Annotated in this window: 58 protein-coding genes (1 of these 58 running past the window's edge); 20 read left to right on the top strand and 38 right to left on the bottom strand. The window is 66.1% G+C overall.

From position 1 onward, the window contains the following. Positions 1-272 (top strand): hypothetical protein (locus ASE91_RS19650; RefSeq protein ID WP_235530450.1); only part of this gene is annotated, 272 nt, incomplete at its 5' end. Positions 273-328: 56 nt separating this feature from the next. Here the strand turns inward: ASE91_RS19650 and ASE91_RS11430 are convergent. Further along, positions 329-637: a hypothetical protein gene (locus tag ASE91_RS11430; protein WP_056626358.1), complete on the bottom strand. Its 309-nt coding sequence runs from the start codon at positions 635-637 to the stop codon at positions 329-331. A 177-nt stretch (positions 638-814) separates the two neighbouring features. Between ASE91_RS11430 and ASE91_RS11435 the strand changes: the two genes are divergently transcribed. Then, on the top strand, positions 815-1,150 hold the full coding sequence (locus ASE91_RS11435) for an HNH endonuclease (RefSeq protein ID WP_235530451.1): 336 nt from the start codon (positions 815-817) through the stop codon (positions 1,148-1,150). 389 nt (positions 1,151-1,539) lie between these two features. On the opposite strand, the gene ASE91_RS11440 is transcribed toward ASE91_RS11435, so the two are convergent. Genes ASE91_RS11440 through ASE91_RS11450 form a run of 3 tightly spaced genes read right to left on the bottom strand, consistent with a single transcriptional unit; the run spans position 1,540 to position 3,003 of the window. Continuing rightward, positions 1,540-2,589 carry a ribonucleotide-diphosphate reductase subunit beta gene (locus ASE91_RS11440; RefSeq protein ID WP_055995868.1) on the bottom strand — a complete coding sequence of 350 codons (1,050 nt, stop codon included), beginning with the start codon at positions 2,587-2,589 and terminating at the stop codon, positions 1,540-1,542. A 4-nt stretch (positions 2,590-2,593) separates the two neighbouring features. Further along, positions 2,594-2,809: a hypothetical protein gene (locus ASE91_RS11445; RefSeq protein ID WP_056626361.1), complete on the bottom strand. Its 216-nt coding sequence runs from the start codon at positions 2,807-2,809 to the stop codon at positions 2,594-2,596. Next, the gene (locus tag ASE91_RS11450; protein ID WP_056626363.1) at positions 2,806-3,003 is read right to left on the bottom strand and encodes a hypothetical protein; all 198 of its coding nucleotides are present in this window, start codon (positions 3,001-3,003) and stop codon (positions 2,806-2,808) included. Before ASE91_RS11450 ends, ASE91_RS11445 begins: the two co-directional genes overlap by 4 nt. Before the next feature lie 53 nt (positions 3,004-3,056). Here ASE91_RS11450 and ASE91_RS11455 point away from each other — a divergent pair, with 53 nt between their 5' ends. After that, complete coding sequence (locus tag ASE91_RS11455; RefSeq protein WP_055995862.1) at positions 3,057-3,332, top strand: DUF2171 domain-containing protein; 276 nt, start codon at positions 3,057-3,059, stop codon at positions 3,330-3,332. 148 nt (positions 3,333-3,480) lie between these two features. Here the strand turns inward: ASE91_RS11455 and ASE91_RS11460 are convergent, their stop codons facing one another. From ASE91_RS11460 to ASE91_RS11470, 3 genes are all read right to left on the bottom strand, one after another. Continuing rightward, positions 3,481-5,379, bottom strand: coding sequence for a ribonucleoside-diphosphate reductase subunit alpha (locus tag ASE91_RS11460; protein ID WP_056626365.1), 1,899 nt, complete (start codon positions 5,377-5,379; stop codon positions 3,481-3,483). A gap of 336 nt (positions 5,380-5,715) precedes the next feature. Then, entirely contained in the window at positions 5,716-6,123 is a 408-nt protein-coding gene (locus ASE91_RS11465) for a DUF4345 domain-containing protein (protein ID WP_056626368.1), read from the bottom strand. Beyond that, positions 6,120-6,581, bottom strand: coding sequence for a DUF2721 domain-containing protein (locus tag ASE91_RS11470; protein ID WP_055997203.1), 462 nt, complete (start codon positions 6,579-6,581; stop codon positions 6,120-6,122). The genes ASE91_RS11465 and ASE91_RS11470 overlap by 4 nt, the downstream gene beginning before the upstream one ends. A gap of 90 nt (positions 6,582-6,671) precedes the next feature. On the opposite strand from ASE91_RS11470, the gene ASE91_RS11475 reads away from it, so the two are divergent. Together ASE91_RS11475 and ASE91_RS11480 are read left to right on the top strand one after the other, a co-directional pair. Beyond that, positions 6,672-7,763, top strand: coding sequence for a GNAT family N-acetyltransferase (locus ASE91_RS11475; protein ID WP_056627141.1), 1,092 nt, complete (start codon positions 6,672-6,674; stop codon positions 7,761-7,763). An 84-nt stretch (positions 7,764-7,847) separates the two neighbouring features. Beyond that, a complete protein-coding gene (locus tag ASE91_RS11480; protein WP_056626370.1) occupies positions 7,848-11,105 on the top strand; it encodes a PAS domain-containing protein in 3,258 nt (1,085 codons plus the stop codon). Positions 11,106-11,346: 241 nt separating this feature from the next. Here the strand turns inward: ASE91_RS11480 and ASE91_RS11485 are convergent, their stop codons facing one another. Further along, a complete protein-coding gene (locus ASE91_RS11485; protein WP_055995850.1) occupies positions 11,347-11,970 on the bottom strand; it encodes a response regulator transcription factor in 624 nt (207 codons plus the stop codon). A gap of 56 nt (positions 11,971-12,026) precedes the next feature. Then, complete coding sequence (locus tag ASE91_RS11490) at positions 12,027-12,659, bottom strand: isochorismatase family protein (RefSeq protein ID WP_056626372.1); 633 nt, start codon at positions 12,657-12,659, stop codon at positions 12,027-12,029. Positions 12,660-12,716: 57 nt separating this feature from the next. On the opposite strand from ASE91_RS11490, the gene ASE91_RS11495 reads away from it, so the two are divergent. Next, positions 12,717-13,406 carry an NrtR DNA-binding winged helix domain-containing protein gene (locus tag ASE91_RS11495; RefSeq protein ID WP_056626376.1) on the top strand — a complete coding sequence of 230 codons (690 nt, stop codon included), beginning with the start codon at positions 12,717-12,719 and terminating at the stop codon, positions 13,404-13,406. A gap of 3 nt (positions 13,407-13,409) precedes the next feature. Beyond that, on the top strand, positions 13,410-14,714 hold the full coding sequence (gene pncB, locus ASE91_RS11500; RefSeq protein ID WP_056626378.1) for a nicotinate phosphoribosyltransferase: 1,305 nt from the start codon (positions 13,410-13,412) through the stop codon (positions 14,712-14,714). On the opposite strand, the gene trmB is transcribed toward pncB, so the two are convergent. Further along, positions 14,711-15,391 carry a tRNA (guanosine(46)-N7)-methyltransferase TrmB gene (gene trmB, locus ASE91_RS11505; RefSeq protein WP_056626380.1) on the bottom strand — a complete coding sequence of 227 codons (681 nt, stop codon included), beginning with the start codon at positions 15,389-15,391 and terminating at the stop codon, positions 14,711-14,713. The genes pncB and trmB overlap by 4 nt on opposite strands. Positions 15,392-15,462: 71 nt before the next feature. Between trmB and ASE91_RS11510 the strand changes: the two genes are divergently transcribed. Further along, entirely contained in the window at positions 15,463-16,050 is a 588-nt protein-coding gene (locus ASE91_RS11510; RefSeq protein ID WP_056626382.1) for a phosphatase PAP2 family protein, read from the top strand. Positions 16,051-16,311: 261 nt separating this feature from the next. Here ASE91_RS11510 and ASE91_RS11515 read toward each other — a convergent pair whose 3' ends face one another. From ASE91_RS11515 to lnt, 3 genes are all read right to left on the bottom strand, one after another. Next, on the bottom strand, positions 16,312-17,409 hold the full coding sequence (locus tag ASE91_RS11515; RefSeq protein ID WP_056626385.1) for a hypothetical protein: 1,098 nt from the start codon (positions 17,407-17,409) through the stop codon (positions 16,312-16,314). Between the two features lie 101 nt (positions 17,410-17,510). Then, positions 17,511-18,722 carry a methionine adenosyltransferase gene (metK, locus tag ASE91_RS11520; RefSeq protein WP_056626387.1) on the bottom strand — a complete coding sequence of 404 codons (1,212 nt, stop codon included), beginning with the start codon at positions 18,720-18,722 and terminating at the stop codon, positions 17,511-17,513. A 75-nt stretch (positions 18,723-18,797) separates the two neighbouring features. Further along, a complete protein-coding gene (lnt, locus tag ASE91_RS11525) occupies positions 18,798-20,318 on the bottom strand; it encodes an apolipoprotein N-acyltransferase (RefSeq protein WP_056626391.1) in 1,521 nt (506 codons plus the stop codon). A 271-nt stretch (positions 20,319-20,589) separates the two neighbouring features. On the opposite strand from lnt, the gene ASE91_RS11530 reads away from it, so the two are divergent. After that, positions 20,590-20,922, top strand: a complete 333-nt coding sequence (locus ASE91_RS11530) for an SMR family transporter (RefSeq protein ID WP_055995827.1) — start codon at positions 20,590-20,592, stop codon at positions 20,920-20,922. A 24-nt stretch (positions 20,923-20,946) separates the two neighbouring features. Beyond that, the gene (locus ASE91_RS11535; RefSeq protein WP_056626393.1) at positions 20,947-21,249 is read left to right on the top strand and encodes a polyhydroxyalkanoic acid system family protein; all 303 of its coding nucleotides are present in this window, start codon (positions 20,947-20,949) and stop codon (positions 21,247-21,249) included. A 14-nt stretch (positions 21,250-21,263) separates the two neighbouring features. On the opposite strand, the gene ASE91_RS11540 is transcribed toward ASE91_RS11535, so the two are convergent. The 15 genes from ASE91_RS11540 to ASE91_RS11610 all read right to left on the bottom strand — a co-directional run bounded on the left by ASE91_RS11540 (position 21,264) and on the right by ASE91_RS11610 (position 36,459). Then, positions 21,264-22,604 (bottom strand): PQQ-dependent sugar dehydrogenase, encoded by a 1,341-nt coding sequence (locus tag ASE91_RS11540; protein ID WP_056626395.1) that lies wholly within the window; start codon positions 22,602-22,604, stop codon positions 21,264-21,266. A gap of 263 nt (positions 22,605-22,867) precedes the next feature. Further along, a complete protein-coding gene (locus tag ASE91_RS11545; RefSeq protein WP_055995820.1) occupies positions 22,868-23,776 on the bottom strand; it encodes a hemolysin family protein in 909 nt (302 codons plus the stop codon). A 10-nt stretch (positions 23,777-23,786) separates the two neighbouring features. Continuing rightward, complete coding sequence (gene ybeY, locus ASE91_RS11550; protein WP_055995817.1) at positions 23,787-24,299, bottom strand: rRNA maturation RNase YbeY; 513 nt, start codon at positions 24,297-24,299, stop codon at positions 23,787-23,789. Further along, complete coding sequence (locus ASE91_RS11555) at positions 24,296-24,691, bottom strand: type II toxin-antitoxin system VapC family toxin (RefSeq protein WP_056626397.1); 396 nt, start codon at positions 24,689-24,691, stop codon at positions 24,296-24,298. Before ASE91_RS11555 ends, ybeY begins: the two co-directional genes overlap by 4 nt. Continuing rightward, complete coding sequence (locus ASE91_RS11560) at positions 24,675-24,947, bottom strand: type II toxin-antitoxin system VapB family antitoxin (RefSeq protein WP_056626398.1); 273 nt, start codon at positions 24,945-24,947, stop codon at positions 24,675-24,677. The genes ASE91_RS11555 and ASE91_RS11560 overlap by 17 nt, the downstream gene beginning before the upstream one ends. A gap of 51 nt (positions 24,948-24,998) precedes the next feature. Beyond that, on the bottom strand, positions 24,999-26,000 hold the full coding sequence (locus ASE91_RS11565; RefSeq protein ID WP_055995811.1) for a PhoH family protein: 1,002 nt from the start codon (positions 25,998-26,000) through the stop codon (positions 24,999-25,001). Positions 26,001-26,241: 241 nt separating this feature from the next. Continuing rightward, the gene (locus ASE91_RS11570; protein ID WP_056626401.1) at positions 26,242-27,300 is read right to left on the bottom strand and encodes an NAD(P)-dependent alcohol dehydrogenase; all 1,059 of its coding nucleotides are present in this window, start codon (positions 27,298-27,300) and stop codon (positions 26,242-26,244) included. Between the two features lie 88 nt (positions 27,301-27,388). Next, complete coding sequence (locus tag ASE91_RS11575) at positions 27,389-27,952, bottom strand: hemerythrin domain-containing protein (protein ID WP_235530452.1); 564 nt, start codon at positions 27,950-27,952, stop codon at positions 27,389-27,391. Then, complete coding sequence (miaB, locus tag ASE91_RS11580) at positions 27,949-29,259, bottom strand: tRNA (N6-isopentenyl adenosine(37)-C2)-methylthiotransferase MiaB (protein WP_082449353.1); 1,311 nt, start codon at positions 29,257-29,259, stop codon at positions 27,949-27,951. Before miaB ends, ASE91_RS11575 begins: the two co-directional genes overlap by 4 nt. A gap of 274 nt (positions 29,260-29,533) precedes the next feature. Next, positions 29,534-31,228: a long-chain-fatty-acid--CoA ligase gene (locus tag ASE91_RS11585; RefSeq protein ID WP_056626403.1), complete on the bottom strand. Its 1,695-nt coding sequence runs from the start codon at positions 31,226-31,228 to the stop codon at positions 29,534-29,536. Positions 31,229-31,293: 65 nt separating this feature from the next. Beyond that, the gene (locus ASE91_RS11590; RefSeq protein ID WP_156357815.1) at positions 31,294-32,979 is read right to left on the bottom strand and encodes a GGDEF domain-containing protein; all 1,686 of its coding nucleotides are present in this window, start codon (positions 32,977-32,979) and stop codon (positions 31,294-31,296) included. 66 nt (positions 32,980-33,045) lie between these two features. Next, a complete protein-coding gene (locus ASE91_RS11595; protein ID WP_055995796.1) occupies positions 33,046-33,342 on the bottom strand; it encodes a hypothetical protein in 297 nt (98 codons plus the stop codon). 92 nt (positions 33,343-33,434) lie between these two features. Next, entirely contained in the window at positions 33,435-34,277 is an 843-nt protein-coding gene (locus tag ASE91_RS11600) for a S1/P1 nuclease (RefSeq protein ID WP_056626406.1), read from the bottom strand. Between the two features lie 43 nt (positions 34,278-34,320). Next, the gene (locus tag ASE91_RS11605) at positions 34,321-35,259 is read right to left on the bottom strand and encodes an isoaspartyl peptidase/L-asparaginase family protein (protein ID WP_056626408.1); all 939 of its coding nucleotides are present in this window, start codon (positions 35,257-35,259) and stop codon (positions 34,321-34,323) included. 33 nt (positions 35,260-35,292) lie between these two features. Beyond that, positions 35,293-36,459, bottom strand: a complete 1,167-nt coding sequence (locus ASE91_RS11610) for an acyltransferase family protein (RefSeq protein WP_056626410.1) — start codon at positions 36,457-36,459, stop codon at positions 35,293-35,295. Between the two features lie 103 nt (positions 36,460-36,562). Between ASE91_RS11610 and ispG the strand changes: the two genes are divergently transcribed. After that, positions 36,563-37,687 carry a flavodoxin-dependent (E)-4-hydroxy-3-methylbut-2-enyl-diphosphate synthase gene (ispG, locus tag ASE91_RS11615; protein ID WP_056626412.1) on the top strand — a complete coding sequence of 375 codons (1,125 nt, stop codon included), beginning with the start codon at positions 36,563-36,565 and terminating at the stop codon, positions 37,685-37,687. Between the two features lie 155 nt (positions 37,688-37,842). Here the strand turns inward: ispG and ASE91_RS11620 are convergent, their stop codons facing one another. Together ASE91_RS11620 and ASE91_RS20260 are read right to left on the bottom strand one after the other, a co-directional pair. Continuing rightward, the gene (locus tag ASE91_RS11620; RefSeq protein ID WP_056626414.1) at positions 37,843-38,481 is read right to left on the bottom strand and encodes a DUF1345 domain-containing protein; all 639 of its coding nucleotides are present in this window, start codon (positions 38,479-38,481) and stop codon (positions 37,843-37,845) included. Positions 38,482-38,563: 82 nt separating this feature from the next. Beyond that, positions 38,564-38,704, bottom strand: a complete 141-nt coding sequence (locus tag ASE91_RS20260) for a hypothetical protein (protein ID WP_156361396.1) — start codon at positions 38,702-38,704, stop codon at positions 38,564-38,566. 106 nt (positions 38,705-38,810) lie between these two features. Between ASE91_RS20260 and ASE91_RS11625 the strand changes: the two genes are divergently transcribed. Next, positions 38,811-39,704 (top strand): DMT family transporter, encoded by an 894-nt coding sequence (locus ASE91_RS11625; RefSeq protein WP_056627144.1) that lies wholly within the window; start codon positions 38,811-38,813, stop codon positions 39,702-39,704. After that, positions 39,701-40,069, top strand: a complete 369-nt coding sequence (locus tag ASE91_RS11630) for a TfoX/Sxy family protein (protein ID WP_055995776.1) — start codon at positions 39,701-39,703, stop codon at positions 40,067-40,069. Before ASE91_RS11625 ends, ASE91_RS11630 begins: the two co-directional genes overlap by 4 nt. A gap of 60 nt (positions 40,070-40,129) precedes the next feature. On the opposite strand, the gene ppa is transcribed toward ASE91_RS11630, so the two are convergent. Together ppa and ASE91_RS11640 are read right to left on the bottom strand one after the other, a co-directional pair. Beyond that, positions 40,130-40,705, bottom strand: coding sequence for an inorganic diphosphatase (gene ppa / locus ASE91_RS11635; protein WP_055995774.1), 576 nt, complete (start codon positions 40,703-40,705; stop codon positions 40,130-40,132). Positions 40,706-40,844: 139 nt separating this feature from the next. Beyond that, positions 40,845-42,776 (bottom strand): M61 family metallopeptidase, encoded by a 1,932-nt coding sequence (locus tag ASE91_RS11640; RefSeq protein ID WP_200911266.1) that lies wholly within the window; start codon positions 42,774-42,776, stop codon positions 40,845-40,847. Between the two features lie 72 nt (positions 42,777-42,848). Here ASE91_RS11640 and ASE91_RS11645 point away from each other — a divergent pair, with 72 nt between their 5' ends. Next, a complete protein-coding gene (locus tag ASE91_RS11645) occupies positions 42,849-44,180 on the top strand; it encodes a methyltransferase family protein (protein ID WP_055997192.1) in 1,332 nt (443 codons plus the stop codon). Here ASE91_RS11645 and ASE91_RS11650 read toward each other — a convergent pair. From ASE91_RS11650 to ASE91_RS11670, 5 genes are all read right to left on the bottom strand, one after another. Then, positions 44,158-46,554 carry a TonB-dependent receptor gene (locus tag ASE91_RS11650; RefSeq protein ID WP_056626421.1) on the bottom strand — a complete coding sequence of 799 codons (2,397 nt, stop codon included), beginning with the start codon at positions 46,552-46,554 and terminating at the stop codon, positions 44,158-44,160. The genes ASE91_RS11645 and ASE91_RS11650 overlap by 23 nt on opposite strands. Positions 46,555-46,679: 125 nt before the next feature. Then, positions 46,680-48,053 (bottom strand): glutamate--cysteine ligase, encoded by a 1,374-nt coding sequence (locus ASE91_RS11655; protein WP_056627145.1) that lies wholly within the window; start codon positions 48,051-48,053, stop codon positions 46,680-46,682. A 67-nt stretch (positions 48,054-48,120) separates the two neighbouring features. Next, the gene (locus ASE91_RS11660; protein ID WP_056626423.1) at positions 48,121-48,864 is read right to left on the bottom strand and encodes a 16S rRNA (uracil(1498)-N(3))-methyltransferase; all 744 of its coding nucleotides are present in this window, start codon (positions 48,862-48,864) and stop codon (positions 48,121-48,123) included. A gap of 9 nt (positions 48,865-48,873) precedes the next feature. Continuing rightward, the gene (locus tag ASE91_RS11665; RefSeq protein WP_055995762.1) at positions 48,874-49,188 is read right to left on the bottom strand and encodes a DMT family transporter; all 315 of its coding nucleotides are present in this window, start codon (positions 49,186-49,188) and stop codon (positions 48,874-48,876) included. After that, a complete protein-coding gene (locus tag ASE91_RS11670) occupies positions 49,188-49,463 on the bottom strand; it encodes a hypothetical protein (RefSeq protein ID WP_055995758.1) in 276 nt (91 codons plus the stop codon). Before ASE91_RS11670 ends, ASE91_RS11665 begins: the two co-directional genes overlap by 1 nt. Positions 49,464-49,597: 134 nt before the next feature. On the opposite strand from ASE91_RS11670, the gene ASE91_RS11675 reads away from it, so the two are divergent. From ASE91_RS11675 to ASE91_RS11700, 6 genes are all read left to right on the top strand, one after another. Beyond that, a complete protein-coding gene (locus ASE91_RS11675) occupies positions 49,598-49,804 on the top strand; it encodes a hypothetical protein (RefSeq protein WP_055995755.1) in 207 nt (68 codons plus the stop codon). 96 nt (positions 49,805-49,900) lie between these two features. Next, positions 49,901-50,830, top strand: a complete 930-nt coding sequence (gene ubiA / locus ASE91_RS11680) for a 4-hydroxybenzoate octaprenyltransferase (RefSeq protein ID WP_056626425.1) — start codon at positions 49,901-49,903, stop codon at positions 50,828-50,830. A gap of 38 nt (positions 50,831-50,868) precedes the next feature. Further along, the gene (locus tag ASE91_RS11685; protein WP_056626426.1) at positions 50,869-52,215 is read left to right on the top strand and encodes a TldD/PmbA family protein; all 1,347 of its coding nucleotides are present in this window, start codon (positions 50,869-50,871) and stop codon (positions 52,213-52,215) included. Then, complete coding sequence (locus ASE91_RS11690; RefSeq protein ID WP_056626429.1) at positions 52,208-52,993, top strand: 3'(2'),5'-bisphosphate nucleotidase CysQ; 786 nt, start codon at positions 52,208-52,210, stop codon at positions 52,991-52,993. The genes ASE91_RS11685 and ASE91_RS11690 overlap by 8 nt, the downstream gene beginning before the upstream one ends. Positions 52,994-53,581: 588 nt before the next feature. Beyond that, a complete protein-coding gene (locus tag ASE91_RS21060) occupies positions 53,582-53,794 on the top strand; it encodes a TonB family protein (RefSeq protein WP_235530495.1) in 213 nt (70 codons plus the stop codon). A 429-nt stretch (positions 53,795-54,223) separates the two neighbouring features. Further along, positions 54,224-54,640 (top strand): hypothetical protein, encoded by a 417-nt coding sequence (locus tag ASE91_RS11700; protein ID WP_056626431.1) that lies wholly within the window; start codon positions 54,224-54,226, stop codon positions 54,638-54,640. A gap of 9 nt (positions 54,641-54,649) precedes the next feature. Here ASE91_RS11700 and ASE91_RS11705 read toward each other — a convergent pair whose 3' ends face one another. Then, positions 54,650-55,037, bottom strand: the 3' portion of a protein-coding gene (locus ASE91_RS11705; protein WP_056626433.1) for a hypothetical protein. Its footprint extends 314 nt past the window's final position; the window shows 388 of its 702 coding nt (coding positions 315-702); its start codon lies beyond the right edge, outside the window — the gene reads right to left on this strand; its stop codon occupies positions 54,650-54,652.

Genomic DNA, 55,037 nt, shown 5'->3' on the forward strand with positions numbered 1-55,037 from the left:
TCAGAGCCAGACCGGTTCATCGTCAACCCGATCCACCAGATGCCGGGACTAAACACCTAGGCACGCACTTGGCTTCGAACGGTCCGTTTATGCAGGACGAGGTGCGGGACACGGGCGTACGAATGTTGGATGGGTCGCAATGGTTGGTCGAACGCGTTACCGGGCACGACTATAAGATTGTCGAACGCGCAAACCCGAATGAAGGGCCGATCTATACCACCGGCATGGCCATGTTGCGGCTGACCGGCTGGAAATTCGGCAAGATTTATTGAAAAAGGCCGCCGGGCGCGAACCCGACGGCCTGTTTCCCGCAGGACAACGGGAACGCTTATTCCTCGACCGTCACCCGACCGCGCCGGACGATCATGCGGCGCTCCGCCATCTCCTTGCGGAAATCATGCTCGGCGTCGGCGACCTCGCGGTGATATTCGTGCCACGCATCTTCCCGCGACGATGCATCCTTGGCGCGGCGCAGATCGCTCCGCAACTCGCGTTTCGCTTCGGAGATGTCGGTCTTATAGTCGAGATAATAGGGATTATAGTCCGAATAGACCGGCACCGAACGATCTTTTGCCAGCGATGGCGTAGCCATACAGGCAGTCGCGGCGGCGGCGATCAACAATGGAAAGCGGTTCATGGGTCTTCTCCCTTTTCCTGAACTTGCCGCGATACAACCCGCACGGTTCGATGACGGTTCCTTCATCTGCGGTTCATCTGACGGGCGCGGATCGGTAACTTGGCGGTACACGCCGGCGCTTGCCGAAGCTGGTGGCAATACCGATTTCCATAGCATCCGCAGCAGGGGAAGAAGACGATGGCCGGACGCGTGAAGCGCAAGGCAGGACTGGCCGCAGCCGAGGCGCTGGTCGCGCGCACGCTCGATCCGATGGCCTGCGCGCTCTGCCGGCGCCCGATCGGCACGCAGGTCGAATGGCATCACCGCGTGCCCAAGAGCGAGGGCGGCCGCGAGACGGTCCCCGTCCATCCGATCTGCCACCGCACCATCCACGCCAGCGCGACCAACACCGAACTGGCCGGCCCGCTCGCTGATCTCGACACCCTACGCGACGTTCCGGCGGTCGCGAAGTTCGTGAAATGGGTCGCCGACAAGCCCGCCGACTTCCGGGTGCCGGTACGTCGCGGGCGGTAAGGCGAGCGCCGGTCACGCGTGACGAGCGGAAAGCGTCGACCTTGCCAGTTCGTCGTCCCCGCGCAGGCGGGGACCCACACACGCCGCCCCGGCAACTCCGGCACGAACGCCAGCGCCGACGGATTCCTATCTGCGCAGGAAGGATGCAAGGGCTTGCCGCCAAGCTCTTGGCGACCAGCAGCATTTCGACTGTCCTACATGATCGGCCTTCGCCATCATGCCGCCGCTCCGGCCAGCACCCGCGCTTTTTGACATCGCAGATCGAATGCCATGCCAATAGCGTGCGAGTGTGACCTTTGTGACCTTTGGCGCGGCGGCCACGGGCGAAGGCCATGCCGCCGGTCGCGTCTACCGGCTCGGGGCAGCTTGGGCTGCCCCTTGCCCCGCGCTTATTCCGCCGCCACGCCCCCGAACATGTCGCCCATGCCGCTGGCTTCCTCGTTCGCAGGTGCCACGACCTTCGCCTTCTGCCGCTTGTCGAAGCCGTCCCAGACCTCGTTCCAGTTGCCGCGCGTCGCCGCCTTCGAATATTCGGTCGCGCGCTGTTCGAAGAAGTTCGCATGTTCGACGCCGTTCAGCAGCGGCGCCAGCCACGGCAGGGGATGTTCGTCGATCAGATAGATCGGCTTCATTCCCAGTTGCCCCAGCCGCCAGTCGGCGATGTAGCGGATATATTTCTTGATTTCCTTCGCGGTCATGCCGTGAACCGGCCCCATTTCAAAGGCGAGATCGATGAAATTGTCCTCCAGCCGCACCGTCGTCTGGCACATGTCGGCGATGTCGTCGCGCACCGCGCGCGTCATGCAGTCGCGTTCCTTGCAGAAGGCGTGGAACAGCTTGATGATACCTTCGCAGTGCAGGCTCTCGTCGCGGACCGACCACGACACGATCTGTCCCATGCCCTTCATCTTGTTGAAGCGCGGGAAGTTCATCAGCATCGCGAACGACGCGAACAGCTGCAATCCTTCGGTGAAGCCGCCGAACATCGCCAGCGTCTTGGCGATATCCTCATCGGTATCGACCCCGAAATTCTGCAGATAATCGTGCTTGTCCTTCATCTCGCTATATTCGAGGAAGGCGCCATATTCGCTCTCGGGCATGCCGATCGTGTCGAGCAGGTGGCTGTACGCCGCGATATGCACCGTTTCCATGTTGGAGAAGGCGGCGAGCATCATCTTGACCTCGGTCGGCTTGAAGATGCGACCATATTTTTCGTGATAGCAGTCCTGCACCTCGACATCGGCCTGGGTGAAGAAGCGGAAGATCTGCGTCAGCAAATTTCGCTCGTGCGGCGTCAGCTTCTGCGCCCAGTCGCGGCAATCCTCGCCCAACGGCACCTCTTCGGGCATCCAGTGGATCTGCTGCTGACGCTTCCAGAAATCGAACGCCCAGGGGTATTCGAACGGCTTGTACTGCTTGCGGGCTTCGGTGAGCGACATGGGGTTACTCCGGGGAAAGTAGGAAAAGGTAGAAAGCGTAAAGGACGATACCTCCGATGACGAACGGCACGCCGAAGAAAATCGAATCCAACCGATGCCAATTCTTCCCGAAGAGAAGAACCGGTCGATCCTTGGTGCTGCGCGCGAACTGATCCGGCAGCAATATCATGGCCAAGCCGACCATCAGCATCGCTGTTCCTACGAAAGGAATGGCGATCATGCCGACCCCCAAGACCACTGCGCGATCCCGAAGATCGCAAGGATGATACCGAGCGCCAACGCCATCATCCCTGTCATGCCATGGGCATAGCGGCTCTGCTGCGTCCTCCGCGACCGGAGGCGAAGCAGCAGCCACAGGCCGATGCCACCCGCGACCAGCGCCACGGCCAGCATGATGCCAACGTTCGCGGTCATGCGACCAACTGCGGGGACGTGCGTTTGACCGCCGCCCCCAATGGAGAAATAGCATGGCCGATCTCAGCAACATCAACGAACACGCCGAAGTCATCGGTGCCGATGGCGTCCATGTCGGCACCGTCGACCGCGTCGAAGGCGACCGCATCAAGCTGACCAAGAAGGACAGCGGCGCACAGGTCGAAGGGGCGGACAGCTCGCATGAAGGGCATCACCATTATATCGACGGCGGCCTCGTCGCCGAGGTCGAAGGCAACACCGTCCGGCTGTCCGCCAATGCCGATGTCGCGGTTACGTTCGAAACCGAAGAGGATGGTGCCGCCATCTGATCGATCGCGAACATCGCGACGGGGAAGGGGGCCGCGTGCCCCCTTTTTCATGGCCCGAACCGCCACACCGTCAGACGGGACGGCTGCGCCGCCCCGCTGCCCGACGTGGCGAGTCAGCGATTTGCTTGAGCAAATCGCTGCCGCCCGCTTACTGACAGGCCAGGCACTCGTCATAATCGGTCGTCTCGCCCAGATCGAACTTGGCCAGCTCGGACGTATTGTCCGCCTCGACACCACCGGCGAACCCGGCGCGCTGCACCGACTTGGACCGCAGATAATAGAGCGATTTGATGCCCAGCTCCCATGCGCGATAGTGGAGCATCAGCAGGTCCCACTTCTCGACATCGGCCGGGATGAACAGGTTCAGCGACTGCGCCTGATCGATGAACGGCGCACGGTCGCCGGCCAGTTCGAGCAGCCAGCGCTGGTCGATCTCGAAGCTGGTCTTGTACGTGTCCTTTTCTTCCTGGCTCAGGAAATCGAGGTGCTGCACCGAACCGCCGCGCTCGAGGATCGTGTTCCACACCGCATCGCTGTTCTTCGACTTCGCGATCAGCAGCTTTTCGAGATACGGGTTCTTCACCGACCACGATCCCGACAGCGTCTTGTGGGTGTAGATGTTCGCCGGAATCGGTTCGATGCAGGCGCTGGTACCACCGCAGATGATGCTGATCGACGCGGTCGGCGCAATCGCCATCTTGCAGCTGAACCGCTCCATCACGCCCATGTCGGCCGCGTCGGGGCAGGGCCCACGCTCGGTGGCGAGGTGCATCGACGCCTCGTTCACCTGCGCAGCGACGTGGCGGAAAATCTTGAGGTTCCACGCCTTCGCCATCGCCCCTTCGAACGGCAGGCTGCGCGCCTGCAGGAACGAGTGGAAGCCCATGACACCCAGACCGACCGACCGCTCACGGCTGGCCGAATAGCGCGCACGCGCCATCTCGTCGGGCGCACGCTCGATGTAGTCGGTCAGGACGTTGTCGAGGAACCGCATCACGTCCTCGATGAACCGCTTGTCGCCGTTCCATTCGTCCCAGGTTTCGAGGTTCAGCGACGACAGGCAGCACACGGCGGTCCGGTCGTTGCCGAGGTGATCCTTGCCGGTCGGCAGCGTGATCTCGCTGCACAGGTTCGACGTCGACACCTTCAGACCCAGATCGCGGTGATGCTTGGGCATCGTGTTGTTCACATGGTCGCTGAACACGATGTACGGCTCGCCGGTCGCCAGCCGCGTCTCGACCAGCTTCTGGAACAGCGAACGCGCATCGACGACCGCGCGCTGCGATCCGTCCTTGGGGCTTTTCAGCGCCCATTCGGTGCCGTCGCGGACCGCTTCCATGAACGCGTCGGGGATCAGCACGCCATGGTGCAGGTTGAGCGCCTTGCGGTTGAAATCGCCGCTGGGCTTGCGGATTTCGAGGAACTCCTCGATCTCCGGGTGGCTGACGTCGAGATAGCAGGCCGCCGAACCACGACGCAGCGACCCCTGCGAAATCGCGAGGGTCAGCGAATCCATGACGCGGACGAACGGGATGATGCCGCTGGTCTTGCCGTTCAGCCCGACCGGCTCGCCGATGCCGCGCACGCTGCCCCAATAGGTGCCGATGCCGCCGCCGCGCGACGCCAGCCAAACATTCTCGTTCCACGTCTCGACGATGCCTTCGAGGCTGTCGGGAACCGAGTTGAGATAGCAGCTGATCGGCAGGCCGCGCCCGGTGCCGCCGTTCGACAGGACCGGCGTGGCCGGCATGAACCACAGCTTCGAGATATAGTCGTACAGCCGCTGGGCGTGCGCGGCATCATCGGCATAGGCCGACGCGACTCGCACGAACAGATCCTGATACGATTCGCCCGGCAGCAGATAGCGGTCCTTCAGCGTGTCCTTGCCGAAATCGGTCAGCAGTGCGTCGCGCGAGTGATCGACCTCGACCGCGTGCAGCTGCGCGTCGACCGTGTGGCTGGTGCGTTCCGGGGCCGGGGCGGCGGGGGCCGGATCGGCGAATTGCAGTTCGTTCATCTGGGCATCCTGACTATCCTGGAAGGTCATCGTCCCGTTCCTCTTGTGTTCTAGCACGGAGCGATGCCCCTGTCGATTTCTACGGAACGTCCGCGCACGCCATCGCCCTTGACAAGTATCGGCGGCATTGGAGGTTCCGGCAGGCGTGACACAATACATAGCGCCCGTCCTGCGTCCGGCACCACTAATTGTAGGAAAGCGGCCGACGCGCAAGTCGGCAATTACAACCTTTGCCGCGCGGCTCGACCGGCTCGACCGCCGCTCCCGACGCGACGCGCGGCGATCCGCCGGGTTCGCGAAATGCAAGCGAACTTTTCGGGAACGCAGAAAAATTGCTATCGCCGGACGGGGCCTCCTGGCGGAACTTTATGCGGTTATCGCCTGCCGATATCGATGCGCGATACGGGTCTGGCACAACAGCAGCAGCGGCACGACGGCAAGCTCGATACCAAGCCCGACGACATGTCCTGTCGATGGCATGCCGATCGTCAGCAGCGACACGAGTCGCGCGAGGCCGCCGCCGACCACCATCGCGCCGAGCAGCCGGAACCGGCCGGTTTTACTCTCGATCGCCGGAATGCAGCTGGCAAAGGCGAGGCCGAGGACGAGGAAGATGCCCGAGAGATAGCGGAAATGACTGTCGAGATCGATCGCGGGAGCCGGTTGCAGCCACGCCGCGCCGCGCACGACGCTCAGCGTCGCCACCGACAGTGGGACGAGACAGGCGATCGCCACTGCCACCTGCAGCAGCGTTCGCTCACGGCGCGGCGTCACGTCCGCTCGCGCTCCAGCAATTCGGCGCGGACGCGAATCGCATGGACCGACATCCGCACCTCGAACAGGAACCAGACCAGCCCGCCGATCAGCAACACCATCGACAGGACGAAGGCGATCGCGACCGCCTTGCCGAGGCCGAGGTCGAGCAGTTCGGCGATGAACAGCATGGCGACGACGGTGCAGTTGGCGACGGCCGACAGCACGACCAGGAATACCGCATTGTTGATGACGCGGATGCGCCGGTCGAGCAGCCGCAGTTCGAACACGTGCCGCGCATGTTCCGGGCCGATCGACGACGGGTGCAGCTTTTCGAGGTCGCGGGCACGATCGACGATCCGCGCCAGTCGCCCGACCATGACGTTCAGGATCGCGCCGATCCCCGCCAACAGGAAGACCGGCGCGATGGCGGTCTGGATCGTCTTGGCGACGGTCGACAGGACAGGTTCGAATTCCACGCACCCGATATGCAGTGACGGGCCGGGCCGGGCAAGGTCGCGTGGCGTGCGCAACCCGGGATCGCTACCCAATCGTAACCGGTTATGGGCATGATGCTGCCCATGTTGTCGCCCGCTTCCCCCTCCATTGCCCGGATGATCGCCGGTTTGCCCGATGCGATCGATGCCGTCACCGCGTCGGCCGCGCCAACCCACCGCTTCCTGCGCCGCCGATGGTATGCGGCGGCGATCGACGCCTATGGCGGTACGGCGCGGACGCTGCTGGTCGAACGTGGCGGGCAGGCGATGGCGGCGCTGCCGCTGATCGGACTGGGACCGGCGCCGTTGCGGATGGCGCAGGTGCCCGGCAGCTACTGGCCGTTCCGCAGCGGCCCCGTCGCGCAGGATGCCGGGCCGGGCGATTTCGCCGCACTGCTGGACGAAGCGGGGCGGCAGGTGCGCGGGTTCCGGCTGGGACCGGTCTATGACGGTGATCCGATGCTCGCCGGGCTGCTGGACGCGGCGCGGGCCGGTGGCTGGCGCGCGCTGCCGCGCTTCATCGCCGACAGCTATCTCCTCGATATCGCCGCACGACAGGCCGAGGGTGTCTGGCCGCGGCTGTCGACGCTGCGCAAGAATCGCTTCAACGAAAAGCATCTGGCGGCGCTCGGCATCCCCGACTGGTCGTTCGCCAGCGGCGCGGACTGGCAGTCCGGTCTGTTCGACGATCTCGCCACGATCGAGACAGCGAGCTGGCTTGCCGACCGCACCGATGGTCGCGACGCCAAATTTACCGAGACCGGCCATGGTCGATTCTGGCGGGCGGCGGCGACCGATCCGGTGCTGGCGGGCATGATGTGGGTCGCGCTGCTCCGGATGGACGGAAAGCCCGCCGCCTTCTCGTTCGATATCAATGCCGGCCAGCACAAATATGCGGTCGCCAACAGCTATGACGCGACCTACGGCCAGCGCTCGCCGGGGCGGCTGCTTTATTACCGCAACCTCGTCCGCGCCGTCGCCGACGGCGTCACCCATGTCGACTGGGGTGCCGGCGACAGCGGGTATAAGGGCCTGATCGGTGCCGAACGGGGGCCGGCGATCCGCGACTGGCTGTTCCTGCGGCCCGGCCTGCCGGCGCTTGCCGGCCGCGTGCTGGCGCGACGCTGGGCGCGATCCGGATCGGCGCGGTCCGGGAATGGCTAGGATCGGCGGCTTCGTACCTACGTTGCCGTGGGGCCACGGATCGGTCAACATCGGGACCTTCCGCAAACGGACAGATGATCTAGCATGACCGGCCAATCGCCAACCCCATCGCCCGACGCGCCGGTTCGGCCCGGTGCGCCGCAGCGGCCGGTCGACGACCATTGGCCGCGGCGTGATATGCGCCGCCCGGTGGTCCAGCCGCCGATCGACATGCCCCGCTACGTGGCGATCCTGTTCCTCGTGACCGCACTGACCCTGGGGGTCGTGCCGCTGTTGCAAGGGGCGTTGCTGATCTGGCCGGCCACGCCGATCGCGGTCGCCACGCTGACGCGACGTCCGGTCAGGCGTTGGCCGAGCATTACGGTCATCACCGTCGTCACGCTGGTCGCCGCGGGCGTGTTCGTCGGGCTGCCGCTGCTGCCGCTGATCGTCTATGCGTCGATCGACGCCGTGGTCATCCTGCTGGTCTCCGGACTGTTGCGGCGGTTCGATCCCGATCCCCGGTCGTTGCGCGGCTATGGGCTGGTGATCGTGACCGCGTTCATCGGTGCTACGGTCAGCACCCTGCTGGCCGAGGTGTTCGGCTGGTTCCTGCACGGCGTGGTCGTCCCCTACCATGCGGTCCAGTGGTTTGCGGCCATCGCCATGGGGCTGATCGTCCTCCTGCCGGCGCTGAAGGCGACGCGACGCGCGCTGGCGGAGGAACTCAGCATCCTGTCGCCGACGCTCGCGCTGCCGGTCGCGATGTCGACGATCGCCGCGCTGGTGGTCTTTTGCACCAGCGGCAACCCCTCGCTGTTCCTGTTGCTACCCTGCGGCGTGTTCGCCGCGCTGCTGTCGCGCTTCGTCGGCGTGTCGGCCTCGATCCTGATTATCGGCACCATCGCGACCATCGGTACGCTTAACGGGATCGGGCCGATCGTCGCCGCGTTCGACTCGGTCGCCGACCGGGTCCTCTTCCTGCAGCTGCTCATCGGCATCATCGCGATGACCAGCTTTCCGGTTGCCTCGCTCCTCTACGAACAGTCGCTGGCGATGAACGAGATCCGCGACAATGAACGACAATTGCGGATGCTGACCGACTATTCGACCGACCTGATCGTCCGCGTCGGTCGCGACGGCATCCGCCGCTACGCTTCCCCGGCGTCGCTGCGCCTGCTGGGCTATACGCCGGAGGAGATGATCGCGCGCACGCCCTATGCATCGATCCATCCCGACGATCGCAACCGCGTCCGCCGCCAGACCTATGCGCTGGTCCCCGGCGGCGAAAGCACTGTCTTTCGCTACCGCATGCAGCACCGCGACGGTCACTATGTCTGGCTGGAGGGGGCGTTCCGCCTGATCGGCGACAGCCGCCATAATTGCGAGCTGATCGGCTCGATCCGCGACATCGGCGAGCGGCGGGCGGCCGAGAGCAGGGCGATCGAATCGGTCACCCAGCTGGAGGAGCAGCAACGGTTGCTCGCCATGGCCGAAAGCGCGGCTCGGCTCGGCCACTGGCGACTGAATCTGACGGACAGGCGTAACCTGTGGTCGCCGGAGATATTTCGCATTCATGGTCTGCCGCCGGGCCAGGAACCGTCGCTGGATGAGTCGCTCGACTTGTACCATCCCGACGACCGGGAACGGGTCCGGGCTCAGATCGACCGGGCGATCACGACCGGCGGATCGTTCGCCTTCGACGCCCGGCTGATCCGGCCCGATGGCGCGATCCGCTGGGTGGCGTCGCGCGGACAGGCCGAACGGGGGCAGGGGGCGGAATTGGTCGGCCTGTTCGGCGTGTTGCAGGATACGACCGAACAGGTCGCGGTGATGACCGATCTTCGCGCGGCGCGCGAGGATGCCGAACGCGCGCTCGCCGCCAAGGCGACGTTCACCGCGACGATCAGCCACGAGATCCGCACCCCGCTGACCTCGATCCTCGCCGCTGCACAGCTGTTGCGCGACACACCCGACCGGGTCCAGCGGATGCGGCATCTCGACTCGCTCGAACAGGCGGGCCGGACCTTGTCCGATATCGTCGACGACGTTCTGACCTTCTCGAAACTGGAAGGGGGGCATAGCCAGCCCGAGGCGATCATGTTCGAACCGCGCGAACTGCTCGCGACGGTGACCGGCATGTTCGCGGCCGAAGCCAAGCATCACGCCGTGTCGCTCGACTTCGACGTACCCGATGCGCGGGTCATCGGCGATCCGGCGCGGCTGCAACGCGTGCTGACCAATCTGGTCGGCAATGCGATAAAATTCACCCGGCACGGATCGGTCCGCATCACTGCGACGCGCGAAGCCGGCGATTGCTGGCGGTTCGAGGTCGCCGATACCGGGGTCGGTATCCGCGACGACCGGCTGGACGCCATCTTCGAACCCTTCGTCCAGGCCGACGCTTCAACCACCCGCAGCTATGGCGGCACCGGACTGGGCCTCAGCATCAGCCGGATGCTGGTCGAATCGATGGACGGCACCATCGGCGTCGTCAGCCGCCCCGGCACCGGCTCACGCTTCTGGTTCCACCTGCCACTGCCGGCCGCCGGACAGGTCGGACTGTCGGTGGATGCGCCCGTACCCGGATCGGACGCAACGCCGGCGGGGGGGCGGATGACGGCATCGACCGTCCTCGTTGCCGAGGATAACGATACCAATCGCTATCTGATCGCGGAAATCGTGCGGAGGCTGGGGCATCACGTCATTGCCGTCGAAAATGGCGCACGCGCGGTCGAGTATGTCACGGCGGCGGCGGGCAATCCGGTCGATGTCGTGTTGATGGACGTACAGATGCCGGTGATGGACGGGATCGCCGCGACGCGCGCGATCCGGGCGTGGAGCGGCGCGGGGGCCGGCGTGCCGATCCATGCGTTGACCGCCGACCTTTCGACCGAACGCCGCGCCGAGATCCTTCGCGCCGGGATGAATGGTATTCTCGCCAAGCCGGTCGACGTACCGCAACTACGCGCCGTGCTCGACCAGGTGGCGATGCCTGCCGAACGTCCGATCATCCCCTCGCCCGGTGCCATCGACCCCCACCGCATTCAATCGATCACCAGCGCACTCGGAACGGCGCAGCGCGACACATTGCTGACGCTGTTGATCGAGGATGCGGCGCGGACCCCGGCGCGGCTGCGCACGCTGGTCGGACATGATCGCATCCACCTCGCCCGGCGGGAAGCCCATGCGCTGCGCGGAGCCGCAGCCAACATGGGGGCGATCGAACTGGTCGCGGCGTTGCAGGCGATCGAGGACGCGCAGGACGACGCACCGATCGATCCGGCGGCGCTGGACGAGATCGATCGTTGTGCGACCGCGGTGATCGAGGCGGCCCAGCGTGCGATGGCCGAACCGGTCTGACCGCCGGTGCTTTGGGCGGAGTGCGCGAAGGACCTGTCGACCTTGAACCACGACGGCGATGGTCGTTCCGGACGGGATTGGGGTGCCGCTTTTCCTTACGAGCAGGACCGGGTCGCCTCCGCAGGCACGCTCGGATTGACGAGAAGAACAGGTGGCCCGGCCGTTTCCGATCGAAAACGGACCCCGCGTCAGTGCTCATCCACGGGGCGATACCGATGCCCCAGCGTGGCCGGAAGCGGCTTCAGGCGTCGAACGCCTGTAGCGCCAGAACCGCCTGCGTCCGGTTCGTCACGCCCAGTTTGCGAAAAATCGCTGACAGGTGCGATTTGACGGTCGGTTCGGCCAGTTGCAGGTCATAGGCGATCTGCTTGTTCTGGTGGCCGTTGGCGATCGCGCGCAGCACGCGCAACTGGGCGATCGAAAGCGTCCCCATCCGTTCGGCCAGATCGATACGCGGATCGGCGTGCGGCATGTCCTCGACACCGGCCGGAACCCAGTGCTTGCCGGACAGCAGACTGCGGATGGCATCCATCATTTGGTCGATCGAGGATGATTTGGGAATGAAACCCTGCGCGCCGAGGGCGCGCGCCTGTGCGATCACGGTCGGCTCCTCCCGGCCGGATACGATCGCGATCGTCGCCGATGGCCGCACTGCACGCAGCAGGGCAAGTCCGGCGAACCCCTGCACGTCCGGCAGCATGAGATCGAGCAGGACGAGATCGTAATTCTTTTGCCGAACAAGGCTTTCCGCTTCGGCAAGGGTCGTCGCGCAATCCTTGGTCACGGTCGGATCGACCGCGCGTGCCGCCATGCCGAGCGCGGTGGCGCACATCGGATGGTCGTCAGCGACAAGAATATGCGTCATCGATCAACCCTTGTTCCCACTGTCGTTCGATAGCGGCGCATTCCACCTAACATGCATCAAATATTATTACCAAGTGATTGAGGAAGCTGGACTTGGAACGCTGCTTGCGTCGAAACCGGTCGTCCCGTGAAATACTGGTCCACGACATGTTCGATCGTACGCTCGATACCGCGCGTCAACGCTGACGGCACGGAAACCGTAAACCCGCGCGCGACAAGGCCGTCGATCGCCCAGCGGACGCAGTAATCGGCGGCGACGCCGACGACGATCGCCTGGTCGATGCCACGGTCAAGCAGGGCCACGAAGAAGGCGTCACGGTCGATCGGTGGCGCGGCAGCGCGCGGATCGAACAGCGGCAGGTTGGCTTCCGCCCACATGTCGAACACGCCCTTCTCCAGCGTCCGGCACGGGATCGCGGGATCGATCGCCAACGGATCCAGCAGGTTACGCCAGCCTGCGCCTCCCCGGACGCAATGGATCGGGAATTGTTCGGCCTCCGCGCTCGTCGGATAGGTTTCGACGAAATGGGTATCGTAGGTGAAGACGACCGCGGCCGTGTCGCGTGCGGTCCGCGTTTGCAACCATGCGGCCAGCGGCGCGACGATCGCTTCTGCGTCGGGGACCGGCAACGCTCCGTCCGGCAGGATGAAATCCGCCTGCGTATCCACGACGATGATGACCGCGACCATTGCTCGTCTCCTTCGGCTTCGCCTTGCATATATCCTATATGCATATATGCAAGGCGGATGGAAGAGCCTTCGTTCCTGACCGGCGATGATCCGGCGGCCTATGCCCGGCCGTCGATCACCGTCGATTGCGTCCTGTTGGGCGTTGCGGGTGGCTGCCCCTGCGTATTGCTGACGCGGCGAACCCGGCCGCCTTTCGTCGGACGCTGGGCATTGCCCGGCGGTTTCGTCGCGATCGATGAATCGCTCGAAGCGGCGGCGGTGCGGGTGCTGGGGCAAAAGGCGGGGCTGGCGGACATCGCGGTTGAACAAGTGCATGCCTTCGGCACCATCAACCGCGACCCCCGCATGCGGATCATCGCGATTGCGCATCGCGCGCTGCTGACGCCGGCGCGACTGGCCACGGTACCGCGCCATGCCGACCAGTGTCTGGCGACGATCGACGCCGATGGCTCGATCATGGTCGATGGCGGTGCGGTCACGCTGGCGTTCGACCATGACGACATCATCGCGATGACGATCGCCAAGTTGCGCCGGACGATCGATGACGACGCCTTTGCGCTGGTTCCGGAGCACTTCACCCTGCGCGAATTGCAGGTGGTGCATGAGGCGGTGCTGGGACGGCCGCTCAACAAGCCGGCCTTTCGCCGCCGAATGCTCGAACGCGGCGCATTGCGGGCGACCGGCGCGTTCGAGGCGGGGCGCGCCTTCCGCCCGGCCGAACTCTATGTCCATGTTCCGAAAGGCTGAACGATGGTGATGACCGATATCGCGACCCGAGTATGGAACCATGGCTGGCGGCTGGACCCGGTGGTGCGCAGCCTGCTCGACACCGATTTCTACAAGCTGTTGATGGTGCAGATGATCCGGGAGGTTCATCCGGACGTCCACGCGACCTTCGCCGTCATCAATCGGAGCAGATCGGTGCGGCTGGCCGAGGTGATCGATGAAGCCGAATTGCGCGCGCAGCTCGACCATGCCCGGACGGTCGGCTTCACCAAACAGGAAATGATCTGGCTGGCCGGCAACAGCTTTTACGGCGTACGGCGGATGTTTTCGCCCGATTTCGTCGACTGGTTGAGCCGGTTTCGCCTGCCCGCCTATGATCTGTCGGTGCGCGACGGACAGTATGAACTACATTTCGAAGGCCCCTGGGCCGAAACCTCGCTCTGGGAAATCCCGGCGCTGACGATCATCAACGAATTGCGGGCGCGGGCGGCGCTGCGCGATCATGGCCGGTTCGCGCTGGACGTCACCTATGCGCGGGCAAAGGCGCGGTTGTGGGACAAGGTCGAGCGGCTGCGCATCCTGCCCGATCTGGTCCTGTCGGACTTCGGCACGCGGCGGCGGCACGGCTTTCTGTGGCAGCGCTGGTGCGTCGAGGCGTTGCAGGAGGGGGTGGGCGCGCGGTTCGTCGGCACCTCGAACGTGCTGCTGGCGATGCAGGCCGGGGTCGAGGCGATCGGCACCAACGCCCACGAACTGCCGATGGTCGAAGCGGCGCTGGCCGACGACGATGCCGGTATCGCCGCCGCGCCGTATCGCGTGCTGGCGGAATGGCAGCGGCATTATGGCGGCAACCTGCTGATCGCCTTGCCCGACGCCTATGGCACCGCCGCGTTCCTGCGCGATGCCCCGGACTGGCTGGCCGACTGGACCGGCTTCCGCCCCGACAGCATGCCGCCGATCGAGGGCGGGGAGCAGATCCTGCGCTGGTGGCAGGAACGCGGCGTCGATCCCGCCTCGAAATTGCTGATCTTTTCCGACGGCATGGACGTCGACAGCATCATCGCGACCTATGAACATTTTCACGGACGCGTGCGCATGAGCTTCGGCTGGGGCACCAACCTCACCAACGACTTTCGCGGCTGCGATCCGCTGGGCGGTGAGGGGCTGGAGCCGATCTCGCTGGTGTGCAAGGTCGTCAGCGCCGATGGCCGCCCGGCGGTCAAGCTGTCCGACAACCCCGCCAAGGCGACCGGCGATCCCGCCGATATCGCCCGCTACCTGCGCATCTTCGGCGAGAACGGCCGGGTGGCGAGCCCTGTCGCGGTCTAAAGTCGGAGGTAGCGGAAATACCAGACTTCGTGACCCTGCCGCCGTGCCTTACGCTCGTAGCGGGTTTCCGGCCAGTCGGCGGGGCGGGTCAAAAAGTCGGCGGCGGTCTGCGCCTGCCAGGCGAAGTCGCGGCGCTGGTCCATGATCATCATCGCCCAGCGGCAATAGGTCGGATCGTCGGTGCCGAGGCGGAACTCGCCGCCCGGCCGCAGCTTGGCGGCGATCAGGTCCATCGGGCCGTGGTTCATCATGCGTCGCTTGGCGTGGCGCGCCTTGCGCCAGGGATCGGGGTGCAGCAGGTAGACGCGTTCCAGCGAGGCGTCGGGAAAGCGTTCGATCACCTCCAGCGCGTCGCCCATGTGCAGGCGGACATTGGCCAATTCGCCGTCGCGAATGTGGTTGAGCGCGCCGACGACGCCGTTGAGGAACGGTTCGCAGCCGACGAAACCGTGGTCCGGCCGCGCCGATGCCTGACCCGCCAGATGTTCGCCGGCACCGAAACCGATCTCGACCTCGACCGGGCGATCGTCGCCGAACAGGGTGCGCGAGTCGAGCGGACCGGTTTCGGGTACCGATACGCGGGGCAGCAGTTGCTCGACCAGCGAAGCCTGGCCTTCGCGCAGCTTGTGCCCCTGTCGACGGCCATATAGGCGGCGGATGGTAGTCGGATCGTTCATCGCCGCGCTCCTACCCGGCGGGGTGGTGATCCGACAAGGGAGCTTCCGCGTCCGCCGGTGGTTCGGTTACCATGGGCAAGAAGCGCAAGGCGAAACAACAGGCGAAGCGGCTGGTCGATGCCGATATCGACGCGGGTCGCGGTGTGGCGGGCGAACTGCACGATCACCCGGTGGTGAAGTTCGCTGGAATGCTCAGTGAGGTGGCCGACCAGCCGCCGATGGTCGCGATCAACCTGACCACGATCGCGGTGGGATTGTGGCGGAGCGATGCCCGGCTGACGCGGACGGGGGTTCGGATGCTGGCCGCCCACGGCCTTGCGACGCTGGCGAAGGCGGTCATCAAGGCCAATGTCGACCGGGCGCGGCCGAAGCTATTCAGCGACCGGGAGGATCACCGGCCCAAGCCCGGCGATACCGACGAGGGGCCGCAGAACTCGTTTCCGTCGGGGCATACGGCGGGCGCGCTGGCCGTGGCACGGGCCGTGGCGCGGGAATATCCGGGGGCGGCGGCACCAGCCTATGCCGGCGCGGCGGCGGTGGCAGGGATACAGATACCGCGAGGGACGCACTTTCCGATCGATGTCGCGGTCGGGGCGGCGATCGGGCTGCTTGCCGAGGCGGTGGTCGCCCGGGTGTTGCCGGAGGCGGACGGAAGTTGATGAAGGTTACACCAAACGACGTTGATGGATGCGGCTCTTTCGTTTGAAATCAGTGGCTTGGGATGTACAAATAGGTCAGATATTGGCGCGGTTCGTCGCGCTGTGGTTCCGGGCCGTTCAAAGATCGTTTCTTGGCAAATACTTACGCGTCGATTCGATGATGCCACCTTCGCCGAACCGTCATCGTCGCCAAGCGGTTTGGCGGTGCGGCGATGACGATCCGGCTATCAGCCTTTGTCGCTGTAGGACAGGGCGGCGGTGTCAGCGTTTGCCGGACATTGCGCCGCCGTTGATGGTAATCGTCTTGTCGCCCCACGTACGCGTGGTGGAGATGGCGGGTTGCTGCACCAGCGCCAGCACCTCTGCCGGACGGGGCAGGGCGGTCAGCGGCGGGTAGTTCGAGGTCTCCGCCATGTCGACCAAGGCGACCGACCAGCGCGTGCCCCCCTTCTTGCCAAGCAGCAGGCCCGACATATTGGGCGCTACCCAAGCCCCGCGACCCGCATCGCTGAACGCCAGCAGATAGGAATCAAGGGCTGCGTCCCTGCGATAGACGGCACCGACCGGGCTGGGGCCGGGATCGCGGCACCATGTCGCCGGCTTCTGCGCGTCGGCGTCGGGTGTGTCCTTTTCCGCCAGCTTGTCCGAAGCCATCGACTGCAACATCCCGCCCAGCAGCCCCGACATCATGTTCGATTTCTCATCGCGAACCAGCTTCGCCTTTGTCGGGAAGTCGAGCGGAGTCGTACAATCCGCAATCGGCTGGGCGGGAGCCGCCGCGGCAAGGCCGGTCGGCCAGGTCAGCGCTGACAGGATGGCCGGCAACCGTGCGGCAATCCCCGCGCCGTCGAGCGTCGCCGAACTGTAGCGGACCTTCACCAGCCAGTCGCCCATCGGCAGGAGCGCCAGCCCGGTGCCACGATAGGGCGGCTTCGAGACCGACCATGCGCCCATCAGGCCGCTGGCGACGCTTTGCCCCGGCGGGGTGAATGCGGTCGCGGGACCGGCGGCGGTGGCGATGCCGTACATGTCCCGCCGCGTTTCGATCGAGGCGCTGGCGCGGTCGAACCAGACGGGTACCGCGCCGCTGACGTTGCGATAGACGTAGATGGTGATCGCGTCCGACCCGCGCTCGTAATTGGCGAATACGTCGAGTTCGTCGGTGCCGAATTGTTCGATTCGCCCGCGCGGCATTCCCTCCAGCATCGCCGGGATGGTCAGCCCGCTATGCCTGAAGCGATAGGGCTGGTCGGCAGGCGCGGAGATCGCATTCTTTTGCAGTTGCGCCACCGCCGGTGGAGCCGATGCCGCCGTCATCAACAGACCGATCGCCCACAGTCCCATGCCGAACCGCCGCATAACTTCCCCCTCCACGGGCAGACGTGAAAACGGGAGGTCCGCCCTGTCGGCGAACCTCCCGCAATTTCTTGTCCGTGTCGAGCGGTCAGGCCCGATATGGATCAGGCGGCCAGTGCGGCCTTCAGGTCGTCGACCAGATCGGTCTTTTCCCACGGGAACAGATCGCCCTCGGGCTTGCGGCCGAAATGGCCATAGGCTGCGGTGGGCTGGTAGATCGGCTTGTTGAGGCTCAGATGCGTGCGAATGCCGCGCGGGGTCAGGCCGCCGAGCTTGGTGATGCCGGCGATCGCGGTTTCGATCGCGTCGTCGGCGACGGTGCCGGTACCGTGCGTGTTCACGTACAGCGACAGCGGTTTCGATACGCCGATCGCATAGGCGAGCTGGATCGTGCAGCGCTTGGCGAGGCCGGCGGCGACGATGTTCTTCGCCAGATAGCGGGTGATGTACGCCGCCGAACGATCGACCTTGGTCGGGTCCTTGCCGCTGAACGCGCCGCCGCCGTGCGGAGCCGCGCCGCCATAGGTGTCGACGATGATCTTGCGGCCGGTCAGGCCGGCGTCACCGTCCGGGCCGCCGATTTCGAAGCTGCCGGTCGGGTTGATGTGATATTCGGTCGCATCCGACAGCAGGTCGGCGGGCAGAATATCGGCGATCACCGACTTCACATACTTGTGCAGTTCGGCTTCCTTGTCGCCCTCGTCATAGCCCGGCGCATGCTGGGTCGAGACGACGATCGCGGTCGCGGCGACCGGCTTGCCGTTTTCGAAGCGCAGCGTGACCTGGCTCTTGGCATCGGGTTCGAGGAACGGCGCGGCGCGCGAATGGCGGTCGGCGGCCATCCGGGCGAGGATCTTGTGGCTGTAATCGAGCGTCGCCGGCATCAGGTCGGGCGTTTCATCGCAGGCGAAGCCGAACATGATGCCCTGATCGCCGGCACCTTCGTCCTTGTTGCCCGACGCGTCGACGCCCTGCGCGATATGCGCCGACTGCGCATGCAGGTTGTTTTCGAAGCGGAAGGTTTCCCAGTGGAAGCCCGACTGTTCATAGCCGATCTTTTTCACGGTTTCGCGCACGGTGCGCTCGATCTCGGCCTGGGCACCGGTCGCCCATTCGCCGTTTTCGAACACGCCTTTGCAGCGGATTTCACCGGCGAGGACGACCAGCTGGGTGGTGGTCAGCGTTTCGCAGGCGATGCGCGCTTCGGGGTCCTTCGACAGGAACAGGTCGACGATCGAGTCGGAAATCTGGTCCGCTACCTTGTCGGGATGGCCTTCGGAAACCGATTCCGAGGTGAAGAGATAATTGGAACGCATGGACTTCCTCTAGGCTAGAGGGAAAGCGCGCGGCCGTTGCCATGCCGCATATAAAGCTTTCCTTATATCGTCGCCCTAGCGCGCGCGACGGCGGATGGCAATCGCGAGGCCGCACAGCAAAACTATCGCCAGCAATGCCATCCAGTTGCCGACCCGCGCGAACAGGGTCGGGGGGTGCGGGGCGGGGATCGGGACCTCGATCGCATCGGCGCGGCGCATCGGGATGGTCGCGACCAGCGCGCCCGATGCGTCGATCACCGCCGAAATGCCGGTGGTGGTGGATCGCAACACCGGCAAGCCTTCCTCAACGGCGCGAAGGCGGGCCTGTGCCAGATGTTGCGGCGGCCCCCAATCGCCATACCATGAATCGACGGTCGGATTGACGATGAAGCGCGGGCGACGGGTCCGGTCGACGACCTGCCCGGAAAAGATGATTTCGTAGCAGACCTGCATCCCGGCATCGCCGAAACCCGGCACCGCGACCGTCGCCGGTCCGGGACCGGGGCGAAAATCGACGCTCCCCATTACCAGCCGCGACAGGCCCAGCGGCTGGAGGATCGAGCGCAACGGCAGATATTCCCCGCCCGGCACGAGATGTGCCTTGTCGTAACGGCCGATGATGCGGGCATCGGGGGTGATGACGAACACCGAATTGCCGGCCCCTTCGATCTGGCGCTGGCGATCGAAGAACAGGGCGGTGCCGCCGATCAACGCCACGTCGCGCGGTCCCAGCGTCCCGGCAATGCGCGCGCGCAGCGACGAAGGCGACTGCGGGTACCATTCCGGGGGATAGCCGTCCTCCAACGGCAAGTTGACCGCACCTTCCGGCCAGACCACCAGCCGGGGAACCGGTCCCGGCCGACCCGACAGCTCGATCAACGTATCGAATACCCGATCGTCATAGCCCGGCTGGTTCTGCTCCTCCTTGCCCGCATTGGGCTGTACCACGCGCACGCGCGGCGCGTCGGTCGATACGACCGGCGTGGCGGGGCGTTCCGTCCATGCGAACCCGGCCATCAGCATGGCAAGGCCGACCAGCACGGCGTAGCGGACGCGCGGCCGGGGCAGCAGGATCGCGGCGCTGGCGACGACGGTCAGCCCCGACAGCGCATAGGTGCCGGTTAAGGCGGCGAGATGCCGCAGCGGGGTCGGGACCCAGATCGCGCCAACCGGGTTCCAAGGATACCCCGTCATCACCACGGCGCGCAGATATTCGGTGGCGATCCAGCCTGCGCCGGCGATCAGGACGAAAGCAAAGTCGGGGCGTTCGCCGCGCCGTCCCACCTTCCACGCGATGCCGCCGGCGAGCATCGGGTAGACCGCAAGATACAGCGCGAGACCGACGACCGCGACATAGCCGAGCGCGGGTGGCATCCGGTCCTGAAAGTCGAAGGCGTGCTGGATCCAGTTGTTGCCGATGGTGAAATGGGCGACGCCGAACAGCCATGAGCGCCACAGCGCCGCCTTCAGCGTCGGCGCGCGGTGGACCAGCCACAGCCACAGCGCGAACGCGGCCAGCGTGACCGGCCACCATTGAAGCGGCGCGAAGCCGAGGGCCGAGGTCAGGCCGGCGAGCAGGGCGAGAAGAGCGGACACGCGGCGTCTATCCGGCTTGTGGCGGGTGGGTGCAAGGGGGAGCGCGGAGTCATCATCCTTGGAAAAAACCTCCGCAAGAGTCGCACACCTAACCCCGAGTCCGCCGTACCCCCGCGCAGGCGGGGGTCCAGAGCCAAGCAAACAACGGTTTGCGCTTGAGACCCTGGACCCCCGCCTGCGCGGGGGTACGCGAACGGTATGTTCGCAGGGGTTCGCTGCGAGGGGGCGGACGGCGCTTCAATCCCTCACCTCCAAACCCTATCTCGTGCGCATGAACCCGTATCTCTGGCTCGCCAGCGCGATCGTCGCCGAAGTTGTCGCCACGTCCACCATGCGCGCGACCGCGGGGTTCACACGGATCGGGCCGTCGCTGGTGACGGTGATCGGCTATGCGATCGCGTTCTACTGCCTGTCGCGGACGCTGGAGAGCGTGCCGACCGGCATCGCCTATGCGATCTGGTCGGGGGTCGGCATCGTGCTGGTCGCCGGCATCGCGTGGGTCTGGCAGGGGCAGCGGCTCGACCTGCCGGCGATGCTCGGCATGGCGCTGATCATCGCGGGCGTGATCGTGATGAACCTGTTTTCGAACAGCACCGCGCACTAGATCGGCGCGCGAAGGAGTTTCTCAATGAACCAACCGGTAACCGTCGATATTCCCCATCAACTCGGCCGCGCGGGCGTGCGGCAGCGGATCGACAGCGGCATCGACAAGCTGGCGGGCATGATCCCCGGCGGCACGCTGCACGGCAAGAGCTGGGACGGCGACACGCTGCACTTCACGGTCAGCGGCATGGGGCAGACGGTGCAGGCGCACTGTGAAATGCATGACGCGCATGTCCACGCGGTACTCGACCTGCCGCCGATGCTCGCCATGTTCGCGAACAAAATCAAGGAGAAGTTGGGCAGGGACGGGCCGGCGCTGTTGAAATAGCCGGCCCGACCGGGTCAGCGGGCCGCGAGCGGCTGGCTGACCCGCCAGATGGTGTTGCCGACATCGTCGGCGACGAGCATCGCGCCGGTGCGATCGGCGATCACCGCCACCGGGCGGCCGTGCACGTCCTTGCCATCGGCGGTCAGGAAGCCGGTCAGCAGGTCGACCGGCTTGGCGTTGGCGACGGGGAAGCCGTTGGCGGCGAAGGGCACGTACACGACCTTGTAGCCCGATGGCGGCACCCGGTTCCACGATCCGTGCAGCCCGATCGCCGCGCCGTTGCCGAACCGCTCGCCCAGCCGCATGTCGGCGGTGAAGGCGAGGCCGAGCGGGGCGACGTGCGCGCCGAGCGCATAGTCGGGGCGGGCGACATACTGGCGCAGGTCGGGACGCTGCGGCTGGACCCGCTCGTCGATATAGCCGCCCCAATAATGCCACGGCCAACCATAGTTGCCGCCGAATTCGACCTTGGTCAGATAATCGGGCGGCATGTCGGAGCCGAGCATGTCGCGTTCGTTGACGACGGTCCACAGATCCTTGCTGCGCGGTTCGAACGCCATGCCGTTGGCGTTGCGCAGGCCCGAGGCGTAGATGCGGAACGTCTTCTTCACCGGATCGACCTGCCAGATCGCGGCGCGGTTCTTCTCGATGTCGAGGCCGTTTTCGGCGATGTTCGATGCCGAACCGACGCTGACGTAGAGCGACTTGCCGTCGGGATCGGCGACGACGTTGCGCGCCCAGTGATTGCCGCCGCCGGGCAGGTCGACGATCTTTTCGGGTGCCGCGGTGATGCGGGTCTGGCCGCTGCGGAAGGGATAGCGGACCAGCGCGTCGGTATTGGCGACGTAGAGCCAGTCGCCGATCACCGCCATGCCCGATGGCGAGTTCAGCCCGGTGAGGAACACCGAGCGCGCCTCCGCCGTGCCGTCGCCATTGGCGTCGCGCAACAGGGTGATGCGGTTGGCCGACGGGGTGCCGGCCCCGGCCTGCTTCATGAACAGCCGCATGAACCAGCCGGTGATGCCGCCGCCCTCGCGCGGTGGGCTGTTGCTTTCGGCCACCAGCACGTCGCCATTGGCAAGGCGGTACAGCCAGCGCGGATGGTCGAGGGCCTTGGCGAAGGGCTGCACCTGCAACCCGGCGGGGGCGGTCGGGGTCTGGCCGTCCTTCCAACCGATCGGATCGGCGACGCGGACGGTCGGGAACCACTGGTCGCGGACCTGCGTCAGCTGCGGCGTACGCCCCGCCACCGCATTCTCGCTCAACTGCGCCCGGTCGGGCCGGGTGATGTAGAAGACCAGCCCGGCGATCAGGACCAGCAGCACGAGGCCGAAGCGGATGACGTGTTTGCGCATGGCCGATGAATAGGGCGGTGCAGGCGACGGGGGAAGGGGGCGCGGACGTTCCGATGTAAAGGGGCCGCCGGTGACAAGGGAGGAGCGCCGGCGGCCCGTCGGACCGGTTCGAAGGGGGCTTACGAACCGGTCCGCGCCTGTTCGGGTATCGAAATCGGATCGTACTGTAAAACCGATTGAATCGTTGTTGGTGATCGGTTTTGGCACTTAGCGGTATTGCCGCTGCTGCGACCTCCCTCCAAGCCGCACCATGCGGGGAGGCGTTACTCCTCCTCGGTCGCTACCGGGGGGTGGAGTCGCAGTCGGAGGACGCGGCGGGTGTCGGCAGCGATGATTTCGATGCGCCAGCCCGACGGGTGGTCGAGGCAGGTGCCTTCCTTGGGCACCTCTCCCGCCAGCACGAAAGCGAGGCCGCCCAGCGTCTCGACGTCCTCCTCGATCTCGCCGAGGCGCGGGTCGATCAGTTCGGCGGCGTCCTCCAGCTCGGCGCGGGCATCCGCCTCCCATGCGCCGCCCTCCAGCGGCACGAACAGGTCGGTCGGGGCATCGTCATGCTCGTCCTCGATCTCGCCGACGATCTCCTCGACCAGATCCTCGATGGTAATCAGGCCGTCGGTGCCAGAATATTCGTCGAGCACGATGGCGAGGTGGGTGCGGCTGGCCTGCATCTGTGCGAGCAGGTCGAGAGTCCCCATCGATTGCGGGACGTAGAGCGGTTGCCGCAACAGGCCGATCGCGGTCGGCGGATGCTCCTCGCCCTTCGCCAGTATCGCGAAGACGTCCTTCACATGGACCATGCCGACGATCGTATCGAGCTTTTCGCGATAGACCGGCAGGCGGCTATGGCCCGCTTCGGCGAACAGTTTCACCACATCGGCGAAGGGGGTATTTTCCTCCAGCGCGACGATGTCGGCGCGCGGCACGCCCATGTCGCCCGCATCGCGTTCCCCGAAATGCAGGATGTTGCGCAACATCTTGCGCTCGATCGGCGAAAGATCGCCCGCGACCGGCGCGTCGTTCTCGTCCTCATGCGCTGCGATCACTTCCTCGATCCGTTCGCGCAGCGTCTCGCTGGCATCGGTACCGAAGATCAGCGAGCGCAGCCCCCGCCATATGCCCCCTTCGGAGCTGCTACTGTCGCCGGGCGGGGTGCTGGTCGAAACGTCGGCCATGATGGTCGTGTCAGTCCTCTGTAACGGGATAGGGATCGTGCAGGCCGAGTTGGGCGAGCGTCGAACGCTCGATCGCCTCCATGGCTTCCGCCTCGGCATCATTCTGGTGATCATGACCTAGCAAATGCAGGCAGCCATGGACAATCAGGTGCGTGGCATGATCGGCAACCGAAATGCCGCGTTCGGCTGCCTCGGCAGCACACACCCCGTGCGCGAGGACGATATCGCCGAGCAATACCTCGCCATCGTCGCTGTTCTGGGTGACGGTGTCGAGCAGATCGGGCTGGATCATCGGGAAGGACAGGACGTTGGTCGGCTTGTCCTTCTGCCGATATTGGCGGTTGAGCGTCTGCACCTCGTCATCGGAGGTCAAGCGCACCGCGATCTCGATCAGTGCCGGATCGGTCAGCCACACCCCCTGCGGCGTACGGCCGATCGCGGCGGTCGCGGCGCGGGTGGCGAGGGCCTCCCAATCCTGATCCTGCGGCCATTCGGCCTCTGCCTGTACGGCGATATCGATCATCTAAGGTCGGTCCTTGCGAAGTCGTCGCCCTTGTAGAGCAGCGTAGCATTGTTGGTACGGGCGCAGGCATAGGCGAAGCAATCGCCCATGTTGAGTTTCGCTTCGTGGCGACCCTTGCCGTAGCGGTGGTAGGCCTCCAGCGCGAGGCGCGATTCGTCAGAACCGATCTCCACGCGACGAAATGCCGCGGCGTGCGCGACATCCTGTACTTCCCGTCGGGCTCGCTCGATCGGATAGTGGTGCGATCGGCATAACGCCACAACAGTTTCCCACTCGGTCATTGCTGACCAGATCGGGTCCGCTTCGCCCATCAATCGTTCCATCAACTGCTCACCGTCCGCTTCGCCAGCGATCATCGCCACGAGCGCCGAGGCATCAACGAACATCGTCATCAATGTCCTCTTCACCCGACAACCAGTCATAGAATGCCTTGTCGGCTTTCAGTCCGGTCGGCGGCGGCAAGGGATGTTTGAGGCGGTACTCGCGCATCCATTCGACAAGGTTCCGACGCGGTTCAGCCTTGTCCAGATCGTCCTCGACGCGACGTACTGCATCACGCACGACCTCGGTTTTGCTGCGGCCAAGCCGTTTAGCGACGCGAGCGACCGCCGCTGCCGTCTCGGGGTCCTTGATATACAGCGAGGCCATCACCGATCTCCAGCAGGATATCCCGCAACCTAATGCGGGATATCCCTCGACTCAAGCGTCCTTGCCTTCATAGGCTTCGACGATGCGGCCGACGATCGGGTGGCGCACCACGTCGCCGGCGCCGAAACGGGCGAAGGCGATGCCCTCGATCCCCTCCAGCCGGCGAGTGGCGTCGGCGAGGCCGGATGCCTGGACGCCGCCGGGAAGGTCGGTCTGGTTGGGATCGCCGCACACCACCATCCGGCTGTTCTGGCCGAACCGGGTCAGGAACATCTTCATCTGGGCGGGTGTCGTGTTCTGCGCTTCGTCGAGGATCACGAAGGCATCGGCCAGCGTCCGGCCGCGCATGAACGCGATCGGTGCGATCTCGATCTCGCCCGACAGGATGCGGCGTTCGACCTGTTCTGCTGGCAGACAGTCGTTCAGCGCGTCGTAGAGCGGGCGGAGATACGGATCGACCTTCTCCTTCATGTCACCGGGCAGGAAGCCCAGCTTCTCCCCCGCCTCGACCGCCGGACGCGAGAGGATCAGGCGCTGGACGCTGCCGGTGATCAGCTGCGCCACCGCCTGCGCGACGGCGATATAGGTCTTGCCGGTGCCCGCCGGCCCCAGTGCGAAGATGATGTCGTTGCCGAGCAGCTGGTGCATGTAGCTGGCCTGCGCGACAGTGCGCGGGACGATCGTCTTCTTGCGCGTCCGGATCATGATCGAGGGCGCGCCCTGACCGCTTTCGGCGCGGAAGATGCCGTCGAGCGCGGGTTGCGACGACATGGCGATCACCGCGTCGATCAGGCCGGGATCGACCTCCTCACCGCGCAGAATGCGGCGATGCAGTTCGTTCAGCACTTCGCGGGCATGGGCCACCGCCTCTGCCGATCCTTCGATCCCCACCCGGTCGCCGCGGGCGGTGATGTAGACGCCCAGCCGTTCCTCAAGCGCCAGCAGGTTCGCGTCGAATTCGCCGAACAGGCGAGCAAGAAGTTGCGGCTTGTCGAAGCTGATTTCGGCGCGCGCGCGCTGACCGGCCTGGGCGGGAACGGGCTTTCGGCTCATGCGATCCTTTCGAAAAGCGGCCGGAACGCGGGATGCGTCCGGCCGACAGGAGCATAACAAAGGTAGGAACAGCGCATTACGCCTGCAACGTACGAAGGCGGACGGAGGGGCGAAAGGCGGCGCGGTGCTGCTGCATCGCCGGCGAGTGTGGCAGAGCGGAGGGCGGTGGGACAGCCCAAAACGAAGTGGCCAAACCGAAGGGACAAAAACGAAGGGGGACGTGGCCGTCCCCCGTTCGCGCTTACTTCAGCGTCGCCATGTCGATGACGAAGCGATATTTCACGTCGCTCTTTTGCATCCGGTCATAGCCGGTTTCGATTTCGTCCATTGCGATCGTTTCGATATCGGCGGTCAGGCCATGCTGATGGCAGAAATCGAGCATCTCCTGCGTTTCGGCGATGCCGCCGATCAGCGAGCCGGCGAGCGAACGGCGGCCGAAGACGAGGTTGCCGACCGATGGCGACGGATGCGGCGTTTCCGGCACGCCGACCAGCGTCATCGTCCCGTCGCGTTTCAGCAGGGCGAGGAACTGATCGAGATCGTGCGATGCCGCAACGGTGTTCAGAATGAAGTCGAAGCTGCCGGCATGTTCGCCCATCGCATCAGCGTCCTTCGACACGATCAGGTCCTTGGCACCCAGTCGGATCGCGTCGTCGCGCTTGTTGGGCGAGGTCGAGAAGACATAGACTTCGGCACCCATCGCGGCAGCGATCTTCACGCCCATATGGCCGAGGCCGCCGAGCCCGACGATGCCGACCTTCTGCCCCGGACCGACCTTCCAGTGCTTGAGCGGCGAATAGGTGGTGATGCCGGCGCACAGCAACGGCGCAACGGCGGCAAGGTCCTTCTCGTCGTGCCGAACGTTCAATACGAAGTCCTGATCGACGACGATGTGGTCCGAATAGCCGCCAAAGGTATGGCCGCCGAGTACGGGGTCGGGACCGTTATAGGTACCGACGAAGCCGGTGCCGGTGCAATATTGCTCCTCGCCCTCATGGCAGGACGGGCATTCGCCGCAGCTGTCGACCATACAGCCCACGCCGACGGTGTCGCCGACGGTGAACTTGGTAACGTCGGAGCCGACGGCGGTAACCTTGCCCACGATCTCGTGTCCGGGAACGCAGGGGTAGAGGGTGCCGGGCCATTCGCCACGCGCGGTGTGCAGGTCGCTATGGCAGACGCCGCAATACTGGATGTAGATCGCGACGTCGTTCGGCTGCGGATCGCGGCGTTCGAACGAGAAAGGGGCGAGCTTGCTGTCGGCCGACTGCGCGGCATAGCCCTGTGCGGGGGTCGTCATGCTGGGTTTCCATTGATGAAAGGGGTCGCCAGCACAATGCAACGCTGCGGCATTCGTTGCTGATACAAAGTATCAACAGGTTGATTTTTCAGGTGACGCGACGCTCGCCATGTTCGAGCATCGCCGGGATCACAAGATCCTCTTCATCGGCGAGATGGCGGTCGAGCATCGTCAGCAGCGTCCGCGACCGCTCTGCATAGTCGGCGGCGGCGCGGTCGAGCGCACCCGCTCCGCCGAGCGCCGCCAGCAAGGTCCGGGCGCCCTCGACATTCCGGTCCAGCGCATCGTGGATCGCATGGTGATCGGCATCGAGCAGGTCGAAGCCGCGCGCCATGCGCGGATCGAGCGCGCGGAATTTGGGGAAATAGGCGCTGTCCTCGATCTGGTGATGCGCGTTCAGATGCTGGAGGAAACGGTTGAGGTCGGGGACGAACCGCCGCTGGAACGCCGGTGCGTCGAGCCTGCCGTCGCGAAAGGCGGTAAGCGAGGTTTCGACCGCCGCCGCCTCCGCACGCAGCGAAGCGTGGATGTGCAGCCAGAAATCGGCGAGCTGGCCGAAATTGGCATGGGTGCGCCAGTCGGGCTGCGGATAGGTGGCGCGGAGATAGGCGAGGTCGTCGCCGATGCCCCCGCGCGTCGCGAGGTCGCTCACGCTGCCGCCCGCACGCGCTCCACGCCCGACAATGAAACCGCACCCGATGCGACGATCTCGACCTCGACCATGTCGCCGATCTTCGTGTCGGTCATGAAATGGACCGATTGTAGCCACGGCGACTTGCCGAGCATCTGACCCGGCTGACGGCCCTGCCGTTCGACCAGCACCTGACAGGTCCGGCCGATCGTCGCGTCGTTGAACGTCTTCTGATCGCGCAACAGCGCCGCCTGCAGTCGTTGCAGCCGTTCGTCCATCACCGCCAGCGGGACTTCGCCGGCCATGTCGGCGGCGGGGGTGCCGGGGCGGGGTGAGTATTTGAAGCTGAACGCCTGCGCATAGCCGACCGCGTCGACCAGACGCAGCGTATCCTCGAACTCGGCATCGGTTTCACCGGGGAAGCCGACGATGAAGTCGCCCGACAAGGCGATATCGGGGCGGGCGACGCGAACCCGGTCGAGCAGGCGCAGATAGCTGTCGGCGGTGTGGCTGCGATTCATCGCCTTCAGCACGCGGTCGTTGCCGGCCTGAACCGGCAGGTGCAGGAACGGCATCAGCTTCTCGACGTCGCGGTGCGCGTCGATCAACCCTTGCGTCATGTCGTTGGGGTGGCTCGTCGTATACCGGATGCGCTCCAGCGCCGGGATGCGGTCGAGTTCGCGGATCAGCGCGTCGAGACCGCGACCGTCGCCGTCGACCCACGCATTCACATTCTGTCCCAGCAGCGTGATCTCGCGCGCGCCGGCATCGACCAGCGCCTTCGCCTCGTCGACGACGCGCGCGAAGGGGCGGCTGATTTCCGCGCCGCGGGTATAGGGCACGACGCAATAGGTGCAGAATTTGTCGCACCCTTCCTGCACGGTCAGGAACGCGCTCGGGCCGCTGCGGCGACGCGCCGGCAGGTGGCCGAATTTCGATTCGGGCGGCATGTCGGTGTCGAGTGCGGGCTTGCCGGCGGCGGCGTCGGCGACCAGCTTCGGCAGGTTGTGATAGGCCTGCGGGCCGACGACGACGTCGACCTTCGCCCGTCGGACGATTTCGGCGCCCTCCGCCTGCGCGACGCAGCCGGCGATGGCGATCATCGGGTCGGCACCGTGCTTGCGCAGGCGGCCGATGTCCGAATAGACTTTTTCGGTCGCCTTTTCGCGGATGTGGCAGGTGTTGAGCACGACCAGATCGGCGGCATTGGCATCGTCGGTCGCGGTCATGCCCTGCGCCGCCATCAATTCGGCCATGCGCTCGCCATCATAGACGTTCATCTGGCAGCCGAACGACTTGACGTGAAAGGTCCTGGGGGTGGTAGTCATCGGCGGCCCTGTACCGGATTTCGACCGCGGTAGGAAGGATTCGGGTTCACGCGAAGGCGCGGAGGCGCGGAGATAAGAAGGGAGTGGTTCGTGCAGAGCCGCGGAGACGCGGAGAGGTGGCGCTTGCCGCGACAGCAGCCCTCTATCTTTCGTGTAGCAAGAGAGGGGCTTCGCCGGACGGGATCCAAGCGCCCGCGCAACGCCTCCTCCGCGTCTCCGCGGCTCTGCGCGAACCACTCACTTCTTTGTGCCCTCGCGCCTTCGCGTGAACCAACTATCCCTGCCGTTCTGCCATCACTTCGGCGATCAGGTCCTTGCGGCTCAACTTGCCGATCATCGTCTTGGGCAGGGTCAGGCGGACGACGACCTCGTCGACGCGTTCGTGCTTGCCCAGCTGGGGGTTGAGCCATGCCTTCAGCGCGTCACCGTCGACATCGGCGTCGTCGGCCAGCGTGACATAGGCATGCGGGCTTTCGCCCCGATAGTCGCTGGGCAGGCCGACGACCAGCGCCTCGCGGACGGCGGGGTGATGGTACAGGACACGCTCGATCTCGCTCGGGAACACCTTGAACCCGCCGACCGCGATCATGTCCTTCAACCGGTCGACGATGCGGATGAAGCCGTCGTCGTCGATCGTGCCGACATCACCGGTCCGCAGCCAGTGAACGCCGTCGGCATCAGTGACGAAGGTCGAGTCGTCGGCGTCGTGACGGCCCCAATAGCCGGTCATGATCTGTGGGCCGGCAACGACGATCTCACCCGGTTCGCCGACGGGCGGGTCGAGGGTCGGATCCTCCTTGTCGACCAGCCGGACGCGGGTGCCGGCGATCGGTTGTCCGATGCTGCCGGCCTGTTGCGGCCCGGCATAGGGATTGCACGACACCACGCCCGAGCTTTCCGACAGGCCGTACCCCTCGACAAGGGTTGCGCCGGTTGCCGCTTCGAACCGTTGCTTGAGTTCGGGCGGCATCGGCGCACCGCCCGAGACGCAATAGCGCAGCGACGAGAAATCGGTCTGCTTGAGGCGCGGATGGTCGAGCAGGGCGCGGTACATGGTCGGGACGCCGGGCAGGGCAGTCGCCTTGGTCCGATCGAGCGCGGCCAGCACCTGTCCGGCGTCGAACCGGGGCAGCATCACGATCTCGCCGCCGGTCACGACGGTGCGGTTGAGGACGCAGGTGTTGGCGAAGACATGGAACATCGGCAGCACGCCGAGGATGCGGTCGAGCCGGCTGTTACCGTCGGGGTCGAGCCAAGCGACCTGTCGGGCATTGGCCGACAGATTGGCATGGGTCAGCATCGCGCCCTTGGGACTGCCGGTTGTGCCACCGGTATACTGGATGAGGGCGAGGTCGCGTTCGGGATCGATCGCCGGCATGCTGCAACCACCGTCATTGGCGATCAGCGCCGAAAAGGCGCTGACCCGGTGGTCGTCGGGACGTGGCGTTACCTCCTGCGACCGGAACCAGCGGTAGAAGAGCGATTTGGCAGCGGGCAGCGCCCCCGCGATCGATCCGACGACCAGCCGTTCGAGCGAACTGCGCGCCAGCACCTCCAGCGCGATCGGCAACAGTGCCGAGGCGGACAGGGTGAACAGCAGCTTCGTCCCCGAATCCTCGACCTGCGCCGCCAGTTCGTGCGCGGTGTAGAGCGGCGAGAAGTTGACGACCGTCGCGCCGAGTTTGAGGATGCCGTAATAGGCGGCGACGTAATGCGGGACATTGGGCAGGAAGAGCCCGATCCGGTCGCCCGGGCCATAGCCGAGCTTGGCCAAGCCACACGCGACGCGGTCCGCGCCGTTCCTGGTTTCGGCATAGCTGTAATGGCGGCCGAGAAAGTCGATCAGCGGCGCGGTGCCGCGACGGGCGGCCGATTCCTCGAACAGCGTCACCATCGACATCGGTGGTATCGGTTCGTCCCAGCGAACCGGATGGGCGTAGCGGTCGAGGATCGGTGCGGCGCTGCTCATTTACAATTGTGTAAGCAGCGCTTTCGCTACATGCAAGCCGGGTTGCGTCGCGCGTAATCGACGTGTCAGGCCGCCATCGACAACGGTGCGCGTCCGGCGCGGTCGCGACCGGCGGCCTTGGCCTGGAACAGTGCCTTGTCGGCAAGGCGATAGAGCCGTTTCCAGTCATTCTCGTCCGACAGCGGGCCGTGGCAGATGCCGATGCTGCTGGTCACGCGCAGGTCGAACGGCAGGCGCTGCGCGCGGACATTGGCGAGCAGCACGTCGGGATCGGGCATCGCCGATTCTTCGCCCAACAACGCGAATTCCTCACCGCCCATGCGGGCGACCAATACGCCCGGCGGTGCGTGTAACCGCAGCGTACGGGCGAACTGGCGCAACACCTCATCGCCGCCGTCGTGACCGATCGTATCGTTGACCTGTTTGAAATGGTCGATGTCGAACAGCATCAGCGTACGCGAACCCGGTGCCGTAATGGCTCGCGACAGGAAGGCGCGGCGGTTGAGCAGGCCGGTCAGCGGATCGGTATCCGCCAACTCGCGCGAGATCGCCTCTTGCCGCACCGCTTCGTCGCGCTCGTGGCTGAGCACGCGGATGCGATAGGCGATGGCGGCGCTGGCGGTCAGCGTCTCGACGCTCATCGCCACCATCGTCGAATTGTCGATCCAGAAGTTCCATGGCAGCAGATTGATATTGTAGAGCGAGCGGACGACCAGCATTCCCACCGGTGCCGCCCAACTGAGCGCGAACAGCCAGAGATAGTCGCTGCGCCGCCGCCACGCGCGCCACACCACGAGGCCGACAGCGACCGGCGCGAAGCACATCGTCAGCGAGAAGAGGCGGTCGAGCGGGTTGATGGCGATCGGCCCGACCGCCATCAGCAGCACGCCGAGCAGTCCGAAGATGACGGTGACCATCTGGATCAGCCGGAGTGGCCAGCCATCGAGAATCCGGCGTTCGAAGAAACAGGCGCAAAAGGCCAGCGCCGAGGCCATGCCCCATGACAGCGCCAGATAGCTGGTCAGGATGCGACGATTATTGGCGAGGCCGGGCAACAGCCACGCCAGCGCGCCCGACGAAGACAACGCATAGATCACCAGGCAGGCAAGCAGCCCGCAATAGGCGATCTGAAAGTCGTGCCGCAGCACCCGCCATAGCGCGAAATTGTAGAAGAGCAGGCCGGCGCACAGCCCGATAAAGCCGGCATAGAATGCGGCGAGCAGCATGTTCGAACGCTGGCTTTCGATGTCGTCGGTCACGCGGGCACCAACCACGATGCCACGCATATTGGCGGCCCCGCCGACCCGCCACAGGACCCGTTCGACGGGCGCGCCATCGGGCATGAACCGATGTTCGACGATCGCGCCAAGCTGGATATGGTGATCGATGCCGACATTGTCGTCGAGCGAGCCGGTGATGCGGCCATCGGCGGCGATTGCATAGACGGCTAGACTGTCCTGCCACAGGCTGACCTGTCGCACGCGGACCGCCGCCGCCGGATCGGCGGGCGCGGGAAGACGACCGGACAGGATCCAGTAATCGCCGCGTCCGAACGCGATTTGCCGCGTGGTACAGTCGAACCGGCCGGTATTGGCCAACACGCCGCGGACGGTGTCGCCGGGCTGGACCCGGCTGACACAGGTCGTCAGCGGCGCGCCGCCGATCCCTGCCTGCGCACGCGCCGGCGTGGCGCACAACGCACCGAACGCGACGAGCAACGCGATCCACAGGGTTCGACAGGTCGATACCATCCACAGGACCTGCCAGCCGACCCCCAAGATTCGGTTAACGCGGCGTTCGTTTTTTCGGTCGGCGGGTCAGTGCGCGGCGACGATCGCCGCGCTTAGTCCGGCCAGCGTCGCCTGTCGCGCGATCTGGCGGAGGGTGTCGGCACCGGTGCCGGCGGGGGTCAGTACGCGCGCGCTGGAGCGCCCAGCACCGGCCGGCTGGGGAAAGGTCGTGGCACGGCTGGGTTTCTGCGCACCTTGTTGCCGGACGAAGGCGGCGACCGCCTCGCTCGGGCCGCTGACCACCAGTTCGGGGCCACCCTGCGCCGGGCTCAGCCCACATCCAGCCAGCAGCGTCGCCGCCGCAATCGTCATGAAAATCCGCATCCTCACCCCTATCGCTCGCCGCTTGGTCGCGGTCGTTGGCAGGCAAGCTGACATGCGCGGGCGTGCGGCGCAATGGGGCAGGATCGGTCGCGTCAGCCCAGTGCCTCGTCGAGCAGCCGGGCGAGGCGCAGGCCGCCCTTCCTGACCTGTCCCTGCGCGATGGGGACCAGCCGGGCGACGGTGGCGTCGTCGAGCCTGACCCGGCCAGCGGGTCTGGGGCCGCAGCCATCGCCGCCCAGTGCCGGGGCATAGACATATTCGCGGCTGATCTCCCAGCTGTCGCGGCTCCAGTCGACGACGGTGCCGGCCTGTACCGGCGCGCGTTCGGCGGGGGTGTAGACGCGCAGGATCGAGGGCGGGGTACTGATCGCACGTTCGGCGAGCGGGCCGTCCCAGATCGAATGGAGATTGAACCGGTCGGGGTGATAGATGCCGTAATCGGCCCGTACCCAGTTGCCGCCCAGATCGCCGCGATCGCCGGCATGAAGCGGCATATGCAGGTCGCCGACGAAGTGGACGAGAAAGGCGAGCGCCATCACCCGTTCGCGCATCGGGACGTCGCGGTCCTTCAGCAGCTTCAGGTTGCGGGTGATCTGCGCCGAGACGCAGTTGCCGTCCTTGCACGGTCCCTTCAGGTCGAACGGTTTGCACACGTCGACATTCTGGTAATGCCACGCATAGGCGTAGCTGAATCGCTCGCCGAGCGGCTTAATGCAATCGGCCCACACGCTCGCTTCCTCGATGGTGCGGGCCGGGCAGGTCGGCGTTTCGAGCAACCCCTGATGCCGCAGGATGCGGTCGATCGCGGCGCGGGTTTCGGGCCGGACGTTCAGGCGTGCGATCGTCGCGACGCTCTGGTGGCCATATTCCCAATAGGCATAGGCGGGCGAGGTCGCGAACAGGCAGGCGAGCGAGAGGAACAGGCGGCGAATCATCGGGTTGCCCCTTAAAGCCTGTCGTACGGCATGAAAACCGGGACTATCCCTCCTCGCCATAGATGGCGACGCGGCGGGTGCCGTCGCTGCCGGCGCGACCGCGATACATGCCGGGGGTGGTGAAGCTCCACGCGACGTCACCGTCGGGGCCGGCGACGATGACGCCGCCGGTGCCGCCCAGCGCCTGCGTTTCGGCCAGCACCGCGTCGGCGGCGGTTTGCAAGTCTTCGCCGGTAAAACGGATGCGCGCCGAAATCTCGTGCGCGACACCGATGCGGATGAAGAATTCGCCGGCCCCGGTCGCCGAAACGGCGCAGGCGCGGTCGTCGGCATGGGTGCCGGCGCCGATCAGCGGCGAATCGCCGATACGGCCCCAACGCTTGCCGGTGACGCCGCCGGTCGAGGTCGCGGCAGCGACATGGCCGGCGGCATCAACCGCGACCGCGCCGACCGTGCCGTATTTCATGTCGACATCGAACCAGCCATCGGGATCGGCCTTCATCGCATCGAGCTGCGCGCGGCGTTCGGGCGTGACGAACCAGTCGGGATCGACCTGTTCGACGCCCTGTTCGGTGGCGAAGGTATCGGCACCCTTGCCGGCGAGCAGGACGTGGGGGCTGTGTTCCATCACGGCGCGCGCGAGACTGACGGGGTGACGGGTGCGGGTGACGCCGGCGACCGCACCGGCGGCGCGGGTCGCTCCGTCCATGATCGCGGCGTCGAGTTCGATCGCGCCGTCGAAGGTGAAGACCGCGCCACGCCCCGAATTGAAGGTCGGATCGTCCTCCAGCACCCTGACCGCCGCCTCGACCGCATCGAGCGCGCTGCCGCCCGAGGCGAGCACCGCTTCGCCAGCGGCCAGTGCGGCGTCGAGGCCGGCACGGGCGGCGGCGTCGGTCGCGGCACCGACGGTGTCGCGGGTCAGGATGCCGGCACCGCCATGCACCGACAGGGTCCAGCGGGGGGCGGGGGCACTCGACATGGCTTCATCCTGCTACGGTTACACGCCCGCCTGCTAGCAGATCGCGGGTCGGCTGCCACCCTGTCGTACCGGGCGTGGGGCGACGCCGACGAGGATGCCGAACGTCGACACCAGCCGGGCCAGCGCGACGGTCGCGGCGCAGGCGGCGATCGTCGCGGTCAGGATCGCCGCCGCCTGTACCGGCGGGGCCAGCGCCAGCGGCAGGGTGAACCATGTCGCCAGCACGATCGCGGGATGATGGACGAGATAGGCGGGCAATACCGCCTGTCCCAGCGTCCGCCGCCAGCGATGATCGCGATTGGCATGGGCGTCGGCGAGGTGGAACAGCGTGACGACCATCCCCCATGCCATGACCGATCGGGCCGCACGGCTGGCGGCCATCACCGCGTGCGGTGGTATGGCGGTGCCGGGATAGGTGACTTCCACGCTCATCGCGACGCCGCCCGCCAGCAGTGCGAGCAGCGCGGCCAAGGGCCAGCACCGGTGCAGCGAGCGCCACAGCGCCGGATGGCGCGCGATCAGGAAACCGAGGACGAACAGCGTCAGGAACTGCGAATGGCCCGCCCAGTCGCGAAACAGCCCCTGCCGTTCGGGGATCAGGAACAGCAGCGCCAGACGCGCCGCCGCCGTCGTCGTCATCGGCACCCACAACAGGCGCATGCCGGGCGACAACCACGCCGCCACCCGGTCGAGCCATGCCAGCGCCGGGCGCGATGCCGTGACGCCGGCCACGATCATCGTGTAGGCCCAGAGATAGACGAGGAACCAGAGATGCTCCCAACTGGGAAACTCGACGCCCCACCGCGTGCCGACCGCCCACGCATCGAACAGCCAGAAATGCAGATAGCCATCGAGATAGCTGCTTTCGCGCACGCGCACCCACATTTCGAGCGGCACGATCGCGACCATGCCGAACGCGAGCGGGACCAACAGCCGCCGCGATCGATCGCGGGCAAATGCCAACCAGCCGCCGGCCCGCGCGAACAGCATCGCGCTGGCATAGCCCGAAACGGCGAACAACAGGCCCAGCCGCCACGGCGTCAGCGCCGCCATCGGCACGACCAGCGCGGGATAGGCGTGGCCGGTCGACACGATCCAGTGCCACGGGCTGAACGCCAGTGCGATGTGATAGGGGATCAGCATGGCGAATGCGGCGATGCGCAGCCAGTCCAGCCCGTAATGGCGGCCCGCCGGTGTCATGCGTTGCTGAAGTCCCCTGCGGCATTGCGTCACGCGACTTTCGCCTGACGCAATGCCGCCCTATACTGGGAACAAATAACCGAAGCGTTAGCGAGAATTTACCATGTCGATCCGCCCATGGCGCGATATCCACCGCCGGCAAAGCCGCCAGATCATGGTCGGCAACGTCCCCGTCGGCGGCGACGCGCCGGTCACGGTGCAGACCATGACCAATACCGACACCTCCGATGCGGTGGCGACGATCGACCAGATCCGCCGTTGCGAAGAGGCGGGCGCGGACATCATCCGCGTGTCGTGCCCCGACGTGCCGAGCACCGCCGCGCTTCGGCAGATCACCCGCGCCGCGCGTGTGCCGATCGTCGCCGACATCCATTTCCACTATAAGCGCGCGCTGGAAGCCGCCGATGCGGGTGCGGCGTGCCTGCGCATCAATCCGGGCAATATCGGGTCGAACGAGCGCGTCGCCGAAGTCGTGCGCGCGGCAAAGGCCAATGGCTGCGCGATCCGCATCGGCGTGAACGGCGGCTCCCTCGAAAAGCATCTGCTCGAAAAATATGGCGAGCCATGCCCCGACGCGCTGGTCGAGTCGGCGATGGACCATATCAAGTTGTTACAGGACCACGACTTCCACGAATTCAAGGTCGCGGTGAAGGCATCCGACCTGTTCATGGCGGTCGCGGCGTATCAGCAACTGGCCGAGATGGTCGACTGCCCGCTGCATCTGGGCATTACCGAGGCCGGCGGGTTCGTCGGCGGCACGGTCAAGTCGTCGATCGGCATCGGGTCGCTGCTGTGGTTCGGGATCGGCGACACGATCCGCGTATCGCTGTCGGCCGAGCCGGAAGAGGAAATCCGCGTCGGCTTCGAAATCCTGAAGGCGCTGGGCATCCGCAATCGCGGGGTGCGCGTCGTGTCGTGCCCGTCCTGCGCGCGGCAGGGATTCGACGTGATCCGCACCGTGCAGGCGCTGGAGGAGCGGTTGCAGCATATCCGCACGCCGATGTCGCTGTCGGTGCTGGGCTGCGTCGTCAACGGCCCCGGCGAGGCGCGCGAGACCGATATCGGCATCACCGGCGGCGGCAACGGCCGGCACATGGTCTATCTGTCGGGAGTCACCGACCACCATGTGCAGGACGCCGACATGATCGAGCATATCGTCAGGCTGGTCGAGGCCAAGGCGGCGGAGATCGATGCGGCGAGTGCGGGGATGCCGCAGGCCGCGGAGTAGGCGGCGGCCCAATCCCGCCGGACCGTTCGTGCCGAGTAGCGGCCGAGCGGAGTCGAAGGCTCGTATCGAACTACCCTGGGCGGTCCTTCGATACGCCATTTCCACGTCGCTCGATGGCTACGCAGGACGAACGGAGTGGCCTGCGAGGCTAACGCCTATGACCCGCCGAGCACGTTCACGCTGAACGCGACCACGCCCAGATTGAAGACGAACGCGATCAGGCAATGGCCGGTCACCGTGCGGCGCATGATGCGCGAGGTGATCGATACGTCCGAGGTCTGGAACGTCATGCCGAGCGTGAAGGCGAAATAGACGAAGTCCCAGTAATCGGGTTCGTCGGTGCCGGGCATGTCGATGCCGCCGCTGTCCTTGCCGGTGGCATCGGCGGTGTAGAAAAGATGCGCATAGTGCATCGCGTAGATGGTGTTGGCGAATGCCCATGTCAGCAGCAGCGTCGCCACGACCAGCACCACGACGCCCGCGCCCGGACTGCCGCGCTGTCCCAGTTCGACACCGATCGCCGCCAGCACCACAATCGCGATCGCCCCGGAGAGCAGCAGCAGCAGCGGGCGGTTGGCGTCGTTGCGGATCGCAGCGGCCCGCATCGCATCGGTCGATGCGCCGAGAAGCGGGATGCACGACAGCAGGAACACGACCGCCCCGGCATCGAACGCCAGCGGAACCCCGCTGCGCCAGCCGAACGTAGGGATGCTCCACACCCCGACCGCACCCGCGACCAGCGCGAAGACGATGAAGCGGGGCGGCGCGATGCGTTGGCCGAGATTGAGCGACATGCGGTTCCTGTATCGTACCGCCGCGCCGTTCGGAAGCGGTCCGGCCGTCCGGTGATGGGGACCGGCCGGGCGCCGGACCCGTTCAGTTCTTGATCGTCACCATGCCGACCGGCTTGTCCTTGGTAGATGCGTTGGCGGCGATGGTCTTCACCTTGGCCGCCTTGGGCTTGCGGAGTTCCTTGTTCGACTTCTGCTGGCTCTTGGCCATGACGTTGTCCTTCACGGGCGAGGCGCCCGGTGATGAGCCTATACCATCCGCATCCCTGCCCTTGCATCAAATCGACGCGCACGCGACAGCGATCCCGTCCGCCGTTCGCAAAGGTCCGCCGATGTCTGCCGCCCCGTCCAGCTTGCGCGCCTTCCTCGTCGCCGGAGGCGGGATCATGGTCTATACGGTGATGGACGCGCTGATGAAGCAGTTGTCGATCGACAGCGGCGCCTACAACGCCGTCCTGTGGCGATCGATCGGTGGTGCGATCCTGTGCGGCGTGTTGTTCGTTGCGGTCGGGCGACGCTGGCCGGTGCGGGCGACGCTGGCGCTGCATATCGGGCGCGGCGTTGCGGCCGGATCGTCGGTGGTGCTGTTCTTCTGGGGCCTTGCCCGCGTTCCGATGGCGCAGGGGGTGGCGCTGACCTTCCTCGCGCCGCTGATCGCGCTGTATCTGGCCGCGCTGTTTCTGGGTGAGACGATCCGCCGCGCGGCGATCGTCGGGTCGGTGGTCGCGTCGGCGGGCGTGCTGGTGATCGCGGCGGGGGAGGTGCAGGCCGATGCCTCGACGCAGGCAGTGCTCGGCAGTCTCGCCTGCGTCGCTGCGTCGATACTCTATGCCGGCAGCCTGATCCTGCTGCGGCGACAGGCGCAGGTCGCCGACCCGGTCGAGGTTGCCTTCTTCGCCAATCTCGTCATCGGCGGGATGCTGTTGCCGGCCGCGCCGTGGCTGGGCGCGATGCCGGCAGGATCGCAACTGCTGCCGCTGTTCGGAGCGATCCTGCTGAACATTGCGTCGGTGATGGCGCTCGCCTGGGCCTATGCGCGGGCGGAGGCGCAGGTGCTGGCCCCGGTCGAATATAGCGCGTTCCTGTGGGCCGCGCTGGCCGGCTGGATCGTGTTCGGCGAAACGGTGTCGCCCTACACCGTCATCGGTGCGCTGCTGATCGTCGCCGGGTGCGTGGTCGCGGTGCGGCGGCGGGTGCCGGCGATGCAGAGCGAGGCGGGGGCATGAGCGCCGACGAAGGCTTGCTGCTTTGGGTCGAGGAGGCGCTGGCACCCGTCGGGCGCGTCACCTGGCGGCGGATGATGGGCGGTGCGACGCTGTATCTCGACGGCATGGTCTTCGCGATCGTCCTCGACGATGCGCTGTGGTTCAAATCGGATGCAGTGGCCGATCCGGTCTGGGACGCCGCCGGGTGCACGCGATTCACCTATCAGCGGAAGGACGGAAGCGTTGCGACGATGAACTATCGCCGGGTGCCCGATGGCGTGTTCGACGATGCCGACCTGCTGGCCGAATGGGCGGCGCTGGCGGTCGAGGCGGGGCGCCGGGCGCCGGTCAAGCGGCGGCGGACGAAGCGGCGGGATACGGCATAGCGGGATCGTGTCCCTTTGCCGCAAACAAAACGGGCGGGGAAAATCCCCGCCCGCATAAGCTCAACGACCCGGTACGTCGTAGTCGTGCGGTTCTTCGCCCTGCGCCTTGGCTGCGTTGTAGCGTTCGATCGCTTCCAACGTGATGCGCTTGGCTTCCTCGGCACCGCCCCAGGTGCCGATCCGGACCCACTTCTTCTTTTCGAGGTCCTTATAGTGGGTGAAGAAGTGTTCGATCTGTTCGAACACGATTTCGGGCAGATCGGCGCGTTCGCCGACGTTGCTGTAATAGGGAAAGGTCGAATCGACCGGCACGCACACCAGCTTTTCGTCGCCGCCGGCTTCGTCCTCGAGGTTGAGCACCGCGATCGGGCGGGCGCGGACGACGCAGCCGGGAATGAAGGGCGAGCGCGACACGACCAGCGCGTCGAGCGGATCGCCATCGGGCGACAGGGTGTGCGGCACGAAGCCGTAATTCGCCGGATAGCGCATCGGCGTGTGCAGGATGCGGTCGACGAACAGCGCGCCCGAAGCCTTGTCGAATTCATACTTTACCGGTTCGCCACCGGTCGGAACTTCGATGATGACGTTCAGGCTGCTCGGCGGATTGTCGCCGGTCGGCACCATGTCGATGCGCATTGATAGTCTCCCTTGTCTGGCACGGACGCGCGTACGACGCGCCCTTTAGCCGCATTTACGAACGGTTGAAGCAGGTTTTGTTTAGAATCGTCAAAGGTGACAACCGGATGGTCCCGGATCGGGATCATCCGGCCGAACATCATTTCGCGGTAAGCAGGCGATCGAGGCCATTGTCGCCCGAACCGACCTTTTCGAACCGGGGATACCGGTGCCCGTCGTGATAGGGGATCGCGACCTCGCGCACCGCTTCGTTCAGGTTGACGGTCAGGCGGATCGGTTCCTTCGCGCCCCTGGCCGCGCCGACCGCATCGCGCAGGCGATCGGGGGTATAGGCGCTGCCGTTGACCGCGAGGATCGTCGTGCCGATCTCGAACCCGGCCTTGAACGCCGGGCTGCCCCAGATCACGCTGGTGACCTTGCCGTCCTTGTTCGCGCCGAGACCCAGCGAATAGGGCAGCGACACGCCGCCCGCGCTCTTCTCGCGCCCCTTCAGATAGGCGGTCGGGGTGTCGGTATAGGTCAGGCGATAGCCGTTGGCGGCGAAACCGTCGATCGGCGCACGATCGGTGCGGGCGTCCAGCCGCCTGTCGAGGAAGCCGGCCCAGTCATAGGGCTGGATGCCGTTCAGCGTCTTTGCGACATCGGCCAGCGTATAGGGCAGCACGCCCCAGTCGCCGTCGCGCATCCCGAAAAAGGCGCGGGCGAAATCGTCCATCGACCTGGTGCCACCCGACTGCTTGCGCAGCATCGAGTCGACCTCCATCCACACCAGCAGGCCTTCGTTGTAATAATCCTCCGAACGCTGCCAGCTGGGCCAGCCCTTGGGACGACGGGCGGTGATGACCGGATCGTTGGTGGTGTCGATCAGCGGCCGCCACTGCCGCCCCTCGCGCGCGTCCAGTGCGGCGGCGATGTCGGCATAGGCGTCGAGCGTATCCTGCTTCGACACCAGCCCCGAGCGCGCCTGCAACACATAGCCCCAGAACTGGGTCTGCCCCTCATACACCCACAGCAGCGAGTTGCGCATCGGCATGCGGAAATCGGGGGTGAACAGGTCCGCACCACGACGGTACTTGCCGTCCCAGCTATGGGTGAATTCGTGCGGCAACAGGTTGCGTTCGCCCGGCCCCGCAGTCCAGTCGGTGAAATAGCCGGGGTCGACGCCGTTTTCGGACGAACGATGATGTTCAAGGCCGATCGAACCCATCTTGTCGGTGATCGACAGCAGGAATTCGTATTTGTCGTAATGCTGCGCGCCGAACAGCTTCACCGCCTGTTCGACCAGCCGGGTATGCGCCGCGACCTGATCGGGGGTGGCGGCCAGTTCGGAGGGCTTGTCGGCGACGATGTTCAACCCGACCCGGTCGGTCAGTGCGAACCGCTTGAAATATTTGCCGGCGAAGACCGGTGAATCGATCAGCGTTTCGTAGCTGGTCCGGTCATATTTATAGACGCCGTTCTGCACCTTCGACGGCAGGCCCGATGCGGCGGTCCAGCCGGCGGGATAGCGCACCGACGCCTCTACGGGCAAGCGGCGGGTGTAATAGCCGGCAGGGTACAGGCTCACCGCTTCGAATTGCAGGTTCAGCATTTCGGGGGTGACGACGATGCGGCCCTGATCGCCCTGCTGCGCCGACAGGAACTGGAACTGCACGTCGAGATTCTTCGCGCCGGCGGGCACGTCGATATGGAAGGAGAACATGTCGAGCACGTCGCGGGTCCATGGCAGCTCACGGCCGTTGGCACGGACGACGAGGCCGGCCAGCTTCTCGATCTCGCCGCGGGGGCCGTGTTTGCCGGGCAGCCATTTCGGCATCATCAGCACCATGTGACCGGTGCGGGCGACCGGGATCGTTTCCTTCACGCGGAAGATGCCCTGCACCGTGTCGGTCGCGTCGACGTCGAGCTTGATCGTGCCGGGATAGTCAATGTCGCGTGCGGCGGGGACGGTGTCGACGATCGGCGTCGGTTGCGGCAGCGTGTTGCCGGGCGGGTTGATCTGGGCGGTGGCGGGCAGGGCGGTGGTCAGCAGCAATACGCTCAGCGGGACACGCAGCAAATGGGTACGCAAGGGCGGGGACTTCCTTCGGACGCGGATATGCTTCACCGGATGCTTACCATGTCGGTGATAGCGGATGACGCCATGTATCACGCCAACCCGTTGCCTGTGCAAGCCGAACCCGAATCGCGGCCCGCATCGGCGGTGTCGGCGGGCGTCGGGCTGGCCGGGCTGGCTGGATTGTGCGGCTGGATCGCGGTCGCGTGGCATTACGGGATGGACGGTCCGTATGCGGCGCTGGTCAACGTCGTCGCCTGTGCGGTGCCGATGGTGTTGTGGTCGCTGCTGGTCGACAAGGTGCACCGCAACCCGTCGACCGGCATCGATTGGGACCATGTCCGGCCGTGGCGCGAGACGGTCGAGATCAGCCTGACGAAGCTGGCGGGGCTGTGGCTGACCTGGGGCGTGATCGCCGGCATCTATGCGACCGGGCGATTTTATTGGGAGGGCGGGTTCGCCTTTTCGATGTGGGTGTTCGAATGGGCGGCCGTGCCGCTGTTCGTGCTGTCGATCCCGTACATGCTGTGGATCGACCGGCGGTTGGTCGAACCAAAGGACGGGTGCTGGGCATTGGGGGCGTGGATGATGCACCTGCCCGAGCCGATCGACCACGCGGCGATATACAACCACCTGCGCGGCTGGGCGGTGAAGGCGTTCTTCCTCGCGTTCATGCTCGCCATCGTGCCGCCGGGGTTCGGCGAACTGATCCGCACCCAGCGCGCCGACATCGTGACCGGACCGGTGCCGTTGGCCAACTGGCTGATCACCTTCATGTTCGTGATCGACGTGGGCGTGGCGACCGCCGGATACATCCTCGCGATGCGGCCGCTCGACAGCCATATTCGCAGCGCCACGCCCTATGCCGCCGGATGGGCGGCGGCGCTGATCTGCTATCCGCCGTTCATCCTGATGGCCGATGGCGGGCCGCTGGATTATCATCCGGGGACGTCGGACTGGACCCACTGGTTCGCCGGGCAGCCGGTGGCGTTGTGGCTGGTCGGCGCGGTGCTGGTCGGGCTGACCGCGATCTATGCGTGGGCGACACTGGCGTTCGGGTTGCGGTTCTCGAACCTGACGCATCGCGGCATCCTGACGCACGGACCCTATGCCTTTAGCCGGCACCCGGCCTATCTGTCGAAGAACCTGTTCTGGTGGATTTCGACGATCCCCGTCCTGACGACCGCCGATAACTGTACCGAAGCGGCGCGCAATACCGCGATCATGGCGGCGGTCAGCAGCGTCTATTACTGGCGTGCCCGGACCGAGGAACGGCATCTCGGCCTCGATCCGGTCTATCGCGCCTATAGCGGCTGGATGACGCGCCATGGCGCTATCCCGCGCGCCTTTGCCCGTATCGGGATCGGGCGGGGCCGTAACCCCCCGCCCGATGCGATCAGAACCCGCCCGACAGGGTGAAGAACGCCATGCGCGGCGGCTGGGCATAGGTGTTGAAGGTCCGCGCGGCGGCACCGACGACGATCTCGTAAATGCCCTTGCGGTCGGTCAGGTTGGTGATGTTGACCGACAGCCGCGTGTTGCGCAGCCCCAGCCCGAGCGTTTCGGGCAGCGCATAGCTCGCCTGAAGGCTGATCAGGTAGCGACCCGAAATCGATTGGTCGTTGGTATAGGTCGCGAAGCGGCGGCCGACGAAATCGCCGATCGCCTGCACCTCGAACGGACCCGACGCGGCGGTGACGACGGTCTTGTTCAGCCAGCGCGCGACGTTGGGCACGTCCTTGCCCGCGGTCGCGATGGTGGTGGTGCCGCTGACATAGTCGTCGTCGTAACGCGAGCGGTTGTACGACAGCGCGTTGTAGATCGAGAAGCCCGGTCCGAACCGCACCGTCGCCGCCGCATCGATGCCGTTGGTGGTGACGCCGCCGACATTCTGGAGGATCGACACGCCGCCGATGACCGAGGCGATGACCGGCGTCGCGCTGATCTGCAGCAGGCGGTTGCTGAAATCGACGTGATAGGCACTCAACTGCCCCTCGATCGCGGTGACCGGGCCGAGGTCGACATTGTGGCGCGACCGGACGCCGGCTTCGTAGGTCCATGACGATTCGGGCTGGGTATCGGCCTTGATCTGGTCGAACGCCTGCTGGCTGCCGACGTTGAACGGCGACAGGCCGGCGGCGACCGATGCCTGGAACTGGCGAACATTCTTCTGGATGTGGCCGAAGACCTGATCGTTCGGCGTCACGTCCCACACCGCACCGATTGCCGGCAGGAACCATTTGCGGGTGTTGAGCTGACCCTCCGGGAAACCGGTCGACGATCCGGGCAGTGCGCCGGGCCGCGGCTGGACCGGGATGCGCCCTTCGGCGAATTGCAGGCTGGATTTGAACCCGCCCTCGATCGCGAGGGCCGGGGTTACCTGCCACCGGTCCTGTACGTGCAGCTGGATCAGGTCATATTCGGTGATGCTGGCATATTGGGTCAGGCGGCGCAGCGACGGATCGGCATATTCGTATGGCGAGGGCGGGCTGCCGACCGGCACCGCATACCAGCGGCGGAAGATGGTGTTGCGATTATGTTCGTACCAGCCGCCGATGTCGAACACATGGTCGCCGCTGGTGACGGTCAATGCCGCGAGCGAACCGACGCGGTTGATGCCATATTCGGTGGTGCGCAGCGCATAACCCGAATTGCCGAAGACCTGCTTCAGATTCTGACCCGGATAATAGATGCGGAACAGCCCCGGCAGGCCCGCAACCGAAATCGGCCCGACGATCTGCCCCTGACCATCGTCATGGTGATAATAGGGCTGAAGTTTGAAGACGATGCCGTCGCCCAGCTTCTGTTCGAGCTTGAGATAGGCAAGATAGTCGGTGCGCTGCGCATCGCCATAATAGTTGAGATAGTTGGCCGGATTGTTCGACGGCGGCGCGCCGTTCGCGTCGAGATAGGCAAGCGCGCCCTGCCAGTTCGGATACAGGACGGTGCGGTAATAGGGTTCGAAGCTGCCGGTGTTGCGCGCGACCGAATCCTGGTTCGGTTCGTCCTTCTGGCTGTACGCGAAATAGCCGGTCAGCGTGGTCGTCGGCGTCGAGTGGACGAACTTGGCGTTGGCCTGCCACCCCTTTTGCCGGGCGTCGAATTCCCACGCGCGGGCGTTCTGGCGGATGCCCGAGATGTAGAGCGCGTTGCTGCCGCCCAGCGCGTCGAACCGGCCGGTGTCGAAGCGCAGATAGCTGCGGCTGGCGTCGTAGCTGCCGAAGGTCTGGCCGAAGCGGCCGCCCATCTCCGCTGCCGGATCACTGGTATAGGTTTCCAGACCGCCGCCCAGATTGCTGGCCGAGGCGGTGGCGAGGTCGGCGGCACCGGCGGTCAGGCGGACGCGCGCCACGTTTTCGCTGATGACGGCGCGCTGCGGCGACAGGCTGTTGAAATTCCCATAGGACTGATCGCCGAGCGGCACGCCGTCGAGGGTGAAGCCCAGCTGGTTCTGATTGAAGCCATGGACGGACAGCGCGATATTCTGTTCGTTATTGCCCCATGGATCGGCGGTTTCGAACTGGACGCCGGGCAGCGTCTGGATCGCCTTGACCGGATTGACGCCGGGCAGGAGTTTCTGGATCTCGGCGGCTTCGAGCACGACGGCCGAGCGGGTCGTGCGCTTGCCGGTGACGACGACGGTGCCGTCCGCCTGATCGGTCGTATCGGCATCGGCCGTAGCCTCCGGCGCGATCTGCTGCGCGGTAGCGGGGGCGGCGAGGATCAACGACGCGAGCGACGCGGCAAGCAACAGGCGTGCGCGGCGGCGCACTGCCGTGGTAACGGACAACATGGAATTCCCTCCCGGAACCGCGGAAACGCGGACCGGGGTCGCCTATGCGTCGTCGATGACAGTCGTACGCCGAAACGATGGCAGTTCAGTGAATTTAGAAAATTGATATCCGAATTAGTGAAATGTTAAAAGCTGTAGTCGTCGTACACCTTCGACAGGTTGCCGGCCCATTGGCCAGCGAATTTGTCGAGCAGCACCTGCGCCGGCACCTTGCCCGAGCGGACGACCTCGCGCAGCGGTTCGAGGAAGCCGCTCTCGTCCTCGCCCGATGGCCCGAGGCGACGGCGGGCGGACAGGCCGCGTCCGGCGATGTCGAGCACGTCGCCCGCTACGTCGCGCAGGCGACCGCCGCCGGGCAGCGGCGCATCGAGGCCGAGCGCCGGTACCGCATCGCGCAGCGTCTGGCGGTCGTCAATCGACCAGCCCTTGACCAGATCCCATGCCGCATCGAGCGCACCCTGGTCGTAGAGCAAACCGACCCAGAAGGCGGGCAGCGCGCAGATGCGCCCCCATGGACCGCCATCGGCGCCGCGCATTTCGAGGAAGGTCTTCAGCCGCACTTCGGGGAAGGCGGTCGAGAGATGGTCGGCCCAGTCGTCGATCGTCGGCTTCTCGCCGGGCAGGACCGACAGTTCCCCCTTCAGGAAGTCGCGGAACGACAGGCCGGCGGCGTCGATATAGCGACCGTCTCGATAGACGAAGTACATCGGCACATCGAGCGCATAGTCGGCATAGCGTTCATAGCCGAAACCGTCCTCGAACACGAAGGGCAGCATGCCGGTGCGCGCCGGATCGGTGTCCGACCAGATGTGCGAGCGATAGGATAGCTGCCCATTGGGCAGGCCGTCGGTGAAGGGTGAATTGGCGAACAGCGCGGTCGCGAGCGGTTGCAGCGCGAGGCCGACGCGGAATTTCTGCACCATGTCCGCCTCGCTCGCATAGTCGAGGTTCACCTGAATGGTGCAGGTGCGCAGCATCATGTCGAGGCCCATCGTGCCGACGCGCGGCATATGGTTCAGCATGATGCCATAGCGGCCCTTGGGCATGATCGGCAGTTCGTCGCGGCGCTTGTCGGGCCACATGCCCAGACCCAGGAAGCCGAGGCCCAGTTCGTCGCCGACCGCCTTCACCTGATCGAGATGCCGGCCGGTTTCGGCGCAGGTCTGGTGCAGGGTTTCGAGCGGCGCGCCCGACAGTTCGAACTGTCCGGCGGGTTCGAGGCTGACCGAACCGTCCCTGCCGGTGAGCGCAATGACCTTGCCGCCTTCCTCGACCGGACGCCAGCCGAAGCGTTCGAGCCCGGCGAGCAGGTCGCGGATGCCGCCCGGTTCGTCATAGGATGGGGCGGCGTGATCGCTGGTACGATACACGAACTTCTCGTGCTCGGTGCCGATCCGCCAGCGCTCGGCCGGCTTCTCGCCCCCGGCGAAATAGGCGATCAGTTGCGAGCGGTCTTCTATGACCGCTGCGCTGGTGTCCGAAACGGTCTTCGTGCTCATGGTCGCGCCCATAAACGGCGGGACGGTGCGACGCTAGGGGGCTGTCGTTGATAGGGGTATAGCGCGGCTACCAGTCGCCGGCGGCGGCCATCCACAAGGCCGTTGCCGCCGCCGCCGCCGTCTCGGCGCGCAGGATGCGCGGGCCGAGCGCGATACCGACCGCCTGGCGCAGCGCGCGGACGGCGTCGCGTTCCTCCGGATCGAAGCCCCCTTCGGGACCGATCAGGATCGCGGCGGGGCCGGGATGCGCGCGCATCGCCGCGACCGCCGGCACCCCGCCGGTTTCGTCGGCGAAGAACAGGGTGCGCTCCGCCGGCCAGTCGCGCAGCAGCGCGGGCAGCTTCACCGGTTCGGCGAGCGCGGGCAGGGCGGTGCGGCCGCATTGCTCGGCGGCCTCGATCGCATGCGCGCGCAACCGGTCGAGGTTCAGACGGTCGACGACGGTGCGGCGGGTCAGCACCGGCACGATGCGATCGACGCCCAGTTCGCACGCCTTTTCGATCACCCAGTCGATCCGGCCCTTCTTGGTCGGGGCGATGCACAGCCAGACATCAGGCACGACCTCCCGATCGCGGAGTTGGTCGGTCGCCTCAATGACCAGATCGCGCTTGCGGACCTGCGACGCGACTCCGCGCCATTCGCCGGTCGCGTCGTCGAACAGGCGGACGGTGTCGCCGTCCTTCACCCGCATCACCGACAGCAGATAATGCGCCTGCGCGCCGTCGAGGCGGACCTGCACGCCCGGGCCGAGCGGTTGTTCGACGAACAGGCGGGGCGACGAATCGGTCGGCCAGGCGGGGGTGGCGGGCATGGCGCGGGGTTAGGACGCCAGCTTCATGAGTACCAGCCCGCCGAGCAGCATTGCCGCGGCGATCAGGCGCAGCGGGGTCACCGCTTCGCCGAGCAGGACGATGCCGACGACGAACGCGCCCAGTGCACCGATGCCGGTCCACACCATGTAGCTGGTGCCGAGCGGCAGCTGCTTCATCGCCAGCGACAGCAGCCCGAAACTGGCGAACATCGCGACGAAGGTGGCGAGGGTAGGCAGCGGCTTCGAAAAGCCGTCCGACAGTTTCATGTAATAGGCCCAGACGATCTCGAGCAGTCCGGCGACGGCCAGCATGACCCACGGCATCACGGCGTCTCCGCGTCGCGTTCGATCCGGTAGGCGGCGTCGAGATAGCGGTCCGCCGCTGCCCGCAGCGCCGGTTCCTTCTCGAACGCTTCGGCAGGGGGTGGCGCTTCGCCGATCGCGTCCATCAGCGTCCACAGCGCGAAGCGGCGCGACGGATCGCGTTCGATGCCGAAATCGATCGCCATCCGTTCGCGCGCGGCATCGATCGTCGCCGGATCGGCGGTTTCGGGGTCGGTCGTGCCGAAATAGTGGCTGAGCAACTGGTCGAGGTCCATGGGGCGTCTGTAGCCGCGATCCGGGAGCCGCGCGACCGCTTCGTGACCGCAAGGTGACGAAGGTTTAACGCAACAAATCCGCCATTTCAGGCACTGTATCCGGCATCGGACATGGTGTTCGACGGAGGTGCAACATGCGTTCCTTTTCACTGATCGTCCTGCCGCTGGCGATGCTGGCGGCGCAACCGGCGCTGGCCAAGGGCTGTGTCCGCGGCGCTGCCGCCGGCGCGGTCGCGGGGCATTTCGTCGGCAAGGGCCACGGGTTGCTGGGCGCGGCGGCGGGCTGCGTCGCGATGCACCATCATTATGCCAAGCAGGCCAAGGCGCAGGCCAAGCACTGATCGACCGCCCCGCCGTTCTGCCGGACGACGGGGCCATCGTCGTGGCGCGGCGCATTCCCCCTGTCGCTTCGCGCGCGGTCGTGGCAGCAGGGCGGGATGCCGTCCCCGAACCCCGCCGCCGCGTCCGAACAGGTTGCCGATACCGAACATCGCGGGCTGATCGCGATCCTGCCGCGCGCCGCACGCCCGTTCGCCTTGCTGGCGCGCTTCGACCGGCCGATCGGCTGGTGGCTGCTCTATTGGCCCGGCGCATGGGCGATGGCGCTGTCGGGGCGGGCGGTCGAGCGGTGGGACATGCTGCTGTGGTTCCTGCTGGGCAGCATCGCGATGCGCGGGGCGGGATGCGTCTATAACGACATCGTCGACCGCGATCTCGACCGGCAGGTGGCGCGCACCGCCAACCGCCCGCTGGCGAGCGGTGCGGTGTCGGTGAAGGCGGCGTGGGTGTGGCTGCTGGTCCTCAGCCTGATCGGGCTGGTCGTGCTGCTGCAGCTGAACCTGACCGCCGCGATCGTGGCGCTGGCAAGCCTCGCGCTGGTCGCCGCCTATCCGTTCATGAAGCGGATCACGTGGTGGCCGCAGGCGTGGCTCGGCATGGTGTTTTCGTGGGCGGCGCCGGTCGCATGGGCGCAGATGGGCACCGACGACTGGCTGCCGCTGGCGCTGCTCTATGCCGGGTCGATCGCGTGGGTGATCGGATACGACACCATCTATGCGTGTCAGGATATCGAGGACGACGCGATGGTCGGGGTACGGTCCTCAGCACGGGCGATGGGCGGCCGGGTGCGGCCCGGCGTGACGCTGTTGTATGTCGTCGCCATTGCGTGCTGGGCAGGGGCGGTGTGGCGGGTGTTCCCGACCCCGCTGGCGCTCGCGGCGTTGCTGCCGGGGTCGCTGCATTTGTTGTGGCAGGTCGCGACACTCAAACCGGAGGAGGGGGCGAACACGCTGCGGCGGTTCCGCTCGAACCGCGATGCCGGCTTGCTGATCTTCCTCGGGCTGCTGGTGGTGGGGCAGGCGGCGTGAGCGTTGCCGTGCGTGCTTCGGCTTCCCATCTGCCGACCATGCAGACTCCGTCCCAAGCCGTCGACCGGGCGCACGCCGCCATGGACCTTGCCAAGCGTCATGGCGCGGATGCCGCCGATGCGATCCTCGTCGCCGATACCGCGCTGTCGGTGTCGGTGCGGCTGGGGCAGCTGGAGGATGTCGGCCGGTCGGAAGGCAGTGAACTGGGCCTGCGTGTGTTCGTGGGGCAGCGATCGGCGAGCGTGTCGACGTCCGACCTGTCCGATGCCGGGCTGGACGCGCTGGCCGAACGCGCGGTGGCGATGGCCCGCGCCGCGCCCGAGGATCGCTGGGCGGGCCTTGCCCCGGCCGAGCGGTTGCTGCACGGCGCGGCTCCGCTGCTCGACCTTGACGATGGCGGCGACGTTCCCCCGCAGGTGTTGCGCGAGGCGGCGCTGGCGGTCGAGGACGCGGCGCGTGCTGTATCGGGCGTCAGCAATTCGGAAGGCGGATCGGCCGGCTATAATCGCGCGGTCGTCGCCTTCGCCACCAGTCACGGCTTTGCGCAGGGCTATGCGGTCACCAGCCACGGCATTTCGGCCAGCGTCCTTGCCGGCGAAGGCGCGGCGATGCAGCGCGACTATGCGCATCATTCGGCACGGCACCGCGCGATGCTGGAAGACCCGGAGAGCGTCGGTCGCCGCGCGGGCGAGCGCGCCGTCGCCCGGCTGAACCCGGTGCGGATCGATGGCGGGGCGATGCCGGTGGTGTTCGATCCGCGCGTCGGCGGCAGCCTGATCGGCCATATCCTCGGCGCGATCTCGGGTCCGTCGATCGCGCGCGGCACCAGCTTCCTGCGCGACTGTCTGGGCCATGCCATCCTGCCGACGAACCTGTCGATTCTTGACGATCCGCACCGCCCGCATGGGCTGCGCGCGCGGCCGTTCGATGGCGAGGGATTGCCGGTGTCGCCGATGGCGCTGGTCGATCATGGCGTGCTGGAAACCTGGCTGCTCGACAGCGCGTCGGCGCGGCAACTGGGGCTGGAGCCGACCGGCCATGCCTCACGGGGGTTGAGCGGACCGCCGGGGGTGACGACCGGCAACGTCCATCTGGCGGGCGGCACTGGCACGCGCGAGGCGCTGATCGCCGATATCGAGCACGGCGTGCTTGTCACCGAACTGATCGGACAGGGGGTGAACGGCGTCACCGGCGATTACAGCCGGGGGGCGTCGGGCTTCCTGATCGAACGCGGCGAGATCACGCGGCCGGTATCGGGCATCACCATCGCCGGCAATCTGCGCCCGATGCTGGCGTCGCTGACCGCGGCGGGCGATCTGGAGCATCGGCAGGGCGTCAACGTGCCGACGCTCCGGGTCGATGGCATGACGGTGGCGGGTGGCTGACGCAGCGCTGCTCGAACCGGTAACGGCGATCGTCGCCGAGGCGGCAGCGCTCGCGCACGATCGCTTTCACGGCGATTTCGCGACATGGGAAAAGGCGCCGGGCAATCCGGTGTGCGAGGTCGATCTGACCGTCGACCGGTTGCTGCGCGACCGGTTGAGCGCGTTGCTTCCGCAAGCGGGGTGGCTGTCGGAGGAGACCGCCGACGATGCCATCCGGCTGGCAAGGCGGCAGGTGTGGATCGTCGATCCGATCGACGGGACGCGCGACTATATCCGGCGGCGCGACGGCTGGGCGGTATCGGTGGCGCTGGTCGAGGATGGCCAGCCGGTGCTGGGCGTGCTCGACGCGCCGGTGCGGCGGCAGCGCTGGACGGCGCGCACCGGCGGCGGGGCGTGGTTGAACGGCGAACGACTGGCGGTCAGCACCCGCAGCGACTTTTCCGGCAGCCGCACCCCGGTCGACGCGCTGGCGAAGGCGGACCGCGACCTGTTGATGGTCGCCAAGCCCAATTCGATCGCGCTTCGCATGGCGATGGTCGCGGCGGGCGAGGCCGATTTCCTCGCCACCATCCGCTGGGGCAATGAGTGGGACGTGGCGGCGAGCATCCTGCTGGCCCGCGAGGCGGGGGCGACGGTGACCGACGCGATCGGACGCAAGCTGCGCTTCAACCAGCCACGCCCGCAGTTTTTCGGGGTGATGGCGGCGGCTCCGGGCATCCATGCGGCGGCGGTGGAACGGCTGCGCGAGCGGGCGATCGTGGCGTTGGGGAAGCGGTAGGCGCGCGCGGATCAGCCGCCATTCATCGGCGTTGTGCCAGGGCGATGGCGATGCAGGCGACACTTCCCGAACGGACGCGGATCGGTGCGATGGGCGTGACCATCGCGCTGCATGTCCTGCTCGGCTGGGCGCTGATCGTCGGGCTGGGCGTCGATGCGCCGCGGGTGGCGGAGCGGGCGCTGGCGACGTTCGACATCCTGCCGCCGCCGCCCGATCCGCCACCCCCGCCACCCCCGCCGCCGGTGCCGCAGGTCGTGCGGCAGGGGCGGCCGGAGGGGCGGGNGGCGGGCGGCCCCGCCCAATATCCGGTCGAAGGCGACCGAGATCGTCGCCACGCCGCCGGTCGTCCCGCTGCCGGAGCCGCCACCGGTCGTGACCGCACCGGTCGCCGGGCCGGGGAGCGACGCGTCGTCGGGCGCGACCGATCGGGTCGGGCCGGGGACGGGTGCGGGCGGGGTCGGCAATGGCCTTGGCAGTGGCGGTGCGGGGGATGGCGATGGCGGCGGCGGGGGCGACACCCCGCCCGAGCAGATCGGCGGATCATTGCAGGGCGCGCGGTTGCCGCCCGAACTGGCGGAGGACGGTTTCGTGGGGACCGTCGAGGTCGATTACGTCGTCGAACCCAATGGCCGGGCCACCGACTGTCGCATCCGACGGTCGAGCGGCAATCGTGCGATCGATATCGCGACCTGTCGCCAGATCGAACGCGTCTTTCGCTTCCGCCCGTCGCTGGACGGACGCGGGCGGGCGGTGCCGTCGGTCATGGTGCAGCGGCATGACTGGGATGTCGAGCGCGACTGAAAAGATACGGGTTTTCGGCCAAAGGTCACAAAGGTCACACTTGCGCGGTGTTTGTGCGTGGCGCGGCTTTCGGGATTCGTGACGTTTGACGGGACCGACTCCCCTCCCTGGACTAGGGAGTGGTCGGGGGTGGGTCGGCCTGCGGGGAACGGGTGCTCTCCACAACCCGCCTATCCACCCCAAACCCAGCTTCGGGTAAATAGTGCCCCGCACTGTTTAGGTCATGACGGGGGCATGACCGACCCGAAGCTCTTGTCAGGGAGGGGAGCGATCAGATTGCGGGCATTTCTCCGAAAGTGGACTGGCTTCACAGGTTGTGCCGGTGATTGATCGAAAATGAGAAAGAGCGCGGAAGAGGGTACGGAACGCCGTTAGCTGTAGGAAAGCGGAAATGACGTCGCTGGAGCAACGTCGTCCAGAGGGCAGAAGATGATCCGTCGCATGCTGATTCTGTTACCCGTCTTGGCCGTGAGCGGTTGCGGGTCGGCGCCCGTTTGCTCGACCGAAGTCGTGCACAAGGCATATGATAGGGGCAGTGACCGATATGCGCTGGTCGAAGCGCGCGACTGTGGTGCGACGACGGACATCGCGACGGTAGTGAAGCTTGGCCGTTCGAGCCGTCCGGCTGACACGGCGACCGAAGTTTTTATCGCCGACAGCGATCACGGCGCGACCGATCTGCAACGGGCGGGTAACATCTGGATCAGCGTCGTCTGGCCGCGACCGGGCGTCCTGTCGATCGCGTACGCATCCAAGGCGCGTGTCTTTCGACGCAAGCCGGACGCCGACGGGGCGTCGATCACTTATATCGCCAGCGATCCGCTGACGCTGCCGGGGGTGCCCTGAGCAACGATCCTACTCTTCGCCTTGATACTTGATCTGCAGATACCGTTCCCTTGTCGCCAGACTGTCCAGATCCCCCTGCGCCAGTTGCTGGGTCATCGCGGCGATTTCGCCGTCGATGATGCGCAGGCCGTCGACGAGTTGCTGATCCGGGGTGCGGCCGTTGCGTTCGACGTGGCGGAGGGGTTCGGGGACGCGTTGGTAGCCGCGGATGAGTTCGGGGAGTTGTTCGCCCACCAGCTTGCGGACTTCGGATGCCGCCATCGGTTCGTCGTCGCCGAGCGTGGCGAGTTGCGCCGACAGCGTGTCGAGCTTGATTCCGATCGCGTCGGCGAGGCTGACGGCGGGGGCGGGCAGGGCGGGGCGCTGCGTCGCGAGCCAGCGTTCGGTCTGCGACGGC

Origin of the sequence: Sphingomonas sp. Leaf62, assembly GCF_001421915.1 — a bacterium.
Classification (GTDB): Bacteria; Pseudomonadota; Alphaproteobacteria; order Sphingomonadales; family Sphingomonadaceae; genus Sphingomonas.

What these genes read in the sequence shown, in the direction of transcription:
- ASE91_RS11430 (WP_056626358.1), bottom strand. Translation starts at nt 637, where the DNA reads ATGAACCGCTTTCCATTGTTGATCGCCGCCGCCGCGACTGCCTGTATG.
- ASE91_RS11435 (WP_235530451.1), top strand. Translation starts at nt 815, where the DNA reads ATGGCCGGACGCGTGAAGCGCAAGGCAGGACTGGCCGCAGCCGAGGCG.
- ASE91_RS11440 (WP_055995868.1), bottom strand. Translation starts at nt 2,589, where the DNA reads ATGTCGCTCACCGAAGCCCGCAAGCAGTACAAGCCGTTCGAATACCCC.
- ASE91_RS11445 (WP_056626361.1), bottom strand. Translation starts at nt 2,809, where the DNA reads ATGATCGCCATTCCTTTCGTAGGAACAGCGATGCTGATGGTCGGCTTG.
- ASE91_RS11450 (WP_056626363.1), bottom strand. Translation starts at nt 3,003, where the DNA reads ATGACCGCGAACGTTGGCATCATGCTGGCCGTGGCGCTGGTCGCGGGT.
- ASE91_RS11455 (WP_055995862.1), top strand. Translation starts at nt 3,057, where the DNA reads ATGGCCGATCTCAGCAACATCAACGAACACGCCGAAGTCATCGGTGCC.
- ASE91_RS11460 (WP_056626365.1), bottom strand. Translation starts at nt 5,379, where the DNA reads ATGACCTTCCAGGATAGTCAGGATGCCCAGATGAACGAACTGCAATTC.
- ASE91_RS11475 (WP_056627141.1), top strand. Translation starts at nt 6,672, where the DNA reads ATGATGCTGCCCATGTTGTCGCCCGCTTCCCCCTCCATTGCCCGGATG.
- ASE91_RS11480 (WP_056626370.1), top strand. Translation starts at nt 7,848, where the DNA reads ATGACCGGCCAATCGCCAACCCCATCGCCCGACGCGCCGGTTCGGCCC.
- ASE91_RS11485 (WP_055995850.1), bottom strand. Translation starts at nt 11,970, where the DNA reads ATGACGCATATTCTTGTCGCTGACGACCATCCGATGTGCGCCACCGCG.
- ASE91_RS11490 (WP_056626372.1), bottom strand. Translation starts at nt 12,659, where the DNA reads ATGGTCGCGGTCATCATCGTCGTGGATACGCAGGCGGATTTCATCCTG.
- ASE91_RS11495 (WP_056626376.1), top strand. Translation starts at nt 12,717, where the DNA reads ATGGAAGAGCCTTCGTTCCTGACCGGCGATGATCCGGCGGCCTATGCC.
- pncB (WP_056626378.1), top strand. Translation starts at nt 13,410, where the DNA reads ATGGTGATGACCGATATCGCGACCCGAGTATGGAACCATGGCTGGCGG.
- trmB (WP_056626380.1), bottom strand. Translation starts at nt 15,391, where the DNA reads ATGAACGATCCGACTACCATCCGCCGCCTATATGGCCGTCGACAGGGG.
- ASE91_RS11510 (WP_056626382.1), top strand. Translation starts at nt 15,463, where the DNA reads ATGGGCAAGAAGCGCAAGGCGAAACAACAGGCGAAGCGGCTGGTCGAT.
- ASE91_RS11515 (WP_056626385.1), bottom strand. Translation starts at nt 17,409, where the DNA reads ATGCGGCGGTTCGGCATGGGACTGTGGGCGATCGGTCTGTTGATGACG.
- metK (WP_056626387.1), bottom strand. Translation starts at nt 18,722, where the DNA reads ATGCGTTCCAATTATCTCTTCACCTCGGAATCGGTTTCCGAAGGCCAT.
- ASE91_RS11530 (WP_055995827.1), top strand. Translation starts at nt 20,590, where the DNA reads ATGAACCCGTATCTCTGGCTCGCCAGCGCGATCGTCGCCGAAGTTGTC.
- ASE91_RS11535 (WP_056626393.1), top strand. Translation starts at nt 20,947, where the DNA reads ATGAACCAACCGGTAACCGTCGATATTCCCCATCAACTCGGCCGCGCG.
- ASE91_RS11540 (WP_056626395.1), bottom strand. Translation starts at nt 22,604, where the DNA reads ATGCGCAAACACGTCATCCGCTTCGGCCTCGTGCTGCTGGTCCTGATC.
- ASE91_RS11545 (WP_055995820.1), bottom strand. Translation starts at nt 23,776, where the DNA reads ATGGCCGACGTTTCGACCAGCACCCCGCCCGGCGACAGTAGCAGCTCC.
- ybeY (WP_055995817.1), bottom strand. Translation starts at nt 24,299, where the DNA reads ATGATCGATATCGCCGTACAGGCAGAGGCCGAATGGCCGCAGGATCAG.
- ASE91_RS11555 (WP_056626397.1), bottom strand. Translation starts at nt 24,691, where the DNA reads ATGACGATGTTCGTTGATGCCTCGGCGCTCGTGGCGATGATCGCTGGC.
- ASE91_RS11560 (WP_056626398.1), bottom strand. Translation starts at nt 24,947, where the DNA reads ATGGCCTCGCTGTATATCAAGGACCCCGAGACGGCAGCGGCGGTCGCT.
- ASE91_RS11565 (WP_055995811.1), bottom strand. Translation starts at nt 26,000, where the DNA reads ATGAGCCGAAAGCCCGTTCCCGCCCAGGCCGGTCAGCGCGCGCGCGCC.
- ASE91_RS11570 (WP_056626401.1), bottom strand. Translation starts at nt 27,300, where the DNA reads ATGACGACCCCCGCACAGGGCTATGCCGCGCAGTCGGCCGACAGCAAG.
- miaB (WP_082449353.1), bottom strand. Translation starts at nt 29,259, where the DNA reads ATGACTACCACCCCCAGGACCTTTCACGTCAAGTCGTTCGGCTGCCAG.
- ASE91_RS11585 (WP_056626403.1), bottom strand. Translation starts at nt 31,228, where the DNA reads ATGAGCAGCGCCGCACCGATCCTCGACCGCTACGCCCATCCGGTTCGC.
- ASE91_RS11590 (WP_156357815.1), bottom strand. Translation starts at nt 32,979, where the DNA reads ATGGTATCGACCTGTCGAACCCTGTGGATCGCGTTGCTCGTCGCGTTC.
- ASE91_RS11595 (WP_055995796.1), bottom strand. Translation starts at nt 33,342, where the DNA reads ATGCGGATTTTCATGACGATTGCGGCGGCGACGCTGCTGGCTGGATGT.
- ASE91_RS11600 (WP_056626406.1), bottom strand. Translation starts at nt 34,277, where the DNA reads ATGATTCGCCGCCTGTTCCTCTCGCTCGCCTGCCTGTTCGCGACCTCG.
- ASE91_RS11605 (WP_056626408.1), bottom strand. Translation starts at nt 35,259, where the DNA reads ATGTCGAGTGCCCCCGCCCCCCGCTGGACCCTGTCGGTGCATGGCGGT.
- ASE91_RS11610 (WP_056626410.1), bottom strand. Translation starts at nt 36,459, where the DNA reads ATGACACCGGCGGGCCGCCATTACGGGCTGGACTGGCTGCGCATCGCC.
- ispG (WP_056626412.1), top strand. Translation starts at nt 36,563, where the DNA reads ATGTCGATCCGCCCATGGCGCGATATCCACCGCCGGCAAAGCCGCCAG.
- ASE91_RS11620 (WP_056626414.1), bottom strand. Translation starts at nt 38,481, where the DNA reads ATGTCGCTCAATCTCGGCCAACGCATCGCGCCGCCCCGCTTCATCGTC.
- ASE91_RS11625 (WP_056627144.1), top strand. Translation starts at nt 38,811, where the DNA reads ATGTCTGCCGCCCCGTCCAGCTTGCGCGCCTTCCTCGTCGCCGGAGGC.
- ASE91_RS11630 (WP_055995776.1), top strand. Translation starts at nt 39,701, where the DNA reads ATGAGCGCCGACGAAGGCTTGCTGCTTTGGGTCGAGGAGGCGCTGGCA.
- ppa (WP_055995774.1), bottom strand. Translation starts at nt 40,705, where the DNA reads ATGCGCATCGACATGGTGCCGACCGGCGACAATCCGCCGAGCAGCCTG.
- ASE91_RS11645 (WP_055997192.1), top strand. Translation starts at nt 42,849, where the DNA reads ATGTATCACGCCAACCCGTTGCCTGTGCAAGCCGAACCCGAATCGCGG.
- ASE91_RS11650 (WP_056626421.1), bottom strand. Translation starts at nt 46,554, where the DNA reads ATGTTGTCCGTTACCACGGCAGTGCGCCGCCGCGCACGCCTGTTGCTT.
- ASE91_RS11655 (WP_056627145.1), bottom strand. Translation starts at nt 48,053, where the DNA reads ATGAGCACGAAGACCGTTTCGGACACCAGCGCAGCGGTCATAGAAGAC.
- ASE91_RS11660 (WP_056626423.1), bottom strand. Translation starts at nt 48,864, where the DNA reads ATGCCCGCCACCCCCGCCTGGCCGACCGATTCGTCGCCCCGCCTGTTC.
- ASE91_RS11665 (WP_055995762.1), bottom strand. Translation starts at nt 49,188, where the DNA reads ATGCCGTGGGTCATGCTGGCCGTCGCCGGACTGCTCGAGATCGTCTGG.
- ASE91_RS11670 (WP_055995758.1), bottom strand. Translation starts at nt 49,463, where the DNA reads ATGGACCTCGACCAGTTGCTCAGCCACTATTTCGGCACGACCGACCCC.
- ASE91_RS11675 (WP_055995755.1), top strand. Translation starts at nt 49,598, where the DNA reads ATGCGTTCCTTTTCACTGATCGTCCTGCCGCTGGCGATGCTGGCGGCG.
- ubiA (WP_056626425.1), top strand. Translation starts at nt 49,901, where the DNA reads ATGCCGTCCCCGAACCCCGCCGCCGCGTCCGAACAGGTTGCCGATACC.
- ASE91_RS11685 (WP_056626426.1), top strand. Translation starts at nt 50,869, where the DNA reads ATGCAGACTCCGTCCCAAGCCGTCGACCGGGCGCACGCCGCCATGGAC.
- ASE91_RS11700 (WP_056626431.1), top strand. Translation starts at nt 54,224, where the DNA reads ATGATCCGTCGCATGCTGATTCTGTTACCCGTCTTGGCCGTGAGCGGT.